This is a genomic window from Streptomyces sp. NPDC030165 (genome assembly GCF_055573595.1).
Window position 1 is genome coordinate 139,095 of record NZ_JBVIBD010000017.1, and the last position, 57,671, is coordinate 196,765.

Annotated in this window: 37 protein-coding genes and 1 pseudogene (2 of these 38 cut by a window edge); 13 read left to right on the forward strand and 25 right to left on the reverse strand. The window is 73.5% G+C overall.

The features are described 5' to 3' along the window. The 10 genes and pseudogenes from ACZ4Z1_RS28925 to ACZ4Z1_RS28970 form a co-directional block, all read right to left on the reverse strand. Positions 1-17,025 carry the 5' portion of a non-ribosomal peptide synthase/polyketide synthase gene (locus ACZ4Z1_RS28925; protein WP_468489578.1) on the reverse strand. 4,689 nt of this gene lie to the left of the window's left edge, so the window shows 17,025 of its 21,714 coding nt (coding positions 1-17,025); the start codon lies at positions 17,023-17,025; its stop codon lies off the left edge, out of view. 113 nt (positions 17,026-17,138) lie between these two features. Continuing rightward, positions 17,139-17,969 (reverse strand): 2OG-Fe(II) oxygenase, encoded by an 831-nt coding sequence (locus ACZ4Z1_RS28930; RefSeq protein WP_468489579.1) that lies wholly within the window; start codon positions 17,967-17,969, stop codon positions 17,139-17,141. Between the two features lie 408 nt (positions 17,970-18,377). Further along, a complete protein-coding gene (locus tag ACZ4Z1_RS28935; protein WP_468489580.1) occupies positions 18,378-20,009 on the reverse strand; it encodes a type 1 periplasmic-binding domain-containing protein in 1,632 nt (543 codons plus the stop codon). A 17-nt stretch (positions 20,010-20,026) separates the two neighbouring features. Continuing rightward, positions 20,027-22,165, reverse strand: a complete 2,139-nt coding sequence (locus ACZ4Z1_RS28940) for a hypothetical protein (RefSeq protein WP_468489581.1) — start codon at positions 22,163-22,165, stop codon at positions 20,027-20,029. 120 nt (positions 22,166-22,285) lie between these two features. Beyond that, entirely contained in the window at positions 22,286-22,759 is a 474-nt protein-coding gene (locus ACZ4Z1_RS28945; protein ID WP_468489582.1) for a DNA-binding protein, read from the reverse strand. Between the two features lie 70 nt (positions 22,760-22,829). Then, a pseudogene (locus ACZ4Z1_RS28950) lies at positions 22,830-23,024 on the reverse strand (hypothetical protein); the annotation flags it as partial. Positions 23,025-23,236: 212 nt separating this feature from the next. Continuing rightward, complete coding sequence (locus ACZ4Z1_RS28955) at positions 23,237-24,820, reverse strand: SpoIIE family protein phosphatase (RefSeq protein ID WP_468489583.1); 1,584 nt, start codon at positions 24,818-24,820, stop codon at positions 23,237-23,239. 261 nt (positions 24,821-25,081) lie between these two features. Beyond that, positions 25,082-25,312: a cold-shock protein gene (locus ACZ4Z1_RS28960; RefSeq protein ID WP_030019628.1), complete on the reverse strand. Its 231-nt coding sequence runs from the start codon at positions 25,310-25,312 to the stop codon at positions 25,082-25,084. 286 nt (positions 25,313-25,598) lie between these two features. Continuing rightward, complete coding sequence (locus ACZ4Z1_RS28965) at positions 25,599-25,760, reverse strand: hypothetical protein (RefSeq protein WP_468489584.1); 162 nt, start codon at positions 25,758-25,760, stop codon at positions 25,599-25,601. A gap of 323 nt (positions 25,761-26,083) precedes the next feature. Next, a complete protein-coding gene (locus ACZ4Z1_RS28970) occupies positions 26,084-27,466 on the reverse strand; it encodes a serine hydrolase domain-containing protein (protein ID WP_468489585.1) in 1,383 nt (460 codons plus the stop codon). Positions 27,467-27,677: 211 nt separating this feature from the next. Here ACZ4Z1_RS28970 and ACZ4Z1_RS28975 point away from each other — a divergent pair, with 211 nt between their 5' ends. Beyond that, entirely contained in the window at positions 27,678-28,409 is a 732-nt protein-coding gene (locus tag ACZ4Z1_RS28975) for a TetR/AcrR family transcriptional regulator (protein ID WP_468489586.1), read from the forward strand. A 402-nt stretch (positions 28,410-28,811) separates the two neighbouring features. Beyond that, the gene (locus ACZ4Z1_RS28980) at positions 28,812-29,906 is read left to right on the forward strand and encodes a cytochrome P450 (RefSeq protein WP_468489587.1); all 1,095 of its coding nucleotides are present in this window, start codon (positions 28,812-28,814) and stop codon (positions 29,904-29,906) included. Between the two features lie 159 nt (positions 29,907-30,065). Here ACZ4Z1_RS28980 and ACZ4Z1_RS28985 read toward each other — a convergent pair whose 3' ends face one another. Continuing rightward, positions 30,066-30,635 carry a TetR/AcrR family transcriptional regulator gene (locus ACZ4Z1_RS28985; protein ID WP_468489588.1) on the reverse strand — a complete coding sequence of 190 codons (570 nt, stop codon included), beginning with the start codon at positions 30,633-30,635 and terminating at the stop codon, positions 30,066-30,068. A 230-nt stretch (positions 30,636-30,865) separates the two neighbouring features. Here ACZ4Z1_RS28985 and ACZ4Z1_RS28990 point away from each other — a divergent pair, with 230 nt between their 5' ends. Continuing rightward, positions 30,866-31,867 (forward strand): alpha/beta fold hydrolase, encoded by a 1,002-nt coding sequence (locus tag ACZ4Z1_RS28990; protein WP_468489589.1) that lies wholly within the window; start codon positions 30,866-30,868, stop codon positions 31,865-31,867. 29 nt (positions 31,868-31,896) lie between these two features. Here the strand turns inward: ACZ4Z1_RS28990 and ACZ4Z1_RS28995 are convergent, their stop codons facing one another. The 3 genes from ACZ4Z1_RS28995 to ACZ4Z1_RS29005 all read right to left on the reverse strand — a co-directional run bounded on the left by ACZ4Z1_RS28995 (position 31,897) and on the right by ACZ4Z1_RS29005 (position 34,122). Beyond that, entirely contained in the window at positions 31,897-32,118 is a 222-nt protein-coding gene (locus tag ACZ4Z1_RS28995; protein WP_468489590.1) for a hypothetical protein, read from the reverse strand. 82 nt (positions 32,119-32,200) lie between these two features. Next, on the reverse strand, positions 32,201-33,073 hold the full coding sequence (gene aac(3) / locus ACZ4Z1_RS29000; RefSeq protein WP_468489591.1) for an aminoglycoside 3-N-acetyltransferase: 873 nt from the start codon (positions 33,071-33,073) through the stop codon (positions 32,201-32,203). Positions 33,074-33,192: 119 nt separating this feature from the next. Then, on the reverse strand, positions 33,193-34,122 hold the full coding sequence (locus ACZ4Z1_RS29005; protein ID WP_468489592.1) for a DMT family transporter: 930 nt from the start codon (positions 34,120-34,122) through the stop codon (positions 33,193-33,195). 322 nt (positions 34,123-34,444) lie between these two features. Between ACZ4Z1_RS29005 and ACZ4Z1_RS29010 the strand changes: the two genes are divergently transcribed. Together ACZ4Z1_RS29010 and ACZ4Z1_RS29015 are read left to right on the forward strand one after the other, a co-directional pair. Further along, positions 34,445-34,639: a hypothetical protein gene (locus ACZ4Z1_RS29010; RefSeq protein ID WP_030019622.1), complete on the forward strand. Its 195-nt coding sequence runs from the start codon at positions 34,445-34,447 to the stop codon at positions 34,637-34,639. A 120-nt stretch (positions 34,640-34,759) separates the two neighbouring features. Then, positions 34,760-36,580, forward strand: coding sequence for a hypothetical protein (locus tag ACZ4Z1_RS29015; protein ID WP_468489593.1), 1,821 nt, complete (start codon positions 34,760-34,762; stop codon positions 36,578-36,580). 135 nt (positions 36,581-36,715) lie between these two features. Here the strand turns inward: ACZ4Z1_RS29015 and ACZ4Z1_RS29020 are convergent, their stop codons facing one another. Further along, entirely contained in the window at positions 36,716-38,218 is a 1,503-nt protein-coding gene (locus ACZ4Z1_RS29020; RefSeq protein ID WP_468489594.1) for an SCO1417 family PLP biosynthesis transcription factor, read from the reverse strand. Positions 38,219-38,318: 100 nt separating this feature from the next. Between ACZ4Z1_RS29020 and yczE the strand changes: the two genes are divergently transcribed. The 4 genes from yczE (at position 38,319) to ACZ4Z1_RS29040 (ending at position 41,909) form a co-directional block, all read left to right on the forward strand. After that, positions 38,319-39,179, forward strand: coding sequence for a membrane protein YczE (gene yczE / locus ACZ4Z1_RS29025; RefSeq protein ID WP_468489595.1), 861 nt, complete (start codon positions 38,319-38,321; stop codon positions 39,177-39,179). A 152-nt stretch (positions 39,180-39,331) separates the two neighbouring features. Then, a complete protein-coding gene (locus ACZ4Z1_RS29030) occupies positions 39,332-40,258 on the forward strand; it encodes a TIGR03619 family F420-dependent LLM class oxidoreductase (RefSeq protein ID WP_468489596.1) in 927 nt (308 codons plus the stop codon). A 54-nt stretch (positions 40,259-40,312) separates the two neighbouring features. Further along, positions 40,313-41,134 carry a glycerophosphodiester phosphodiesterase family protein gene (locus ACZ4Z1_RS29035; RefSeq protein ID WP_468489597.1) on the forward strand — a complete coding sequence of 274 codons (822 nt, stop codon included), beginning with the start codon at positions 40,313-40,315 and terminating at the stop codon, positions 41,132-41,134. A gap of 391 nt (positions 41,135-41,525) precedes the next feature. Beyond that, positions 41,526-41,909, forward strand: a complete 384-nt coding sequence (locus tag ACZ4Z1_RS29040) for an RNA polymerase-binding protein RbpA (RefSeq protein WP_031000331.1) — start codon at positions 41,526-41,528, stop codon at positions 41,907-41,909. Positions 41,910-42,351: 442 nt separating this feature from the next. On the opposite strand, the gene fxsA is transcribed toward ACZ4Z1_RS29040, so the two are convergent. Both fxsA and ACZ4Z1_RS29050 read right to left on the reverse strand, forming a co-directional pair. Next, positions 42,352-42,945, reverse strand: coding sequence for an FxsA family membrane protein (gene fxsA, locus ACZ4Z1_RS29045; RefSeq protein WP_468489598.1), 594 nt, complete (start codon positions 42,943-42,945; stop codon positions 42,352-42,354). Between the two features lie 58 nt (positions 42,946-43,003). Continuing rightward, a complete protein-coding gene (locus ACZ4Z1_RS29050; protein WP_468489599.1) occupies positions 43,004-43,372 on the reverse strand; it encodes a VOC family protein in 369 nt (122 codons plus the stop codon). A 159-nt stretch (positions 43,373-43,531) separates the two neighbouring features. Here ACZ4Z1_RS29050 and ACZ4Z1_RS29055 point away from each other — a divergent pair, with 159 nt between their 5' ends. Further along, complete coding sequence (locus tag ACZ4Z1_RS29055; RefSeq protein WP_468489600.1) at positions 43,532-43,777, forward strand: hypothetical protein; 246 nt, start codon at positions 43,532-43,534, stop codon at positions 43,775-43,777. 88 nt (positions 43,778-43,865) lie between these two features. Here the strand turns inward: ACZ4Z1_RS29055 and ACZ4Z1_RS29060 are convergent, their stop codons facing one another. From ACZ4Z1_RS29060 to ACZ4Z1_RS29080, 5 genes are all read right to left on the reverse strand, one after another. Continuing rightward, the gene (locus ACZ4Z1_RS29060; protein ID WP_468489601.1) at positions 43,866-44,831 is read right to left on the reverse strand and encodes an LLM class F420-dependent oxidoreductase; all 966 of its coding nucleotides are present in this window, start codon (positions 44,829-44,831) and stop codon (positions 43,866-43,868) included. A gap of 220 nt (positions 44,832-45,051) precedes the next feature. Beyond that, positions 45,052-45,810 (reverse strand): polyprenol monophosphomannose synthase, encoded by a 759-nt coding sequence (locus ACZ4Z1_RS29065; RefSeq protein WP_468489602.1) that lies wholly within the window; start codon positions 45,808-45,810, stop codon positions 45,052-45,054. Further along, the gene (gene lnt, locus ACZ4Z1_RS29070) at positions 45,807-47,420 is read right to left on the reverse strand and encodes an apolipoprotein N-acyltransferase (RefSeq protein WP_468489603.1); all 1,614 of its coding nucleotides are present in this window, start codon (positions 47,418-47,420) and stop codon (positions 45,807-45,809) included. Before lnt ends, ACZ4Z1_RS29065 begins: the two co-directional genes overlap by 4 nt. A gap of 584 nt (positions 47,421-48,004) precedes the next feature. Further along, positions 48,005-49,645 carry an amidohydrolase gene (locus ACZ4Z1_RS29075; RefSeq protein ID WP_468489604.1) on the reverse strand — a complete coding sequence of 547 codons (1,641 nt, stop codon included), beginning with the start codon at positions 49,643-49,645 and terminating at the stop codon, positions 48,005-48,007. A gap of 174 nt (positions 49,646-49,819) precedes the next feature. Further along, positions 49,820-50,260 (reverse strand): Lrp/AsnC family transcriptional regulator, encoded by a 441-nt coding sequence (locus ACZ4Z1_RS29080; RefSeq protein ID WP_026170119.1) that lies wholly within the window; start codon positions 50,258-50,260, stop codon positions 49,820-49,822. Positions 50,261-50,468: 208 nt separating this feature from the next. Between ACZ4Z1_RS29080 and ACZ4Z1_RS29085 the strand changes: the two genes are divergently transcribed. Then, a complete protein-coding gene (locus ACZ4Z1_RS29085) occupies positions 50,469-50,891 on the forward strand; it encodes a hypothetical protein (RefSeq protein ID WP_468489605.1) in 423 nt (140 codons plus the stop codon). Between the two features lie 54 nt (positions 50,892-50,945). Here the strand turns inward: ACZ4Z1_RS29085 and ACZ4Z1_RS29090 are convergent, their stop codons facing one another. Continuing rightward, positions 50,946-52,055, reverse strand: a complete 1,110-nt coding sequence (locus ACZ4Z1_RS29090; protein WP_468489606.1) for a phosphotransferase family protein — start codon at positions 52,053-52,055, stop codon at positions 50,946-50,948. Next, on the reverse strand, positions 52,052-53,212 hold the full coding sequence (locus ACZ4Z1_RS29095; RefSeq protein ID WP_468489607.1) for an Rv3169 family protein: 1,161 nt from the start codon (positions 53,210-53,212) through the stop codon (positions 52,052-52,054). The genes ACZ4Z1_RS29090 and ACZ4Z1_RS29095 overlap by 4 nt, the downstream gene beginning before the upstream one ends. 365 nt (positions 53,213-53,577) lie before the next feature. Between ACZ4Z1_RS29095 and ACZ4Z1_RS29100 the strand changes: the two genes are divergently transcribed. Then, a complete protein-coding gene (locus tag ACZ4Z1_RS29100; RefSeq protein WP_468489608.1) occupies positions 53,578-54,771 on the forward strand; it encodes a pyridoxal-phosphate dependent enzyme in 1,194 nt (397 codons plus the stop codon). 155 nt (positions 54,772-54,926) lie between these two features. Here ACZ4Z1_RS29100 and ACZ4Z1_RS29105 read toward each other — a convergent pair whose 3' ends face one another. After that, a complete protein-coding gene (locus ACZ4Z1_RS29105; RefSeq protein ID WP_468489609.1) occupies positions 54,927-56,099 on the reverse strand; it encodes an acyl-CoA dehydrogenase family protein in 1,173 nt (390 codons plus the stop codon). 549 nt (positions 56,100-56,648) lie between these two features. Here ACZ4Z1_RS29105 and ACZ4Z1_RS29110 point away from each other — a divergent pair. Continuing rightward, a protein-coding gene (locus ACZ4Z1_RS29110) for a glycoside hydrolase family 18 protein (protein WP_468489610.1) crosses the window boundary here: on the forward strand, positions 56,649-57,671 show its 5' portion. The gene runs 261 nt beyond the window's last position; the window shows 1,023 of its 1,284 coding nt (coding positions 1-1,023); its start codon is at positions 56,649-56,651; the stop codon falls past the right edge of the window.

A 57,671-nucleotide genomic window follows, 5' to 3' on the forward strand; every position in this document is an offset into this window, starting at 1 on the left:
CACCTCCCCCGGCTCGATACGGAAGCCGCGCACCTTCACCTGGTCGTCGGCCCGGCCGACGAACTCCAGCTGCCCGTCGGCGCGCCACCGGACCAGGTCGCCCGTCCGGTACATCCGCTCCCCCGCCGCCCCGAACGGACACGCCACGAAACGCTCGGCGGTCAGCCCGGGCCGGTTCACATACCCTCGCGCCGGCCCGGCGCCCGCCAGGTACAACTCGCCGGCGACGCCCGGCGGCAGGAGCCTGAGCGCCGCATCCAGCACGTAGGCCCGGCTGTGGGTGACGGGCGCGCCGATCGGCGGGGTGCCGGTGCCGTGGAGGGGTTCGCTGAGGGTGGCGCAGACCGTCGCCTCGGTCGGACCGTACGCGTTGATCATGCGGCGGCCCGACGACCAGCGGGCGACCAGTTCGGCGGTGCCCGCTTCCCCGCCGATGACCAGGGTCTCCAGGTCGGGCAGCGGAGCGTGCGGGACGCCGGCCAGCACCGTCGGCGGCACGAGGCAGTGGGTGATGCGCTGCCGCGCCAGGAAGTCCGCGAGCGCGTCGCCGCCGAGCGGCCCGGCCGGCGGCACGACCAGTGCGGCGCCCGACGCGAACGCCATCAGCGTCTCCATCAGCGACGCGTCGAAGCTGGGCGAGGCGAGCTGGAGCACCCGGCTGCCGGGGCGCAGGCCGAAGCGGGCCACCTGGGCGGCGGCGAGGGCGTGCAGGCCCGTGTGGGTCACCGCGACGCCCTTGGGCGCGCCGGTGGAGCCGGACGTGTGGATGACGTATGCGGGGTGCGCGGGCAGGAGCGGCGCGACCCGGTCGGCGTCGGCCGGATTGCGGTCCGGCTGCCCGGCGAGGGCGTGGAGCGTGTCGTCGGCGTCCAGGACGAGGTGCGGCGGGCCGTCCGGCGGCATCGTGCGGGCGGCGTCGGCGGTGGTCACGACGAGGACCGGGGCGGCGTCCCGGAGCAGGTACGCGATCCGCTCGTGCGGCAGTGCGGGGTCCACGGGGAGGTGGGCGGCGCCCGTCTTGGCCACGGCGAGGGCGGCCCGGACGGCGGTGGCGGACCGCGGCAGGCAGAGGGCGACGATGCGCTCCGGTCCCGCGCCGCGGCTGGTCAGGAGGTGGGCGAGGCGGTTGGCGTCGGCGTTCGTCGCGGCGTACGTCGTCGTCCTGTCCCCTTCGACGAGGGCGGGCGCGTCGGGTTCCCCGGCGGCCCGTTCCTCGAACAGCGTGGGAAGGAGGCCCACTGGCAGGCCGGGTGCCGGGCCGCTCCACCGGTGCAGCAGCAGACGGCGCTCGTCCGCGGAGAGGATGTCCGCCTCGCCGACGGGCCGGCCGGGCCGCGCGACGACCGCCGTCAGGAGCCGTCGCAGCCGTACGGCCAGGGTCTCGACGGTGCCGCGGTCGAACAGGGCGGTGGCGAACTCGACCGAACCGTCGATCCCGGCGGGCCGCCCGCCCGGGGCCCGCCGTTCGGTGAGGCGGAAGGAGAGGTCGAACTTGGCGGTACCGGTGTGCACCTCTTCCTGCTCGACCGTCACTCCGGGGAGGGTCAGCGCGTCGCGGGACGCGGTCTCCACTGCCAGGGCGATCTGGAAGAGCGGGTTGCGGTCGGTGGAGCGGTCCGGGTTCAAGGCCTCGACCAGCCGCTCGAACGGCACGTCCTGGTGCGCGTACGCCCGCAGGTCACACTCCCGGACCCGCCGTACCAGCTCGTGGAACGACGGATCGCCGGAGGTGTCGGTGCGCAGCACCAGCGTGTTGACGAAGAAGCCGACGAGGTCGTCCAGCGCCGCGTCGGCACGGCCCGCGACCGGCGTCCCCAGCGGGATGTCCGTCCCCGCGCCCAGCCGGGTCAGCAGCGCCGCCAACGCGGCCTGCACCACCATGAACACGCTCGCCCCGCGCGCCCGGGCCAGCTCCACCACCCGACCGTGCAACTCCGCGTCCCACCGGAACTCGACTGTCCCGCCCCGGTGGTCGGTGACCGCCGGACGCCCGCGGTCGTACGGAAGCGTCAACTCGCGCGGTACGTCGACCAGTTCCTTCCGCCAGAACTCGACGTGGCGTTCCGTGTCCCCGCCGCCCTCCAGCCACTCCCGCTGCCACAGCGCGAAATCCGCGTACTGCACCGGCAGCGCGTCCCAGTCCGGCGCACCGCCACCGGTCCGCGCCTCGTAAGCCGTCACCACATCCCGCCACAACGGCGCCAGGGACCAGCCGTCCGCCGCGATGTGATGGACAAGGAGCACGAGCGTCGACTTGCCGTCGGCATACGAGAACAGCTCCGCCCGGAGCGGAAGTTCGCGGGCCAGGTCGAAGGCGTACCGCGCCGCCGACGCGACCTCGGAGCCATCGGCCGCCGCCCGCCCGGCCGACGTCACCGTCAGATACGACCGGCTCGCATCATGGTCACGCACCACCTGATACGGCTCACCGTCCGCCCCCTCCGCGAACACCGTACGCAACACCTCGTGCCGCCCCACCACGTCCCCCAACGCCGCGTCCAGCGCCCCGGCGTCCACCACACCCCGCAACCGCAGCACCAGCGGCACGTTGTACGTCGCGTCCGGACCCGCCAGCCGGTGCAGGAACCACAGGCGCCGCTGCCCGTACGACAGCGGCACCCGGGCGGGCCGGGGCAGCGGGCGCAGCGCCGGGCGCGGGCGGGCCGCGGTGCCGAGCCGGGTGGCCAGGGCGGCGGGGGTGGGCGCCTCGAAGACGGCGCGGAGGGCGAGTTCCGCACCCAGGACGGCGCGGACCCGGTTGACCAGCCGGGTGGCGAGCAGGGAGTGGCCGCCGAGCGCGAAGAAGCCGTCGTCCGCACCGACCTCGGGCACGCCGAGCACTTCGGCGAACAGACCGCACAGCACCTCTTCCTCCGGGGTGCGGGCAGCGCGGTGGGAGGGCCGGTCGCCGGTGGCCGGAACGGGCCGGGGCAGGGCGCGGCGGTCCAGCTTGCCGCCGGGTGTCAGGGGCAGGGCGTCCAGGAAGACGGTCGCGGCCGGGAGCAGGTGGCCGGGCAGCCGGGCGCTGAGGAAGGCGTGGAGGTCCGGGAGGTCCGGCGGAGCACCGTCCGGCCGCTGCGGGGAGGCGCCGGCGGGCACCGCGTACGCCACCAGCCTCCGGTCGCCCGGGCGGTCCTCGCGCACGACGACCGCGGCGCGGGCGATGGCGGGGTGGGCGGTGAGGACCGCCTCGATCTCACCCGGTTCGATACGGAAGCCACGCACCTTCACCTGGTCGTCGGCCCGGCCGACGAACTCCAGCCGGCCGCCGTCACGCCACCGCACCAGGTCACCCGTCCGGTACATCCGCTCCCCCGCCGCCCCGAACGGACACGCCACGAAACGCTCGGCGGTCGGCCCGGGCCGGTTCAGATACCCCCGCGCCAGCCCGGCCCCCGCCACGTACACCTCGCCCGCGACGCCCGGCGGTACCGGCCGCAGTCCCGTGTCCAGCACGTACACCCGGGTGTTGGCCACCGGTGTCCCGATCGGCGGCAGACCGCCGTCCGTCAGCGGAGCGGACAGGGTCGCGCAGACCGTCGTCTCGGTCGGCCCGTACGCGTTGACCATCGAGCGGCCCGGCGCCCAGCGTGCCACCAGTCCGGCAGGGCACGCCTCGCCCGCCACCACGAGCGTGAGGCCCTCGGGCAGGCTGCCGGGGTCGAGCGCCGCCAGGGCCGAGGGCGGCAGGGTCAAGTGGGTGACCCCGTACGCGGCCACGGTCCCGGCCAGGGGCGCGCCCGGCAGCAGGCGGTCCGGAGGGGCGGTGACGAGGCAACCGCCGGTCAGGAGGGCCATGCACAGTTCCCAGAACGACGCGTCGAAGCTGGGCGAGGCGAACGCCAGTACCCGGCTGCCCGGTCCGGCGCCGAGGCGTTCGCGCTGGGTGGCGGCGAGGGAGGCGACGCCGCTGTGGGAGACCAGCACGCCCTTCGGCGTTCCGGAGGAGCCCGAGGTGTGGATCACGTAGGCGGGGCCGGCCGGGAGGGCGGGGGCCGTCCGGTCGGCGTCGGTGAGGCCGGTGTCCGGCAGGGCCGCGAGGGCGCGTTCGGTGTCGTCGGCGTCCAGGAGGAGGCGGGGTACGGACGTGCCGGGGAGCGCGGCGCCGGTCGCGTGGTCGGTGACGAGGAGGGCGGGGGCCGCGTCGCGGAGCAGGAAGGCGATGCGGGCGTGCGGGTAGGCGGGGTCGACGGGGAGGTGGGCTGCGCCGGTCTTCAGGACGGCGAGCACGGCAGTGACCAGGTCGGCGGAGCGCGGCAGCGCCAAGGCCACCACGCTTTCCGGGCCCGCGCCCCGGGTGGCCAGGAGCCGGGCCAGGCGGTTGGCGCGGGCGTCCAGTTCCGCGTAGGTGAGCCGGGTGTCGGGTGAGACGACCGCCGGCGCGCCGGGGGTACGGGCCGCCTGGGCCTCGAACAGTTCGGGCAGCGTCGCCGCGGGCAGTGCCCGGGAGGTGTCGTTCGCGGTCTCCAGCAGCGCGTGCCGCTCGGCGGAGGTCAGGATCTCCAGGCTGCCGACGGTCCGGTCCGGGTCCGTGAGGGCCGCTTCCAGCAGCCTGCGCAGGCGCGCGAGCAGCCCTTCGACGGTGGCCGGGTCGAACAGGTCCGTACGGAACTCCGCCTCCCCCTCGATCCCGGCCGGAGCCCGCCCGGCGTCCCGGCGCTCCCGTACGACGACGGTGAGGTCCATCTTCGAGGTGCCGGTGGAGACGTGGACCTCTTCGGCCTCGACGCCGGGGAGCCCGTACCCGGCGTGGGCCGTGGTGTTCGTCGCGAGGGCGATCTGGAAGAGCGGGTTGCGGTCGGCCGTACGGTCCGGGTTCAGCGCCTCGACCAGCCGCTCGAACGGCACGTCCTGGTGGGAGTAGGCCCGCAGATCCGTCTCCCGCACACGGTCCATCAGCTCGTGGAACGACGGATCGCCGGAAGTGTCGGTGCGCAGCACCAGCGTGTTGACGAAGAAACCGACGACATCGTCCAGCGCCGCGTCGGCACGGCCCGCGACCGGCGTCCCCAGCGGGATGTCCGTCCCCGCGCCCAGCCGGGTCAGCAGCGCCGCCAACGCGGCCTGCACCACCATGAACACGCTCGCCCCGCGCGCCCGGGCCAGCTCCACCACCCGGCCGTGCAACTCCGCGTCCCACCGGAACGGCATGACCGCGCCCCGGTGGTCGGTGACCGCCGGACGCCCGCGGTCGTACGGCAACGGCAGCTCCCCCGGAAGGCCGGAAAGTTCCCGCCGCCAGAACGCGGTCTGCCGCTTCACCACGTCGCTGCCGGGCGCCAGCGCGTCCCCCTGCCACAGCGCGAAATCCGCGTACTGCACCGGCAGCGCGTCCCAGTCCGGAGCACCACCGCCGCCCGCCCGCGCCTCGTACGCCGCCACCACATCCCGCCACAACGGCGCCAGGGACCAGCCGTCCGCCGCGATGTGATGGACGAGAAGCACCAGCGTCGACTCGTCCCCGGGCCCCTGGAACAGCTCGGCACGGAAAGGGAGTTCGCGCGCCAGGTCGAAGGCGTACCGCACAGCCCGCACCACCTGGTTCGCCACCTGCCCGGACGACGTCACCGTCAGGTACGGCCGGTGCGCATCGTGGTCACGCACCACCTGATACGGCTCACCGTCCGCCCCCTCCGCGAACACCGTACGCAACACCTCGTGCCGCCCCACCACGTCCCCCAACGCCGCGTCCAGCGCCCCGGCGTCCACCACACCCCGCAACCGCAGCACCAGCGGCACGTTGTACGTCGCGTCCGGACCCGCCAGCCGGTGCAGGAACCACAGGCGCCGCTGCCCGTACGACAGCGGCACCCGGGCGGGCCGCTCGGCACGTACGACGGCGGGCAGGGCCGCCGCCGCTCCGTCCACGCGCCGTGCCAGCGCGGCCGGCGTACGCGCCTCGAACAGGGCGCGGAGGGTCAGCTCCCGGCCCAGCGCGGCACGGGCCAGGCCGATGAGCCGGGTCGCGAGGAGGGAGTGCCCGCCCAGGTCGAAGAAGTCGTCCTCGGCGCCCACCTCCGGCAGGCCGAGCACGTCGGCGAAGAGACCGCACAGGATCTCTTCGCGGGCGCCGCGCGGGAAGCGCCCGGGAGCGGTCCCGCCGCACCCCGTGGCGGTTGCGCCGGGTGCCGGGAGAGCCCGCTGGTCCAGCTTGCCGTTGGGGGTGAGCGGCAGCTCGTCCAGCAGGACGACTGCCGAGGGCACCAGGTACGCGGGCAGCCGCTCCCCCAGGTACCGCCGCAGCTCGCCGGGGGCCGGAGCATGACCACCCGCCGGAACCGCGTACGCGACCAGCCTCCTGTCACCAGGGCGGTCCTCGCGCACGACGACTGCGGCGCGGGCGACAGCGGGATGGGCGGTGAGGGCCCCCGTCACCTCCCCAGGCTCGATACGGAAGCCACGCACCTTCACCTGGTCGTCGGCCCGGCCGACGAACTCCAGCCGGCCGCCGTCACACCACCGCACCAGGTCACCCGTCCGGTACATCCGCTCCCCCGGCACCCCGTACGGGCACGCCACGAACCGCCCCGCCGTGAGCCCGGGCCGGTTCAGGTACCCACGCGCCAGCCCGGCCCCCGCCACGTACAGCTCCCCCACCACACCGGGCGCCACCGGCAGCAGCCCCGCGTCCAGCACGTACACCCGGGTGCCGGTGACCGGCTTCCCGATCGGCGGCAGACCGCCGTCCGGCAACGGCTGGGACATCGTCGCGCAGACCGTCGTCTCCGTCGGCCCGTACACGTTCACCAGACGATGCCCGGAGCCCCATCGCTCCGCCAGCTCCGCGGAGCACGGTTCACCGGCCACCGCGATCGCGACGCCCGGCGGCAGCGCACCGGAGGGCAGTCCGGCGAGGATGCTCGGTGGCAGCTTCAGGTGGGTCACGCCGAACTGGACGACGGCGGCGGCCAGTTCCTGGCCGGCGAGGGGAGCGACGGCGGGGGCGACGGCCAGGGTGGCTCCGGAGAGGAGTGCGGTGCACAGGTCGGACACGGAGGCGTCGAAGCTCAGCGAGGCGAAGAGCAGGACGACGCTGCCGGGGCCGGTGCCGAAGTGTGCGGTCTGTGCCGTGGCGAGTGCGGCGATGCCTTCGTGCGTGACCTGTACGCCCTTCGGTCCGCCGGTCGAGCCGGAGGTGTGGATGACGTAGGCGGGGTGCCGGGGCAGCAGGGGCGCGGTGCGCTCGGCGTCCTGGACCGGGGTGGCCGGGAGACTGCCGAGCAGGGCGCGGGTGTCCGGGTCGTCCAGTGCGAGGCGGGGCTCCGGGCCCGGCGGCAGGGAGCCGGCGGTGGCGCTGTCCGTGAGCAGCAGCACCGGCAGGGTGTCGCGCAGCAGCGTCGTGATGCGCTCGGACGGGTGGGCCGGGTCCAGGGGGACGTAGGCGGCGCCGGACTTCAGGACGGCGAGGACCGCGACGATCAGTTGGGCGGAGCGCGGCAGGGCGAGGGCCACCGACCGCTCGGGGCCCGCGCCGTGTCGGACGATCAGCCGCGCCAGCCTGTTGGCCGCCGTGTCGAGTTCGGTGTAGGTGAGCGTGGCGTCGGCGCTCCGGACCGCCGTGGCGCGGGGTGTCCGTGCTGCCTGGGCCTCGAAGAGAGCGGGCCAGGGGCGCGGTGCGGGGGCGGGGCCCGGGGCGGCGCTCCAGGTGTGCAGGACCCGGGTGCGCTCCCCGGGCGAGAGGACCGGGAGGCCGCCGACCGGCCGTTCCGGGTCGTCCGCCACTGCTGTGAGGACGCGGACCAGACGGTGCAGGGTGGCGGCCGCGGTGCGGGTGCCGAACAGGTCGGAGCGGTGGCCCAGTTTGAGGGCCAGCCGGTCGCCGGGGAGGACGGCGAGGCTCAGCGGGTAGTGCGTGCCCGAGGTGATCCGGGGCTCCGTGACACGCAGCGGGTCAGCCACCGCATCCGTGCCGGCAGCGTGGGCTGGAAGGTTCTCGAACACCAGGAGCGTGTCGAAGAGCTGGTCGTGACCGCAGAGGCGGTGCAGCCGGGAGAGGCCGATGTGCTGGTGGGGCAGCAGCCCGGCCTGTTCGTCCTGGAGACGGGTCAGAGTCCGGGCGAAGGGCCGGTCAGCGCCGAGACGTACCCGTACCGGCAGAGTGTTGTTGAACATTCCGACCATGTCCTCGACGCCCGGTACGCCCTCGGGACGGCCGGAGACCGTGGCACCGAAGCAGATGTCGTCCTGTCCCGTCAGGCCGCGCAGGACCACGGCCCAGGCGCCCTGGAGCACGGTGTTCAGTGTCAGGCCGTGCCGACGGGCCAGCGCGCGGAGGGAGGTGGTCAGCCCGGTGGACAGCGTGGCCCGGACACTGTCGTGTTCCGCAGCCGCGTCGTCGGCGTGTCCGGGTGCCACGAGGGTCGGTCCGTCCAGGCCGGACAGGGCCTTCTCCCAGGCGGCTTCGGCCGCCGTACGGTCCTGTGCGGCGAGCCGGCGCAGATGCTCCCGGTACGGCGCCGGGGCGGGCAGGGCCGTGGAGTCGCCTCCCGCCGCGTGGATGGTGAGCAGGTCCCGCAGTACCAGTGGCCCGGACCAGCCGTCCAGGATCAGGTGCTGGGCCGTCAGCAGCAGGCGGTGCCGGGCGGGTCCGAGGCGCAGCAGGGTGAACCGCAGGAGCGGGCCGTGGGCCAGGTCGAAGCGGGTGGCACGGGCGGCGGACGCGATCCGGTCGGCGCGCGCGGTCTGTTCGTCGCCGGTCAGGTCCGCGAGGTCGTGCTCGGCCCACGGGAGGGTGACGGCCCGTGGGTGCGGCACCACCTGGACGGGTGTGCGCAGGCCGTCGTGCCGGAAGGCGACGCGCAGGGCGGGGTGCCGTGCCAGTACGGCCTGTCCTGCCGCGCGCAACGCGCCCGCGTCGAGGGGGCCGTGCAGATCAACGGCGAGCTGGCTGGTGTAGACGTCCGGGGCCTGCTCGTCGTACAGGGTGTGGAAGAGCAGCCCTTCCTGGAGCGGGGTGAGGGGCCAGATGTCGGCCAGGTCAGGGCAGTCGCGCGTCAGCCGTGCGGCCTCGTCGTCGGTGAGGGTTACGAGGGGGAAGTCGGCGGGCGTGCGGCCGTCCGCGTCGGGTGCCGTGGCCCGGTCCGTGAGCGCGGTGAGCAGGCCGGACCAGGTGTCCGCGAGGTCGCGTACCTCGTCCTCGGTGAACAGGGCGCCCGGCCAGGACCAGGTCGCCGTACGGACCGGGCCGCCGGGCCGGTCCTCCACCAGGGTGTCCAGCGCGACGAGGTGGGTGGCGGGCTGCGCGGGGTCGGCCCCGCCGGTGATGCCGCCCGATCCGGGGACCGGCGCCCAGTCCCCGGTCTTCTGGGTGAGGCGGCCGAGGTTGTTGTAGCCGATCAGTGGGCGGGTACCGGCGGCGAGGGCGGAGGCGGTCTGGGGGTTGAGGTGGCGGAGCAGGCCGTATCCGAGTCCATTGCCGGGGACGGCACGCAGTTGTTCCTTGACGCGCCGGAAGGCCCGGTCCAGCGCGGGGCCTCCGGAGCGGAGCCGGGCGGCGTCGGCGCTGCCCGGGTCGAGGCGCACGGGGTGGACGCTGGTGAGCCAGCCGACGGTCCGGGCCAGGTCGGCGCCCGCGGCCGCGCCCCGCGCCGTACCGCTGTCCGCCTCCGGGCCGTGTTCCCCGTCCTCGCGGCCGTGCCGTTCGACGTCGACCAGTACGGCGGTGTCCTGGCAGCCCGTACGGCGGCGGCGCCAGTCGGCGACGGCCAGGCCGAGGGCGGTGAGCAGGAGGTCGTCGGTCCTGCCGTGCAGGGCGGCGGGCGCCGGGCCGAGCAGCGGGGCCGTGCGCTCCGGCGGCAGGGTCAGGGTCAGCCGCCGTACCGTGCTGGTCAGATCGCGGGCCGGGTCGTACGGGAGGCGGGAAAGGGGCGGTTCGGTGGTGCCGGTCATGCCGGCCCACGCGGGGAGTTCGGCGATGCGGTCGTGCTGCTGGGCGAGTTCGGCGAGCCGCTGGGACCAGGTGCGCAGGGAGGTGCCGACCGGTTCGAGGACGGGCGTACGGCCTGCTGCGGCGGCTTCCCAGGCGGCTTGCAGGTCGGGCAGCAGCACGCGCCAGGAGACGCCGTCCACGGCAAGGTGGTGGATCATCAGCAGCAGCCGTCCGGGCCTGCCGGGACCGGCGTCGAACCAGACGGCCTGGACGAGGCCCGCGGTCCGGCCCGATTCCGGGTCGAGCCGGTCCCGTGCGGCGTCCCTGTGGTGGCGTACGGCGGTGTCGAGCGCGGCGTCGTCGAGTTCCGCCGCGTCCACCCGGTGGACGAAGTCCGGGCCGGGGGCTGCCTCGTTGTCCGTCCCGGGCGGAGTGACCTCCAGCGTCCAGACGGCCCCGCCCACCCGGGTCAGCCGCAGCCGCAGCGCGTCGTGGTGGTCGGTCACCGTACGGAGCGCGGTGGTCAGGTGCTGTGTGCCGAGCCCGGGGGGCACCTGGAGGAGGACGGCCTGATGACAGCCCGCCACCGGCCCGCCGGTCTCCCGGAGGGCGTGCATGGTGGGGGTGAGGGGCAGTGGTCCGCTGTCGTGTCCGGTGTGCGCGGCGGGCGCCGCCTGCGCCGCGCCCGGCCCCGTCCGCGCGGCGAGGGCTTCGACAGTGGGATGGCGGAAGACGTCGCGCGGGGTCAGGGCGAGTCCGACCCGCCGGGCCCGGCTGACGAGCTGGAGGGCGATGATGCTGTCGCCGCCGAGGTCGAAGAAGTCGTCGTCCACGCCTGCCGCGTCGGTGTCGAGGCCCAGCACCTCGGCGAAGAGCCGGGACAGCGTCCGCTCGCGGTCGTCGCGGGGCGCGCGGCGCGAGGAGGCCGCCGCGTAGTCGGGCCGCGGCAGGCGGGAGCGGTCCAGTTTGCCGCCGGTGGTCAGCGGCAGCGTGTCCAGGGCGACGATCGCGGCGGGCACCATGTGGTCCGGCAGCCGCCCGGCCGCGTACCGGCGCAGCTCGCGCGGGTCGGCGGTCCGTCCGGCGGTGGAGGTCACGTACGCGACGAGCCGCCGGTCGCCCGGCCGGTCCTCGCGGGCGACGACGGCGGCCGTGCCGACCGTGGGGTGGGTGCTCAGCGCGGCCCGTACCTCCCCGGGCTCGATGCGGAAGCCCCGTACCTTGACCTGATCGTCCGCGCGGCCCACGAACTCCAGCGAGCCGTCGGCGCGCCGGCGGACCACGTCTCCCGTCCGGTACATCCGCTCTCCGGGCGGCCCGTACGGACTGGCCACGAAGCGTTCCGCGGTGTGCGCGCCGCGGCCCAGGTAGCCGCGCGCGACTCCGGCGCCCGCCACGTACAGCTCCGCCGCGACGCCCGGCGGGGCCGGGCGCAGCGCGTCGTCCAGGACGTAGGTGCGGATGCCGCCCAGCGGCCGCCCGAGAGGCGGGGCCTGGGTGTCCGGCAGGGGCCCGTCGAGGAATCCCGCGACGACGAACACCGTGGTCTCGGTGGGCCCGTACGCGTGGACGAAGTGTGCACCGGGCAGCAGTGCGCGGCCCTCCCGCGCGGTGCGGGATGTGAGCACTTCGGCGCCGAGTTCGACGCGGCGCAGGGCCAGTTCCGCGGCGAGGCCGGGTTCCTCGCGCAGGGCGTGCGTCAGCTGCTCGAAGGCTGTCGGGGTCTGGTGGAGCTGGGTGACGCCTTCCCGCACCAGCAGCCGCAGCAGATCCGCCGGGGAACGGCTCTCCTCGTACGGCACCACGACCAGCCGGCCGCCGTGCAGCAGCGGTCCCCACATCTCCCAGACGGAGAGGTCGAAGGTGTGCGAGTGGAGCAGCGGCGTCACGTCGTCGGCACGGAAGCCGAGCGCCGGGGCGTCGCTGAACAGGCGGGCCACGGCGTGGTGCGGGACCACCACGCCCTTGGGCTCGCCCGTGGAGCCGGAGGTGTGCATGACGTAGGCCGGATGCGCGGGGAGCAGGGGGCAGCCGCGCTCGTTATCGCGTACGGGCGCGTCGGAGCACCGGCGGAGGGCGTCGGCCAGCTCCGGGCCGTCCCAGACGAGGTACGGCACGGGCCGCGCGGCCGCGGGTGTCCGGCTGGTGAGGAGCAGCACCGGGCGGGCGGCGCGCAGGATCCTGCCGTTGCGTCGGGCGGGCTGGCCGGGTTCCAGCGGCACGTAGGCCGCGCCGGTCTTCAGCACCGCGAGCACGGCGACGACGAGGTCCGACGAGCGCGGCAGCTCCAACGCCACGAACCGTTCGGGCCCGGCGCCCCGTTCGATGAGCAGCCGGGCCAGCCGGTTCGCGGCGGCGTCGAGTGCCCCGTAGGTCAGGGTGGTGTCGCGGAAGGTCACGGCCGGCGCGCCGGGCGTACGGGCCGCCTGGCGCGCGAACAGCTCCGGCAGCGGGGCCTGGCGCGAGTCCCGGCCGGTGGCGTCCGGTCCGCCTCCCGAGGCCGCGGCGGGTTCTCCTGCCGTGTGCACGTCCAGACGCACGTCCAGGTCGCCGATCGGCCGGCCGGGGTCGGCGGTCACGTCCGCCAGCAGGTGTCGCAGCCCTTCCAGGAGGGCGTCGACGGTGGCGGGGTCGAAGAGGTCGGCGTCGAAGTGGGCGACGCCGGACAGGGAACCCGCCCCGGAAGCCCCGCCTGGCGTCTCCGTGACGCTGATCTCCAGGTCGGTGACGAGTGTGCCGGTGTCCAGCTCCCGGACCTCGACGCTGACACCGGACAGGTCGGGTGCCGTGACAGGGGTGTTCTGCCAGACCAGCATGGCCGGGAACAGCGGGTGCCGGCCACCCGCGCGGGCCGGGCGGAGCGCCTGGACGACCCGTTCGACGGGCACGTCCTGGTGGGCGTACGCCTCCAGGCCGGTTTCGCGTACGCGGGTCAGCAGGGTACGGAAGTCCGGCGCGCCCGACGTGTCGACACGCAGCACCAGCGTGTTGACGAAGAAGCCGACCAGGTCGTGCAGCGCCTCGTCGGTGCGTCCGGCGACGGGGGTGCCGATCGGGATGTCCTCGCCCGCGCCCAGCCGGGTCAGCAGTGCGGCGAGTCCCGCCTGCACCACCATGGACGGGGTCGCGCCGCACTCCCTCGCCAGCGCGCGCACCGCCTCCGGCAGGGCGTCGTCCCACTGGAAGCGGCAGGTGCCGCTGCGTCCGGTGGGCGCTTCGGGGCGCGGCCGGTCGTAGGGCAGTGCGATCCCGTTCGGCAGTCCGGCCAGCTTCTTCGTCCAGTAGGCGAGCTGTGCGGCGGCCGTGGTGGTGCCGGTTCCGTCGTCCGTGTCGAGCAGTTCGCGCTGCCACACGGTGTAGTCGGTGTACTGCGCGGGCAGCGGCGCCCAGGACGGCGGACGCCCTTGCCTGCGCTCCTCGTAGGCGTGCGAAAGGTCGCGCCACAGAGGCGCCAGCGACCAGCCGTCCGCGGCGATGTGGTGCAGCGTCAGGGACAGCAGGTGGTCCTCCGGCCCGAGGACGAACAGGCAGGCCCGTACGGGCGGCTCGGCCGCGAGGTCGAACCCTTGGTGCGCGGCCGCGTCGGCCAGGCTCCGGACGGCCTCCGGTGTGGTCTCGGTGACGGTCATCCCGAGCCGCGCGGCGTCCGGGGGCAGTACGGACTGGTAGGGCCCGTCGCCGCCCTCCGAAAAGCCCGGGAAGCCGGGAAGGTCCGGGGACTCCGGAGACTCCGGAGACTCCGGAGACTCCGGAGACTCCGGAGACTCCGGGAAGACCGTACGCAGAGGCTCATGGCGCTCCACGACATCGCGCAGCGCCGCTTCCAGTGCCGGCCGGTCGAGCCGGCCGGAGAGCCTGAGGGTGAGCGGGATGTGGTGGGTGGGCCGCGGCCCGTGCAGGCGGTGCAGGAACCACATCCGGCGCTGCGCGTAGGACAGCGGCAGCCGCGCGGGGCGCGGGTCCCGGGCCGTCAGCGCGGGGCGGCGCCGGCCCCCGGCGGTCAGCCGCGCGGCCAGGCCCGCCGGGGTCGGCGTCTCGAACACCGCGCGCAGGCCCAGCTCCGTACCGAGGGCCGACCGCACTCGGTTCACCAGCCCCGTGGCCAGCAGCGAGTGCCCGCCGAGGTCGAAGAAGTCCTGGTCGGGGCCGACTTCGCGGAGACCCAGGGTCTCCGCGAAGAGCCCGCACAGGATCTCCTCCCGGACGTCGCGCGGCGCGCGGCCACCGGCGTCGTGGTGGGCGGTCTCCGGGTCCGGCTCGGGCAGTGCCCGCCGGTCCAGCTTGCCGTTCACCGTCAGCGGCAGCTCGGGGAGGACCATGACGGTGGACGGGACCATGTGGTGCGGCAGCCGGGCCGCGACGGCTTTGCGTACGGCGGTGCCGAGCGCGGCGTCGGCCCGGCGCCGGGCCGGTTCGCTGGTCAGCGCCCGCAGGGAGCGCGCGTCACCGCGGGCGCGTACGGCCGGGCGGTGGACGTCGGTGTAGGCCACGTCCGCCGCGGGCTGCGCGCCACCGTGTTCCTCCTCCCCCAGGAACACGGCGTCCAGGCTGCCGTCGTCCGCCTCGGACCAGGTGACGAGCGCCGTGCAGCCGACGGATGCGGCCAGGTCGTGCAGGTCCTCGGGGTCGACGGCTGGGCCGGGACCGGCACCGGACGACCCGGCGGACATCGCCGCATCGAGCAGGCGCCCGTTGGGGATGCCACTCACCCGCAGCACCCCGGGCCGCCCGCTGCGCAGCCGCTGCGCCAGCGACGGCAGCCCGGGCACCTCGCTCCCCCACCGCACACACGGCGCGTCGGCGAGGGAGACCACCGGGACCGGGCCCTTGCGCAGCACCACGTCGTACCGGTAGCGGCTCAGCTCGTTGTGGTGCCGCCCGCGTTTGACGCGGATGTCCACCGCGCTCACCTCGGGCAGCGGCCCGTCCGGCAGGGCGGTGAAGAAGCCGGGCGCGATCAGCAGCTCCTTGTCGCGCGCCAGGCTCCGCCGGACCGCGGAGGCGAGCGCGGCGTCGTCCGGCGCCGCGCCGCGTGTGCCACGGGCGACCGCACGGTGCCGGTGCAGCGCGGTGTGGAAGTGGCGGGCCAGCCGGAGGTCGCGTACGTCGCCGACGAAGAGGGCGCCGCCGGGCGCGAGGCGGTCGAACGCGCCGCGCAGCACGGCGAGGAGGTAGTCCGCGTCGGGGAAGTACTGGGCGACGGAGTTCAGTACGACGACGTCGAAGGCGCCCTCCGGCAGGCCCCGCGTGTCGTCGGCGGCCTGGCAGGTCAGCGTGGTACGGGCGGCCGGCGCGGGGTCCGGGGCCGCCGCGAGCCCGGCGCGCAGCCCGGTGACGGCCTCGGCGGACAGGTCGGTGCCCCAGTAGCTCTCGCAGTGCGGGGCGAGCCGGGCCAGGAGGAGGCCGGTGCCGACGCCGATCTCCAGAACGTGGCGGGGCCGCAGGGCCCGTACCCGGTCGACCGTGGCGTCGCGCCACTCACGCATCTGGTCCAGCGGGATCGGCCGCCCGTCGGCGCTGTCGCGCCACCCGGCGAAGTCTTCGCCCAGGGCAGCGGGCCGGTTCCCGGAGGCGGCGTACAGGTCGTCGTACACCTGCTTCCAGACCCGCAGTGCCTCGTCGGTGCCCGCCCGACGCGCGACGGCTCCCGCCTGCACAGGCTCCGCCGGGACGACGTATCCCACCAAACTCGGGCCGCCGTCCGCGTCCCGGCGGACGGCCACCGCGGCCTGCGCGACACCCGGGTGGGCCGCGAGTGCGCACTCCACCTCCCCCGGCTCGATGCGGAAGCCGCGGATCTTGACCTGATCGTCGGAGCGGCCGGCGAACTCCAGCCCGCCGCCGGACCCGCGCCGCACCAGGTCGCCGGTCCGGTACATACGGGCACCGGGCGGGCCGAACGGGCAGGCCACGAAGCGTCCGGCGGTCAGTCGGGGGCGGTCGAGGTAGCCGCGGGCCAGTCCCCTGCCCGCGATGTACAGCTCGCCCGTACCGCCGGGCGGCACTTCGCGCAGCCGGTCGTCCAGCACGTACAGCGCGAGATCGGGGAGGGCTTCCCCGATGGTGCTCGGCGCGCCGGGGCGGGCGAGGGACCGGTCGTAGGCGGCGTAGCTGGCGTGCACGGTGGTCTCGGTCGTGCCGTACATGTTGACCAGCAGCGGCGCGTCGTCGGGGTGCCGGTCGTACCAGTCGGCGAGCCGGGCGGGGTCGAGCGCCTCACCGCCGAGGACGACCGTGCGCAGCGGCACGTCCCGCAGTACGCCGGGGTTCTCGCGGTCGGCGGTCAGCAGCGCGGAGAAGGCGGTCGGCGTCTGGCACAGGACGGTGACCCGCTCGCGGGCGAGCAGCGCCAGGAACTCGGCGGGCGCCCGGCCGACCCGGTACGGGACGACCACGAGCCGGCCGCCGCTCAGCAGCGCGCCGAACATCTCCCACACCGAGAGGTCGAAGGCGTGGGAGTGGAAGAGGGTCCAGGTGTCGTCCGGGCCGAAGCCGAACCGGTGCGCGGTGGAGGTGAGCAGTCGGACGACGTTGTCGTGGGTGATCACCACGCCCTTGGGCGTGCCCGTGGAGCCCGAGGTGTGGATGACGTACGCGCAGTCGTGCGGGTCCGGCCGCCCGCCGCGCTCGGTGTCGGTGAGGGGCGCGGGCGAAGCCTCGTCCAGGAGCCGCCGCGTGCCGTCGCCGTCGCCGTCGAGCAGGATCGCGGGCACGCCGTCCCGGCCGCCGGCGTCCGCGGGCAGCCGGCCGGCCACCTCACGCACCGTCAGGACGGCGACGGGCGCGGTGTCCCGCAGCAGGAAGGCGATGCGCTCGGCCGGGTACGCGGGATCCACCGGCACGTAGGCCGCACCGCACTTGAGCACCGCCAGGACGGCCACTACCAGGTCCGCGGTGCGCGGCAGCGCCAGCGCCACCGCCCGCCGCGGACCGGCGCCACGGCCGAGGAGCACCCGGGCCAGCCGGTTGGCGGCGGCCTCCACCTGCGCGTACGTCATCCGCACGTCCTCGTGCACCACGGCGACGGCGTCGGGCGTCCGCAGCGCCTGCCGGGTGAACAGCTCGCCCAGTGTCCCGGGCGGCACGTCCCGGCCGGTGCCCGAGGAGCCGCCCGGCGCCTCGTCGGGCGGCGCGCCGTCCTGTTCGTCGAACGTCACTCTCAACAGACCTCTCGCACAGCGGGCGCGCGTCAGGACGGCGCGGGGCCACAACGGTGTCGGGCACGGCGGCTGCCGGCGCCGGGAGCGGCGGAGCCGCGGGCCCCGGCCGGTCAGCTCCAGTACTGCAGCGGCTCGTCGGGCCCCTTGCAGGCGATGAACGCCGCCATACCGACACGGTGCCCGTCCCGGGCCGGGGTGACGGCGTGCAGCATCCGGGAGCTGAAGACGATCAGATCGCCCGTCCGCGGGTGGATGACGTGCGCCGGGGGCTCCACGGCCGCCGGGTCCAGCCCCTCGACCTCCAGGATCGTGCCGGTCTCCGCGCTCGTGGGCTCGCGCCGCCACAGCTGGAGGTCGCCGCCCTCCTCCGGCACCTGGAGGTAGACGTTGGCGACCAGTTGCTCGGTCACCCCGGCGGCCTCCGGGGCGTCCGTCTCCTGCTCGATGCGGTCGTTGTGCGGCGGGAAGACGGAGGTCGTCGGACGGAACACGCGCAGCGCGCCGACGAAACACGGCCGGCCGCGCAGCCGCAGCAGATTGGCACCGGCCGGCCAGCATTCCTGGAGCAGCAGACGTACGTGGTCGACCGGGGACAGGTACGGTGCGAACAAGGCGCGCACCTCGTGGATCGAGGGCAGTGCGGCGTCGTGGTACCGGGCGGTCAGGCCGGGATTCCACGCCGTGTCGATGTGCGGCATGTGGACACGGCCGACCGTACTCGTATATTTCTTGTGATAATTTCCCAGCGCCTTGTGCCGGACCGCTTTCCGGGCCACGTCCGCCGCGATCCGCCGGTCGCAGAATCCGGGTACGTGAATGGCGGCGATCTCCCGGCGGGTCAGCCGCAGCAAGGAATCCCGGGTCAGTTCACGCGCGAAGTCGCCGTTCCCGGTGCGGTCGGCCGCCACACCGGCACCGGTGCCGGAAACATTCGAGGTCACGTCGTCACTCTCCACTCAACGGTGCGCAGCAAGGGAAACACCGGTCGGCCGCCGGCGCGTCACCGCACGACCACCCACAGGCCTCGTCACAGGAAGGCCCGAGTGCCGGCGCTGGAGCCTATGTCCAAGACCACTGCGCATTCCGCTTCCGCTCGAACGTGCACGCCCGCGCCCGGAAAGCCCGGGCGCGTCCGCACAGCTTCTCCCGGCCCGCCTCCCGCTACACCGCACACACCGGCAGCCCGCCCCATCGGGGGAACGGCAAGGCCCCTCATGGACGGGTGCCGGTGGAACGACGGTCCGACAAACTGTGGAGATGGAAGTACGCTCCGGTACCGCCCCGGACGGTGCCGCCGTTCCCGACACAACCGGTACCGGTTCCCGTCTCAGCGAGTGCCGGTTCCTGCCTCAGCCGGTGCCGCTGGGCACCACGCACCCGGCCGGCTGGGGTTTCTTCTCCGGCCAGCCCAGGCCCACGAACGCCACTTTCCGGGTGCGCGGGTCCAGTTGCACCACGGCCACCGGTTTGTCGTAAGCGTTCCCGCCGTTGGTCAGGCAGATCCAGCCGCTCGTGCCCCGTACCCGGTGTGCGGCTTCCAGGCGCGGCCACTCGGCGGCGACGCGTTCCCCGGACGGTATTGATCCGACGGCCTGGGCATTCGCCAGGAAGACGGCTTCGGCGATGGTGCGTACGCCGTCGTAGACCAGCATCGTGCGGGAATCCACCAGCTGCACCTCGCCGATGTCGCCCGTGGCCGGCCGGCCGATCAGGTCACGGAGTTCCTGGAGTTCCTTGCGCGGGTCGGTCAGATAGGCCGGCCGGTCCGCGGCTGCCGGTTTCTTGCCCGTGTCCGCCTGCCGTTCCCTCTCCCACTTGCCCAGTTCCACGTCCCAGGCGTCGGGATGACCGGGAGCCGCGTACTGCACGGTGATCGTGGGGTTGCCCCCGTCGCCCCGGAGTCTCTTCCAGTCGTCGTCGGACAGGTACCGGTCCAGCGTCGCCGCGCCCGAACCGCTGACGATGGTGTATTTCTTCCCGTGGCACGGCACCTCGGCCAGTTTCAGGGCGAAGAGCCGGAGATGGACCGGGCGGCCCGCGAAATAGACCACGTGCGCGTCCGATTCGCAGATGTTGTGGGCGATCAGCGAGAAGTGATTGCCGGTCTGGCCCGGGTCGTTGATGCCGGGCGAGGTGAAGACCTGGTCCTTCGGTCCGGGCGGGCCCGGCTCCGGACGGCTGAACGCCTTGGCGAGCGACTCGTCGTAGATGTCGTGCGGCCGCGTGTCCCTGACCAGGACGGTCTCCGCGTCCCGCAGCCCGCCGTGGAAGTTGGCGAGGGCGTCCGCCTGCTGCCGGTTGGTGGGGATGATGCGGGCCAGCCCGGGGAAGGGCATCCGGCCGCTGGGGTTGTCGGGGTTGGCGATCTCGTCGGCGCTGACCCGGCTGGCGAGGACCGGGATCTTCAGCTCGTTGGTCAGCCGCGCCACGGCGGCCTTGGTGGCGCCCAGGCTCAGGTTGAATCCGGTGACGGCCCGCAGATTGTCCTGCTCGGAAGCCGCCATTCTCGCGAGCTGATCCACCAGCTTTTCCTGCTGCCCGTAATCGGCACCGGGGTTGGCCAGTACGAGCCGGAGCAACGGGGTCTTCTCCATGCGATTGGCCCGGTACTGCGCCAGATACGCCCCCTGCAACTCGCTGCGGAGCTGCCTGCGTTCGGCGGCCATTCCCGGCTGCAACGGCAGCATCATCGCCACGGTGACGCTGTTCTTCCGGCCGTCCTTCTGCTGCACGACCCGTTCGTTCTCCTTGCGGATCGCCTCGGTGACCTTCCGTATCTCCGGGATTCCGAAGTCGTAGCCGGCTCCGTTGACACCGATGCATTCACCGGCACTCTTCTCGACCCCTTCGGCACAGTGCTCGGGTGCTCCGATCTTCGACGGGAGAAAGATCGCGGCGGGGACGACCACGGCCAGCACGACGAGCACCGTGCAGGCCTTACGGATCCAGGTGGCCCAGAACGTGTTGTACAGCCAGTTCATCAGCGCCGCACCCTCCCTTACCCGATATGTCTCGTGCAGGTGCACGGTCTGAGCGGTTGTCTGTTGGTGAGCCGGTGGCTCCAGTCGCGGGCCGTCTGCGTCAGCGTCCCGGCCCCGGCGGCGGGTTCCTCCCCCAGCCGCTCCAGCAGCTTGGGCAAGGTGTCGGTCACGGCCTCGTCGAGCGGTTCCGTACGGTCCTCGCAGAGCCGTACGGCGTGCAGCAGCCGGTCGATGCGCTTGCGCCGTACGTCCCCGGCCACCTCCGCCTCGCCCAGCGCCCGCGCGCGCCGGTCGTCGGTGCGGCAGAGCAGCGGCGCCTCCGCGACGGCCAGCAGTTCGTCGCACCAGACGTGCGCACTGCGGGTCAGGAAGGTGCGGTCGAGGTAGTCCGTGACCGTCTCGGCGTCACCGACCGCCAGGTGGTGGTGCATACCGTGGGCGGCGGCCGAGCCGAAGAGTTCGTCGGCCACGTCGTCCTCCAGGGCGCGGTAGTGGTCTCGCAGCAGGGTGTGGTCGGCATGCCAGGCCGCGCCGTCCGCCCGCATTCGGTACAGGCGGCGCATGAGCAAGCGGCGCAGGCCGAGGTCGCCGATGAAGTGCCGGGGGCAGTGCGGCCAGCCGCTGTCACGCAGCAGTTCGGCGATGCGGTACGCGGACAGGCGCTCGTCCCGGCCCGCCTGCACCTCGCGCATCAGGATCTGGGCGCACTCCGTGTCGTGCGCCACCGACAGGTGGCTGAGCAGGTCGAGCCAGTGTCCGCGCTGCTCCGGAGGGAGGTCCTCCGGCGGCTGCCGGACGACGAGGTCGTCCAGCAGGAGGTCGGCGACCGGACGGCCCTCCGCGTCCTCCCCGGAGCGCACCCGCGCGTCCAGCAGGGCCCAGTCGGTGCCCTCGCCGGGCTCCCGGAACGTCAGCGACGCGGTCGCCTCGCCCAGCCGGGTCACGAACAGGGGGCGCCCGCCGCTCAGCCGGTGGATGCCGCTGTCGATGCGGAGCTGGTCGGCGTTGTCACCGCGCGCCCGCCGTACCTGGAGGCGGGCCGTCTCCCTCGACTGCTGGTCACGCGTCAGCATCGGCATACGGACGAGGAGGACGCCCCGCGACAAGGGCGTGAGGCCGGGTACGCCGCCGGCCGGGCGGCTCCACCCCGGCAAGCCGCCGTCGGTGGGCCGCCAGCTCACGGGCGCATCGTCCTCCGTACCACCGGTGTCTCCGACGTGGTAGAGGAAGCGCCCGCCGTCTTCCCGGCGCGCGGTCGCCATCACCACCAGCCGGTCGTGGTGCCCCCGCTCACGGTCCTCCAGCACCGGGCGCACCAGCCGCCTGCCCAGGGCATTGTCCGCGTGGTCGAGCAGCAGGGCGGGGCGGCCGGCCCGCGACAGCCGGCCCACCAGCGACATGTACGCGGCTTCGATGTCCTGCCGCAGCGCGCGGAAGAGGAAGCCCTCGGCGACCTCGCGCGCTTCGCCGCCCTGCTGGAAGTGCGAGGCGAGCGAGTGCAGGCCCAGCTTCGGGTGGCCGCCCGCGCCCGTGTACTCGCCGTAGCACGCCGCCAGCACCGCCTTGCCTTCCTGGGAGGTGCGGGCGAGCAGTTCGTCCAGGACGGCGTTGATGAACGGTACGGCCCCCGGGTGGGCGACCAGGCCGGCGACGACACCGACGTAGGCCCGGCCCGCCCGGTTCAGCACGCCCCGCCAGAAGGAGCCGCGCGGCAGCAGCCCGTCGTGCCGCTGCACCTCACTGACCAGGGTGGCCGTGTCGGCGAGCGGGTCGCTGGCCGCGACCGCCGCGAGGCCTGCGTACAGCCGCGGGGTGGCGACCGCGCCGCCGTCGCCCTGCCACGCGCCGAACTGCTGGGCGATCTCGCGCAGCACCTCGGTCGTCACCGAACGGGTCTGCGGGTGCTGTTCGGCCTGCTCCCGGTACACCGGGAGTCCGCAGTCGACGTGCGCCGTCGGTACGTGGCGGCCGAACTCACTCCGTACGCACTGCAGGAACCGGCCCTTGCCCGTACCGGGCCCGCCGACGAGCAGCACCACGGGCAGGTCGGGGCCGTGCAGCAGCTTCCGGTTGCGTCCCGCACGGGTCTTGCCCAGTAACCGGGCCACCAAGCCGTCGTCGTCGAGCAGCTTGTCGAATCCGAGATCGTCAGGCACGGGTCCCCCGATGCGTCACCGACCGTACCGCTTGTGATGACACGTCAGGCTAGTGCAGACCCCGGCCCTTCAGGGAGGGTTGCTCCCGGCCGAACCTGCCGCCCCTGGCACCGCCGACCGCTACTCGTCTTCCGTCTCTTCCCCCGCCCGGATCCGGCCGACCAGCCCCTCGTACCGTTGCCGGGCCGCCTGCGGAGTGCCCCGCCCCAGCCCGAATGCCACCTCGGGCCAGGTCATACCGCGCCCCCTGGCCATCCGCAGCAGACCGGCCTCCAGCTCGTCCAGCTCGCCACGCACCAGCGGCAGCAGGCTCAGCGCCGCGGTGACGTCCGCCCGGTCCACCTCCGGCTCCCCCGCGTCCAACTGTGCCGCCCCGCTCATGAGGAACGACACCAGCCGTACTGCCTCATGCGGCCCGAGAACCGTCGGATGCGCCTGCCGCGCACGCTGCCCCTCGGTGGACGCATGCCGCTCCGCGATCCGGAACAACGCCGCGTGCACCCGCTGCGCCCGCGCCTGCCGCGCGTCCGGCAGCGAGAAGGGGTCCGCGCCGGCCGTACCGGGCTCGTCGTTCCGTTCGAAAGTGGGTGTCATGGGGTCGGCATGGGCGCCGCCCGCTGCCTTGCCAACGCCACGTTGTGAACACCTTGTTTGCACCCTCCTGTCGCGGCCGCATCAGCTCCAGGTCCTCACCCCACGCGTCCAGCACCGCAGCGTGCCCGGCCAGCCGGGCCACGGCCTCGACGCGGGCGAAGAGCTGACGCTGCACGCTTACGTCCCCGGTCCTCGATACGCGGTCCACGGCGTCGAGCAGCACGCGGGCGTCCCAGCCGGGCAGCGGGTAACGGGCGAGGGCATACCGCTCGAACCCCGGCATGCCGGCGGCGTGGAACGCGCCGAGAGAGACGAAGCACTGTGACCGCTGCCGGAAGGGCGGACCGGGGCGCCGTCGTCACCGGCCTTCTGCCGCCGAACGACCCCGGCCCGCCTGGGCCTCGTTCATCTTCCCCGAGGAACGAAGCGAGTCGATACTGCCCATCGCGGTGACCGCCATGCGTGCCACCGTGCTGATCACCCGGACAGCGCAGCGCCGGCCGTGGGAGCGCCCGGAATCGTTTCGTCCCGCCGGACACCGGCGGCCTGGACGGCAGCCGTCAGGAGCGTGAACCAAACGGTTTTGCCGACGGTACCGGGGCGCGTACCCCAGGCGTCGGCGAGTGCTTCGACGAGCATCAGACCGCGGCCGTTCTCCTCGGCGCTGTCCGCGAGCCGGGCCCGGGGCCGGGGTGAACTGCCGTCCACGACCTCCACGCCCAACTCCCGTGCGCTGTACCAGACGCGCAGCGTCAGCGGCCCTTGCGCATGGCGGACCGCGTTGGTCAGCAGTTCGGAGGCGAGCAGCATCGCGGTGTCGGCAAGGGCGGCCAGGTTCCAGGCCCGCAGGATGCGGAACAGGAAGCGGCGCCCCTCCGGGACCGACGACGGCTCGACGGCCAGGTCCACCGTGGCGGTGTCCAGCGGGGCGGCGGGGAAGCCGACCAGCAGGAGGGTGACGTCGTCGGAGTAGGTGACGGTGTTCGGGAGCAGGGTGTGCAGGACGCGGTCAGCGGCGTCCTCCAGGTCCGTGGTGGCCGTGAAGACCTCGCTCAGGGTGGTGGTCAGCAGGTCGAGCTGCGTCTCGATGTCACTGTGGGGGGTCTCCACCAGGCCGTCGGTGCAAAGGGCCAGTGTCGTACCGGCCCGCAGGGGCAGTCGGACCTCCTGGTGCGGTACACCGCCCACGCCGAGGGGGATTCCGGTCGGCACCGGCAGCGCGCCGACCGTCGCGTCCGGCGCGACGAGCCAGACCGGGAGGTGCCCGGCCGAGCAGGCGGTCACCTCGCCCAGCGCCGGATCGGCCTCCAGGTAGGTGCAGGTGACGAATTGTTCCGGCAACCCGCGCGTGAACGTGTCGAGCGTCTGGATCAGCTCGCAGGGCGGCGTCCCGGCCAGCGCGAGCGCCCGGGCGGCGGAGCGCAGCTGGCCCATGACCACGGCCGCGTCCAGGCCGCGCCCCATCACGTCACCGATGATCACGCCGACCCGTCCGGCGCCCAGGTCGATCAGGTCGAGCCAGTCGCCGCCCACGCCCTGTCCCTGGGTGGAGGGCAGGTAGCGGGCGGCCGCGCGGGCCCCGGGGATCTGTTCGGAGGCGCCCATCAGGCGCAGGGCCAGGGCGATGTGCCGTTGCTGCGCGTACAGGGTGGCGAGTTCCCGCTCGGCCTTCTTGCGTTCGGTGATGTCGCGCATGGTGGAGCAGGCGCCGGTGATGACGCCGTCCCGGTTGCGGATCGGCCACAGGGTCACGTCGATGTCCAGCACCCGGCCGTCGCTGGTGGCCCGCCGCGTCTCGTAGTGCTCGATGCGCTCGCCCCGGCCGATCCGCCGCAGCAGTTCGGCCTCCTCGTCCTTGAGGTCCGGCGGGATCAGCAGCCCGATGTGCCGCCCCACCACGTCCCCGGAGCGGTAGCCGTACAACCGCTGCGCCGCCGCGTTCCAGAACGTGACCTGCCCGTCCAGTGTCTTGGTCAGGATCGCGTCCTGCGAACACTCCACCAGCCCCCGGAACAGCTCCTGCTGGCCCGCGCCGTTCCGCGGAGCCTCAACTGCCGTCATGCGTGCCTCACTCCATGACGCACCGACGCCCCGGGCAACGGGAGTGCCGGCCTCCCGTCGCGGACCCGCAGCCGACCCGAGTGCGTCCCCGCCATGCCCCGCAAGCCCTTGCCTGCGAGAGTGCGGTCATTGGAGCATGCGCCGTCCAGCGCCATCAGAGTTGTTCACTTTTGGGCGTGGCTGGATTGAACCTTTCCGCGTTCCGGCCCAGTTGCGCTTGTTTTCATGCGGCAGTCGCGCAGCGCAGCCGGACGGTCACCGTCAGGCGGGGGAACGGTACCGGCCGGGCAGGCGGTAGATGTTCTCCGCCCGGATGCCCTCGAAGTCCTCGACGAGGTTGAAGGAGACCCGCTCCCCCGACGTCAGCGTGCGGGCCGGTTCGTCCCCCTGGATCGCCGAACGGTAGGCGAGGACGTCCGGCCCGCCGCCGGTCTGGGCGACCAGGCCGGCTCCTCGTTCGTGGTCGAACCACTTGACGACGCCATGGGGCACAGCAATCACCTCTGTCGGGTGGTGTGAGCAGGACATCCCACGGGTGCCCTCTCACCGGTGGTTAAGGGAGCGCATCGGAGGGCGCACGTAGCTCGGCCCCGGCGCCCGGCGCGGCCTTCGCTCAGGCGCACGCCGTCTCCACGCCGGAGCCTGTGCCGGTACCTGGCGGGTGTCTTCGCCGGTGCCCTGGTCCGCCACCTTCGCCAGTGTCCGTCCGGCATCCCGCCCGATCGGGCCGCTGCCCAGAGCCTGTGTCGTATCCACAGGGGCGACGACGGTACGCCCGTCAGCAGAACCCCTCGATCAGCTCCGCGCCGAGCACGGCACCGCCGCACCGCCGGAGGGTGTCGCGCATCCGGTCCAGGCGCACCCGTACGCCGGGGTCGCGAGCGACCCGGGTCGTCGCGGCGCGCAGCGCGTCAGCAGTGACGGCTGCGCGGTCGAGCACCTCCGTCAGACCCAGCTCCCGGACCCGTACGGCGTTGGCGACCTGTTCGGGCGTGTGCGGGACGGCGACCAGGCCGACCCCGTGGCAGAGCGCTTCCAGCAGGCGGCGTGAACGGCTCCGTCGGCGGCAACTTCACCCAGCGCGCGCCGGCGCCGGTCGCCGCGGCGGCGTACTCGGCCGCGGTGGCGCAGTCCACCCGGTGCCCACGCCGCACGAGTTCCCCGACCGGCGGCAGTGTCGGGTTGACGTGCCCGTGCCCGGTCAGCACCACGAAGAGCAACCGTTTCGGCATCCGCCGAGCGTAACGCTCGCCCGCCCAGCGCCTACCGGACCTTCGGCGTGGCCCGCATCGCGGCGTACACGCACGGGGTGCCGTCGCGCAGGGTGGCGAACACGATGGGCATCCAGTCCTCGCTGACGGAGGGGCCGTCCCCCTTCGCCGCGAACACCGTTTCGCCGACCGGTACGAGGTCCAGTTCGAGCGGCGGGTGGAAGTGCGCCATCCCGTCGACGAACGCGTAGGTCAGGTGCGGCACCCCGGCGCGGTCGGCGACGGTGATGTCGACACCCGCGCGCCGGTACGTGCCCAGGTACGGCGTCACGTCCACCACGGGAGGCTGCGCGGGCGGACCGAACGGCTCGGGCATCCGCGCACCGGCGAACTCGTCCAGCAGCTCCCGCAGCAGCGCGTCGTAGAGCCGGCGCACGCTGCCGCCGTTGGCCAGCAGGGCGATGGCCACGCCTGCCTCCGGGGCCACGCGCAAGGACGCGTACTGTCCGATCGAGGCGCCGTCATGGCCGTACCCCCGGGTGCCGTTCCAGTCGTACAGCGACCAGCCCAGGCCCCACCCGTCGGAGGAGAACGTCCACCGGTCGGGGCAGCCGGCCTCCCCGCCCTGCATCGCGGCGACGGTCCCAGGGGCCAGCACCTGGGTCCCGTCCGGCGCCACACCGCGGTCGAGGTGCAGTTTCGCGAACCGTACGACGTCGGCGGCGCCGGCGATGACCCGGCCGTAAGGGCCCGCCGAGCGCGGCATGAGGTCCCAGGCGGGAACCGGGTCCGGGTCCTGCCCGGACTGCCCCATGTGCCCCATCGCCGCCCGGAAGTTCAGCGCCTCCTCGGGCAGCGTCATCGTGTGCCGGAGCCCGAGCGGCGCGATGATCCGCTCTTTGAGCGCCTCGTCCCACACCTGACCGGTCAGCACCTCGACGAGGCGTCCCAGCACGTTGTAGCCGACGCTGCTGTACGAGAAGGTCCCGGGCGGCCCGTCGGGCGCGACGTCGCGTGCGGCTTCGACGTACCGGGCCAGGCAGTCGTCGCCGCGGCCGGAGTCATGGGTGAAGTCACAGGTCAAGCCGCTGGTGTGGCTGAGCAGCTGACGGGTGGTGATCGTCCGGGTGGCTTCGGCGTCGGCGGTGGCGAACTCCGGCAGCACGCTGACGACCGGCGCGTCCAGGTCCAGGGCGCCGGATTCGGCGAGCTGCATCACCAGCGTGGCGGTGTACGCCTTGGCGATCGAACCGAGCTGGAAGACCGAGTCGGTGGTCGCCTCGACACCGGTGCCCCGGTGCAGCACACCGCTGGCCACCTCGTGGATGTCCCCGCCCGTGAGGACAGCCAGGGAGGCGGCCGGTACGTGGTGGGCGACGCGCAGCTCGTCGAGGCGGGCCTGCCAGCGGGCGACGTCGAATCGTGCGGAAGTCATCAGATTTCCCTTCACAAGAACGGGAACGCATACGCTCAGATCACCCCGCCGCACACTGTGCGACGGTCCGAACACCGTACGGCCAGCGAACGGCGAACGTAAAGCCGTACACTGTTCGGGCAGGCTGGCGCCCGGCCACCCCGAGCGCCTCGGAGGGCGGCCGACACCCGCGCAGCCCTGAGCGAACCGGACCAGAGGAAGTGGGGACCGCATGCCGACCGAGGACCAGGCATTCCCATCGGTATGGACCCGCCCGCGGCGGCCCCGGCGGGAGCAGCCGGCACTGAGCCGGGAACAGATCGTCGCGGCGGCACTGGAGTTGCTCGACGCCGAAGGCATCGACGCCCTGAGCATGCGCAAGCTCGGCACGCGTCTGAACGCCGGCGCCACCTCGATGTACTCGCACGTGGCCAACAAGGACGAGCTGATCGAACTGGTCGTGGACGAGGTCTACGGCGAGATCGGGGTACCGGCCCCCGGCGCCCCGGCCGACTGGCGCGCGGCCGCCGTCTCGTGTGCGCACAGCCTGCGCTCGGCGCTGCTGCGGCACCCGTGGGTCGCCTCCGTACTGGGCGAGTCGGGCGTGTCCTACCTGGGGCCCAACATGCTGCGGCTCACCGATGCCGTACTCGCGGTGTTCGAGAGTGCGGGCTTCTCGCTCCGGGCGGCCGACCGCGCCCTGAACACGCTCTTCGCGTACGTCATCGGCGTATCGACGAGCGAGGCCGCGCACCTGACGATGCTCGCCCGCAGCGGCCAGAGCGAGCAGGAGTGGACCGGCCTCCTGTGGCCGGCCGCCGAACAGGCCGTACAGCCGTACCCGCGCCTGCGCGAGCTGTACGCCGCCCAGCGGGGCCAGGACTGGGGCAGCACGCGCGACGACTCCTTCGAGGACGGGCTGGCGTGTGTGCTCGACGGGATCGCGGCCCGGCTCAGGAACTGAGTCGGGGTTGCGTGACAGCACGCCGGCACCGCGAACCCGGCCGGCCGGCCTTCGGCGGCGGCCGCTGACGGAATACGGCCGCTCGCCCTGTTCACCTGCCCATGTGTGAACTGCCGCGTCAAAGGGGAAATGCCTGTCAAGGGTGGGGTGTTGCGTGAGTGGTTGCGGCTACGGCCGGGGCAACGGTTCGGGTCAGAAGTCCCGTGAGGAAGGCAGAAACCGGTGAACCGCACGCCGCCCCCACCGTCCGACGGCTCCCACCCGTCACCGCCTCAGGAGCCGCGAGAGCCTCAAGACCCCCAAGCCCCGCAAGAGGCGCCGTCGTCGATCCCCCTCCCCTTGCCGCCGCCGGGCACCATGGGGCCGCCCACGGAGTACGTCCGGCTGCGCCGGGAGTGCCCTGTGGCGCGGCTCAGGGCCGAGGACACGCCCAGCTGGTTCGTGACCCGGTACGAAGACGTCCGGGCGGTGATCGGGGATCCGCGGCTGATCAGGCCGAGCGTCAACGGCTGGTCCTTCCGGCCCGAGCAGGACAGGCCGCACGGGCCGGAACTGATCACGATGATGGAGATGGAAGGCCCTCGGCACACGGCGCTGCGCAGGGCCCTGTCCGAGGCGTTCAACGCCCGGTCCGTACGGCGCCGTCTGCCGCGGCTCCGCAGGAACGCCGAGCAGTTGCTGGACGCGTTCGCCGACGGCGGCCCGCCCGGCGATCTGATCGCCGGGTACACCGAACCCTTCCCGCTCCTGGCGGTGTGCGACTCGGTGGGCATTCCGTACGAGGACCGCGCCTACTACCTGCCCCTGGCGGACGCGGCGCTGGGGGCGCTGGTCACCCTGGAGGAGGCGCGGCGGATCACACCGCTGCTGCGGGACTACGTACGGTCGCTGATCGACCGGAAGCGGCAGGAGCCCGCCGACGACATCCTCAGCTGTCTGGTCGGCAGGTGTGACCGCGGCGAGCTGGACGAAGAGAGTGTGCTGAGCTTCGGGCTGTCGATGCTCGTCGCCGGGTACCGGACGACGACCATGTTCCTGTCCGACGCCGTCGTGGCGCTGCTGGACGAGCCGGATCAGTACGCCCGGCTGCGCGACGACCGCGGCCTGCTGCCCTGCGCGGTGGAGGAGTTCCTGCGCTACGTACCGGTGATGAACGGCGTCGTGGTGCTGCAGGCCGTCGCGGACTTCGAGCTGGGCGGGCGGACGATCCGGGCGGGGGACGCGGTCCTCCCGGCGCTGGCCGCCGCCAACCGCGACGAGACGGTGTTCACCGCGCCGGACCGGCTCGATCTCCGCCGGCGGCCGAACCCGCACATCGTGTTCGGCCGGGGCGCGCACAACTGCATCGGCGCCCACCTGGCGCGCGCGGAGCTGACCGTGGGTCTGGAAGCGCTGCTGGACCGCTTCCCGCGTCTGCGCCTGGCCGCGGGACACAGCCCCACCTGGGACGACGCCTCCCCCGCCAAATCGCCGCTCACCCTGCCGGTCGACTGGTGACAGGGCGCTCCCCGCCCGGCCCGCGTTCCCGGGCCTCAGCCCGGCGGCACCCCGTCCGCCGGCCGCCGCCGGGTTCGGCCGGCAGGACAGTCGAACCCGGCCGGCACGGGCAGCCGGACTCGATGAGCACGGGAGCGCCGTCCCGCCCGCCGCGCCCGGTCATGCGACGCCCGCCGCGTCGAGCAGTGCGGCCGCCGTGGTCACGGCCAGCCCGGCCAGGCTCTCCACCCTCGCCCCGGCACGCGCGCTCGCCCCGTCGAACACCAGCGTCAGCTGACGTGCCAGCAGTCCGGGGTCGCGCGCCCCGCCCCGCTCGGCCTCGGCGCGGAAGGCGTCGGTCAGATGCCGCTTGACCTCCTCGGCGACGATGCTCGCCGGATGCCCGGGGTCCTTGAGCTCGACCTGCGCGGCCAGGAAGGGACAGCCCCGGTAGTCGGCCGTCTCCGCCAGCTTTTCGAGGCGCTCGAAGACGTACAGGATGCGCGTGCGCGGCGGCCCCGCATCGACGGTGCGCAGGGCGAGCTGCTCCTCGTACGCCGGGGCGCGCCGCCGCAGACTGGCCGCGAAGACCTCGTCCTTGCTGTCGAAGAGCTGGTACATCGAGCGCTTGGAGACCCCGGCCGTCCTGCACAGCGTCTCGACCCCGATGGAGGCGCCCTCGCGGTAGAAGAGCTCGGCCGCCGCGTCGAGCAGCCGGTCCCGGGTGGACACTCTGTCTGTACTGGGCATACGGGGAGATTATCGCGCCGCGTGGTCCACGGAAACTGATCGGTACCCCAGGATGCGGCGAGGCCCGGACCCTTCTGATCCCACCCCCGGATGCGCTCGGAGACCCGGTCGGTCTATCGTCACTCCCCGTGGAGGAAACCGATCGGTTTTCTCTGGACGACAGGCGCCGGACGACAAACGGCAGACACCACGCGACAGGCGTTCGGGCGCCCCGGAATGCCGGAGGACATGTGACCGTCACCGCCAAGCACAGCCACGTAGAGGTCAACGGAGTCAGGCTGCACATCGCCGAGCAGGGCGAAGGGCCGCTGGTCCTGCTGCTGCACGGGTTCCCGGAGAGCTGGTACTCCTGGCGCCACCAGTTCGGCCCGCTCGCCGCGGCCGGGTACCGGGTGGTGGCACCGGACCAGCGGGGTTACGCCCGCAGCGAGCAGCCCGGCGACGCCGACGCGTACAGCCTGCTGCACCTGGCCGGCGACGTCATCGCCCTGATCCGCGCCCTCGGCGAGGAGCAGGCCGTCGTCGTCGGTCACGACTGGGGCGCGCCCGTCGCCTGGGTCACGGCCATGCTCCGCCCGGATGTCGTCCGGGCCGTCGCCGGCCTCAGCGTGCCGCCCGTCCTGCCCGCGGGCATGGCCCCGCCGGAGGTCACGCGACGGCACTACGGAGACGGCTTCTACCAGCTCTACTTCCAGGAACCGGGCGTCGCCGACGCGGAGTTGGCGCGGGACCCGGCGTCCACGTTCCGCCGTATCCTGTCCAGCGGCTCGGGTGACAACCCCGCCACCGGCGCTCCGCGCCCCTGGGTCGTACCCGACGGGATGACCCTCATCGACTCGGTCCCCGAGCCGGAGCGGCTGCCCGCCTGGCTCTCCCCGGACGACATCGGGGCGTTCGCCGACGACTACGCGGGCCACGGGGAGCGGGCGTTCACCGGCCCCCTGAACTGGTACCGGAACATCCAGCGGAACCACGAGCTCCTGGCGGCTTTCCAGGGACGCGGCATCGACCAGCCCGCGCTGTACGTCGGCGGGGACCGCGACATGGTGCAGTCGCTGCACGGCATCGGTGAACTCCTCGCCTCGCTGGAGAAGGTCGCGCCGAAGCTGCACCGCAGCGTCATGCTCCCCGGCTGCGGGCACTGGACCCAGCAGGAACGGCCTGCCGAAGTCAACGCCGCCCTGCTCGACTTCCTCGGCCACCTGCCCGGCCCGGCACCGGCCCGCGCCTGACGTCCGCCGCCCTTCCCCGGCCGGTCCTGTCAGCCTTCTTCCCCGGGCCCCGTCGGCCGTGCCACGCGGTAGATGCAGTGCGCGCGGCCGGCGGTGGGGCTGTCCGGTTCGGGTTCCCCCTCCGCGACTCGGCACAGTCCGGCCTTCTCCAAGGCCCGCCAGGAGGCCCGGTTGGCGACGGGCACGGGGACCAGGACGGCGGTGGCGTACAGGTGGTCGCGCCACGTCGCCCGGACGGCGGCCCGGATCATGCGCGGGGAGCGGGAAGTCGTCTTCGGTGACCCGACGCCAAATGATCACCACTCACCTCCGAGGGTTTGCAGGTCACCGTCCTCAGGGACCGCCACCGGGCCGCTGCCCCCGTCCCAGCTTCTCCTCCATCCACGCCACACCGAAGTCCACCACGTCCCCGGCCTCGAAGAGATGGCTGCCGGCCGCCCCGACCGTTCCCCTCCTGCCGAATCCGGCGGCGAGCATGTCCTGGGCGATGCGTTCGAACGGCTGCTGCCCGTCGGGGACGACAGAGGAGTAATCGAAGGCCCCGTCCTCCGAGTCGATGTCGTGGAACCGCCGCCAGACCCGCTCTCCGTCGACGAGAATCGGCTGCTCGTAGTCCACGAACCGCTTGCCGGGCGCTTCGGCCAGGGCCTCGGCGTGGTGCAGGATCGTGAGGGAGTCCAGCGGGGCGCCCAGCAGCAGCACGCGACCGCCCATCGTGACCAGCCGTCCCAGCGGGCTGTCGGGGCCGTGCGGGTCGTCCCAGGGGTGGTCGGCGACCAACGCGGTGGCCGCGGCGCCGAGCGCGGCGAAGCTCGCGTCGGGGTGACGGCTGCGGACGGCACCGGGCCGGCGTCGCAGAGCCTCCGGGAGGCGGCCGTTGTTGTGGTCCGCCTCGCTGAGTACGGGGTCATAGGCCGGGTGCTCCGCGCGCAGGGCGTCCTGCCAGGCTTGTGGCCAGTCGGTGAAGTCGTACGGTGGGGCGTCGTTCCAGCCACAGGTCACCATCAGGGTTCCCCGCTCCCCCACGACCTCGCGGAGGGCGCCGATGACCGTTTCCGGGCCGCCTGCCACGTAGCCGACGGCGGACAACTGCGTATGGAACATCACGGTGTCGCCGTCGCCGAGGCCGAGTGCGGTCAGGTCCCGGACCAGCCGGGTGCGGGTGACCGGGCCGTCGGAGCGTTTGAGCAGAGCGAGTTCGTCCATGGACGGAAGGTAGCCGTCACGCGCGGGTCCACGACACCGATTTCCGCGGCCGGTGTCCTGAGTCGGAGGTTCGGTGGCAGCAGGCGTCCGCCCGGCCACGTCCGCCGCCCGAAGGCCACTCAGACGGCAGATGCCCCGCCCTCCTGCGCCGCCTTCCTCTCCTCGCCCTCCTGGCCCTCCTCGCTCTCTCTTTTCTCCGCCTCCTCCGTATCGGCCCGGGGCAGCACCACGACACCCCACGTGACCATCACCGCCCCGATCGCCTCGGGGACCAGCCACCAGCCCGCGCGCACCCGCTCCCCGTACACCACGATCCCGAGGAGGAGGCTGACCAGCGCCTCGCCCAGGGTGAGGGCGGGCTGCGAAGCCACCAGCGGGCCGGATTCCATCGCGTTGGCCAGCAGGAACAGTGCGCACGCACCCGCCGCCACGAAGGCGTACGTCTGCCAGGCGGCGAAGAACGCGCCGGGTCCGTGCCGGTCGAAGGTGTCGGTCGCCGCCTTCATCAGCGTGGCGGTCAGGGCGTAAGCGATCGCAGAGGCGGAACTGAACAGGGCCGCACGGGCCTTGCCCCGGGGCCTGGGCAGGGCGGCCAGTACGCAGGCGGCCATGACGCCCCCGGCGACGAGCAGCGTCAGCACCCACTTCCCGGCGGGGACCTCGGTACCCCCGCCGGAGGGGGCGGCCGCTGCCAGCCCCAGGCCGAGTCCGGCGGCCACCATGACCGAGGCGGCCCAGCCGGCCGCCGGCAGCCGCCGTCGCGCCACCGCACTGGCGATGAGCAGCGTGAACGGGAGTTCGGTGACCAGGATGGGCTGCACCAGAGACAGTGAACCCAGCGTCAGGGCGAGGGCCTGGCACGCCGCGGCACCGACGATGACGGCGATTCCGCCCAGCCACGCCGGGCTGCGCAGCAGGTGCCGGAACAGCCGGACGCTGAAGGCGTCGCCCGGCGGCACCTTGCGCGCCGCGATCCGCTGGAGCACGGTGCCCGTGGCGTTGGCCACGGCCGTCAGCAGGGCGAACAACGCGGCGAGCACAGCTGGCACAAAGGGCTCCTGCGGTCCGGCGCAGCGGTCACCGGCCGCCGCTGCCCCCACGGTGCCAGACCCGCCGCCCGGTCCGGAACCGCACCGCCGCGACGAGCGCGCCGGGCCGGCCGGTCCCGCCGTCCGCACGCTTCCACGCCTCCGGGCACAAGCGACCTGACCTGCAATTATGTGGGATCTGGGGGCCATCCGGGCAGTTGTGTTGCGCCGGCCGGGGGGTTTCGCCGGTGAATCACCCGTTCGCAGCTTTTTGCGGCTTGATACGTGCTGTGAGGCTGGAAGGACTCATGGTGACCGTCCCCACCACCGAGGAGAGAACTCCATGATTCTGTCCATCTCCGGCGTCGTGCTGCTCGGCATCATCGTCTTCCTGTTCTTCCGCAAGGACGGGCTCAAGGTGTCCCACGCCCTGGTCTGCGCCCTGTTCGGTTTCTACCTCGCGGGTTCCGCGATCGCCCCGAGCATCAAGGCCGGCGGCGCGAGCCTGGCCAACCTCCTGGGCGGCATCAAGCTCTGACCGCGGGCCCCGCTCCCCCCGAGGCCCTTTTCCCCGCGCCCCGCCCGGCGGGCGGCACCCGGTCGCCCGCGGTCCCCCGGAGCGACCTCCGCACGACGCACGATCCCACCAGGAGATGATGTGGCCCGGCGTCCACTGCCCCGCATCCTGACCGACTGCGCGCCGATCGCGCGCGGTCGCGAGTTCGCACGCACCGCGGCGGACGGCGCGGCCGACGTGTTCCACCCGCTGATCATCATCAGCCGAGGGCTGCGGCGCCTGCTGGCCGCCGGGCGCCGGCGCTGGTCCGCGACGCCCAAGGAGCGGCGCGGCTCGCTGCTGTTCGTCGCCGCCGGCAGCGTCGTGGCGGTGGCGCTCGTCCCGTACGGGCCCGTCCTCGCCCTGGTCACGGTGATGGCGGCGGCAGCATGGGCGGGCCGGGAGCAGCCGGCCGAGGAACCCGCCGCCGGTCCGGGGGACGCGGAGACCGGCCGGTTGCAGGCGCTGTACGAGGCGCTGGTGCCGTACTTCGCGATCGAGGGTGATCCCAGCCCCCTGTACGCCCACGACGGGAGCTGGGAGAGCGCCTTCACCGAGTACGGGTTCGACGAGGCCGGGCGGCTGTCCCACCTGACGCTGCGGTACCCGCCGTACTTCACCGACGGTGACGCCGCGTCCCGGGCCCGTATCGAGCAGGTGCTGTACGCCAAGTCGGGGCGCGGCAGGGAGTACCACTTCGGGTGGGACGAGGAGTCGAACCAGCTGACGCTGACGGTGCTGCCGCCGCTGCCGACCGACATCGCGGCGCAGCGGTTCGTGACGACACACGGCGAGACCGTCCTCGGTTTCACCGACGCCGACGCCGTCCAGCGGACGCTGCCGGTGGAAGCCGGTACGGAGACCCGGGACGTGCCGCCCGTCGTGTGGCGGACCGGCCTGCGGTCGACCGAGCCGCACCTGCTGGTTCTGGGCCGGCCGGGCGCCGGCACCACCTCCCTGCTGCGGTCCATCGCGCTGCAGGCCCTGCCGTACGGCGACGTCCTGGTGATCGACGGCAGTGGTACCGGCGAGTACGCGTGCCTGGCGGGGCGGACCGGCGTCATGGGCGTCGAGTCCGGGCTGTCGGGGGCGCTGGCGACACTGGAGTGGGCGGCGCACGAGACCGAGCGGCGTCTGATCACCGCCAACCGCGCGCGGCAGGCCGGGCGGCAGGCTCCGGACGACATCCGCTGGCCCCTGTGGATCATCCTGGACCGGCCCACCGCGCTGGCTCATCTCGCGGTGGCCGAAGGGCGGGACGATCCGCAGCACCTGCTGCAAGTGCCGTTGCGGCACGGCCGGGCGGCCTACGTCACGGTGGTGGTGGCCGACCAGACCGACAGTGCCGGCATGCTGAGCGAGCCCGTACTGACGCACACCCGGGCCAGGGTCGTCCTGGGCCCGGCCGCGCCGGAGGAGGTACAGGCGGTACTCGGGGCGCCGCCGCACACCACACCGGCTGCCGACGTCCCCCCGGGACGCGGCTACGCGCGCCTGGGCACCGGCCCGGTGCTCCGCCTCCAGGTCCCGGCCACCCCCGACCCGTTCGACGACGCCACGAGCGAGACCCACCGCCAGGCCGTACTGGATCTGCTCCCGGAACCAGCCGCTCCGCTGGAGGAGGAAGCGACCGAGGATCTGAGCACGGCAGCCGGAGCGGCCAGAGCGGACGGGACCGCCGCAGAGGGGATGGCAACAGACGGCACCGCCACGGAGGGGACCGATACGGGCGGCACCGCCGCGAACGGCTCCGCCCCGAACAGCACCGCCCCGGACGGCCCCCTCCCGAGCGGTGCCATCGGAGTGGACGTCCTGTTCGGCGCCGCGGGCCCCGCCGAGCCGCCCGCCTCCGAGGAGACCACCGTGCCGACCGACCCCACGCAGACGCACCGCACGGTGGAGGCGGGACGCGCGGAGGGCTGAGCACTGCGGGGACCGGTCAGCGACCGCGCCTCGACCGCTCCACCCAGCGGCCGGCTCCCCGCCGCGAACGGCGAGGCCGCCGCTGAAGCGGCCGACGCTCCGCCACGCCGCCCGCCTCCGTCTTCGTGACCGCCCTCAAGCCACGAAGCTGTGCGGCGCCTCGACCTCCCCGGCCGCCGCCCCGGTCGCCACGTGGCGGGCGGCGGCGGCCAGGCGGGACGCGGCCTCGTCGGCGACGGCTCCGCTGACGGTGAAGGGGAGCCGGACGAATCCCTCGAAGGCGCCGTCCACGCCGAACCGCGGCCCGGAGGGCACCCGTACGCCGAGCCGTTCCCCCGCCTCCGCGATCCGTGAGCCGGACAGGCCGCCGGTCCGTGCCCACAGGGTGAGGCCGCCGCCCGGCACGCTGAACTCCCAGTCGGGCAGGTGGCGTCGGAGGGCGGCGACGATCGCGTCGCGGTTCTCGCGGGCCTGGTCGCGGCGGATCTCCACGGCCTGCTCCCAGCCGTCGCCCTCCAGGAGCGAGACGATGGCGAGCTGTTCGAGGACCGGTGAGCCGAGGTCGGCGAAGGCGCGGGCGGCGACGAGGCTGCGGATGATGTCGGGGGCGGCCCGTACCCAGCCGATGCGCATCCCCGCCCAGAAGGCCTTGCTGACGGAGCCGACCGTGATGACGTTACTGCCCGCCGGGTCGAAGGCGCACACGGACCGGGGCATCTCGACGTCGTCGAGGCGGAGTTCGGCCATGGTCTCGTCGACGACCAGGACCGTACCGGCCGCGCGGGCGGCGTCCACCAGGCGGCGGCGCTGGTCCTCGGTGGCGAGGGTGCCGGTCGGGTTGTGGAAGTCGGCGACGACGTACGCCATGCGGGGTGCGGCGTCCCGCATGACCTGGCGCCAGGCCGGGATGTCCCAGCCGGCCAGGCGGTCGGCGAGGGCGACGGGGACGAGCCGGGCGCCGGCGTCGCGCATCAGCTGGAGGATGTTGGCGTACGACGGGGAGTCGACGGCGACCCGTTCGCCGGGGCGGGTGATCTGGCGGCAGATGGCGGCCACCGCACCCATGGCGCCGGTGGTGACCATGATCTGTTCGGGCATCGTGGGGATGCCGCGGGCGGTGTAGCGGTCGGCGAGCGCCTGGCGCAGGGCGGGCAGGCCGGCCGGGTAGTCGCCGTGGGTGTGCGCGTACAGAGGAAGGTGTTCCATGGCGCCCTGCACGCCGCGCGTCAGCCAGGGTTCGGGGGCGGGGAGGGCCGCGCAGCCAAGGTCGATCATGGAGCTGGCGGCTTCCGGCGGCAGCGGTTCCAGACCGCGCGTGGGCAGCGGATTGCCCGCGGGCACGGCGGTCCAGCTGCCCGAGCCGCGGCGGGACTCCAGGAAGCCCTCGGCGCGCAGCGCTTCGTAGGCCGCGGCGACGGTGGTGCGGCTCACGGAGAGCGCGGCGGCCAGTTCGCGTTCCGCGGGCAGCCGGGCGGCGACCGGGATCCGGCCTTCGAGGACCAGGAGGCGTACGCCGTCCGCGAGGCCGCGGTAGGCGGGGACGCGGCGGCCGGCCGGGGCCACTGCGTCGCGGGTGTCCTGCGACCGGAGCAGCCGGGCGAGTTGCGACGACCCTACCGCTGAAGTCCACTGCGCCATCGTGAGCAGTCCACCTTTCTCGAATTGGCCATGGAACCTGATCAACTCCGAGCCACAGAGTGTCACGTGCCAGTCCAATCATGCCAGGAGGGGGAAGATTTTGTTCAGCGCGCGGAAGTCCGATGACACGAGGCCGGAGGGCGGGACGGAGAGCGAGACGCAGGACGGTGACGGCACGGCGGACGGGGCCCGCGGGGAGGGCGGCACCCCCGCGGGTGACAGGAGGAGCGCGGACAGCACACCTACCGGCTCCCTCGAGCAGCCTCCGGCCTCCCGCCGACTGCCCCGCCGTCTGGTCCACCTCTACACCGGTCTCGTCCTGTACGGCCTCAGCATGGGCCTGCAACTGCGCGCCGGCCTCGGCCTGGAGCCGTGGAGCGTCCTCAACCAGGGCATTTCGCGTCACATCGGCCTGTCCATCGGCACGGTCACCATCGTCTCCGGCGCGCTGATCCTGCTCCTGTGGATCCCGCTGCGGCAGCGCCCTGGGCTGGGGACGGTCTCCAACGTCGTACTCCTCGGCCTGGTGATGGACGCGACGCTCACCCTCGTGCCGGAGATCACCTCGCTCGCCGTCCGCATCCCCCTGCTCACCTCCGCGATCCTGCTGAACGGCATGGCGACGGGCCTCTACATCTCCGCCCGCTTCGGCCCCGGGCCGCGCGACGGGCTGATGACCGGCCTGCACCGCCGTACGGGCCGGCCACTGCGCCTCGTGCGTACGTGCATCGAGGTCACCGTCCTTGCCGTCGGCTTCGCGCTCGGCGGCTCGGTGGGTGTGGGCACCGTGCTCTACGCGCTGGCCATCGGGCCGCTGGCCCAGTTCTCGCTGCGGTTCTTCACGATCGGCGGGCAGGGCGGCCGGGGCCGCGTGGTGACGTCTTCCGCAGCGGCGCCCGAGCCGTCGGCCGCCGCGCCGGCCTCCGAACCGCCGGCCGCCTCGCCCGCACCGCTCTCCTGAGGCTGGGTCAACTCCCTTACCCTTGTACCGTTTTATCGTCACACGTCCCTTCTCCCGATCTTCCCGGCTGTTACGCTCTCCCCATCAATCACCCCTCTGACCTGGCCTTTTACCATCCGGCGAGGAGGGGGCGGCGACCGAGGAGAGCGACTGTGAAGATCGGGATCAACGTCCTCAACTACGGGGAGGGCACCACCCCCGAAAGCATCGAGACGTGGGTGCGCGGCGCCGAGGAGCTGGGCTACCACCTGGCGATGATCTCCGACCACGTGTCGCTGCCCCCGGAGGTCGCCGGCGCCTTCCCGCCGCCGTTCTACGACCCGTTCACCACACTGGCCTGGCTCGCGGGCCGGACCAGCACCATCGAACTGGGCACGACGGTCGTGGTCCTCCCGTACCGCCACCCCCTGCAGACCGCGCGGGTGACCGCCAACCTGGACCGGTTCAGCGGCGGACGGCTGGTGTTCGGCGTGGGGATCGGCTGGTCGCAGCAGGAGTACGCGGCACTCGGCATCGACTACGCGTCCCGCGGCCGGATCACCGACGAGTACCTCGCCTGCATCAAGGAGCACTGGACGCGGCCGATGGTCTCCTTCCAGGGCGAGCACGTCGCCTACACGGACATCACCACCGGCCCCGCGCCGGTCCGTGACCCGCACCCGCCCGTCTGGGTCGGCGGCCTCAGTGACGCCGCGCTGCGCCGGGCCGCACGGTTCGGGGACGCCTGGCACCCGTACACCCTGGGCGCGGACGCGATCCGTGAGCGGCTGCCGGCCCTGGAGGCCGCGGCGGAAGCGGCCGGCCGCCCGACGCCCGCGGTGACGCCGCGGATCGCCCTGCACCTCACGGACCGGCCGGTGGAGACGGAGGGCCGGCTGCCGGGCCACGGGTCGGTCGACCAGGTCCGCGCGGACCTGGAGGCGCTGGCGGAGCTGGGCGTCCCGTACGTCGTCCTCGACACGTTCCTGTCCAGCTACGCCGGGCCCGTCCCGCCCGAGGAGAGCCCCCGGCACGACCTCGCCCAGCTGGAAACCGCGGCCGAGCGGATCCTCGACCTGCCGGGCGAGACGCTGCGCTGAGGGCGGCGGCCGGTCCGCACCGGTCCCGCGACGGCCCTGTATATCCTCTGGCCAATGCGCTCCCAGCAGCTGACCACCCGCGGGTTCCCCGTACGGCACCCCTACCTCGACCACCCGGTCCCGCTCGCCTTCGCCCACCGGGGCGGCGCCGCGGACGGGCTGGAGAACACCGCCGCGGCCTTCCGGCGCGCGGTGGCGCTCGGCTTCCGCTACCTGGAGACCGATGTGCACGCCACATCGGACGGCCGGCTCGTGGCCTTCCACGACGCCACCCTGGACCGGGTCACCGACACGGGCGGGGCGATCGGCCGGCTCCCCTGGCGGGACGTCCGCCGGGCCCGGGTGGCGGGCCGGGAACCGCTGCCGCTCTTCGAGGAGCTGCTGGAGGAGTTTCCGCAGGCCCGCTGGAACGTCGACATCAAGGCGGAGGCCGCGCTCCGGCCGCTGCTGGACCTGCTGCGCCGCACGGGCACCTGGGACCGGGTGTGCGTCGGGTCGTTCTCGGAGGCCCGGGTCGCACGGGCCCAGCGGCTGGCCGGCCCGCGGCTGGCGACCTCGCTCGGGACGCGCGGCGTGCTGGGGCTGCGGATGCGCTCGTACGGCCGGGGCGTGCCGTTGGACCGGCTGCTGGGGGCGGCGGTCCGGCGCAACGCGGTGTGTGTGCAGGTGCCGGAGCGGCAGTCCGGCATCCGCGTGGTCGATCCGCTGCTGATCCGGGCCGCGCACGCGTGGCGTTTGCAGGTGCACGTGTGGACGGTCAATGATCCGCGGCGGATGGCGGCCCTGCTGGACCTCGGCGTCGACGGGATCATGACCGACGACCTCGGCGCCCTGCGGAAGGTGCTGACCGGCCGGGGGTCCTGGCCCGCGCCATGAGTCCCACGCCCTCGGAGTGGCCGGCCGCACCGTCCTGACGAGCCGTTACCGGAGTGGGGCGGTCGCGCCGAGGGGGACCCGGATTTAGGTGTGGGGGCTGCGGGCCGGTAGTGTACGCCTTTGGCTCACCAGGCGGACCGTTACTGCGCGCTGAACTATGGAAAGCGCTGGGTGACATCTGCTGCCAGATGTGACAAACCGGGCATTGGTGGGTACAACAAGGGGCGGCACGAAGGAAGGCAGCGGCGCGCAGCGCCTCCATCAGGCGGTGGTGGGCGACGGGTGGGCACATCTCCCGGTGACGGGAATCTTCACCGCCGACCGGACGTTGACCGGATGACGACGACAGCGACACCTGTCCTGTGGGCGACAAGCCCGGGAGGCACGATTCATGAGTGAGCGAGCTCTTCGCGGCACGCGACTTGTGGTGACCAGCTACGAGACCGACCGCGGCATCGACCTGGCCCCGCGCCAGGCGGTGGAGTACGCATGCCAGAACGGACATCGATTCGAGATGCCGTTCTCGGTAGAGGCCGAGATTCCATCCGAGTGGGAGTGCAAGGTTTGTGGTGCACAAGCCCTCCTGGTGGATGGCGATGGCCCTGAGGAAAAGAAGGGCAAGCCCGCGCGTACGCACTGGGACATGCTCATGGAGCGGCGCACCCGCGAGGAGCTGGAGGAAGTGCTGGCCGAACGGCTGGCCGTCCTGCGCTCCGGCACCATGAACATTGCCGTGCACCCGCGCGACAACAACAACAATCGCAAGTCCGCCTGACGAACGGACGCGCGAACGGGCCGGGGCCACTGCACCACGCAGTGGCCCCGGCCCGTTTCCGCTTCAGTGCGCGCTCTCGCCCACAGGCCCGCACCCGGTCTGCGTCACGTCACCTCCACCTGTGGAATCATCCACCACGCCGGAACGCTGCAACCGGTGCGGGCGCCGGTGGGACAGTGTCCCCGGGCCTCACCATTCGCCCGTGGGGAAGATCGTTCGGCTGAAGCCCCACGGAGCCTTCCGCCGAGAGGCGACCGCCACCGGCATCCGCACCCATGGACCGCCCCGGCCAGTACCCCCGACTGGCCGGGGCTTCTTCCACGCCCTGCGGGCCCCGGCCCCACGGCCGCTACCGGACGTCACGACTCGGGCACATCCCGTACGCCGACGCGGCCAATCCGCCTTGCCCTACCTTCAGTTACGGCGCTCAGCGGCATCGCGCTCAGCGCGTCAGCGGCGGGTCGTCGCGCCGCGGGGCGGGCTCCTCGTCCTCGCGTACGACCTCGCCCTGCACGACCTTGCCGTCCGGCTGGCGCATACGGGCCTGCTGGAAGGCGTCCCCGAGCGATCCCGGCGCATAACGGGCCTGGCGGGACAGGAGGCGCTCAGCGCGGCGGTGGAGCAGTTTGCGGGTGGGCGGGAAGAGGCAGAGCAGCCCGGCCACGTCGGAGGCGAGGCCGGGGAAGATCAGCAGCAGCCCGCCGAGCATGGGCAGCGTGTTCCCGCTGCCCGACGACGCCCGCTCCCCCGGCTTCGAGGACGCTCCCGAGGCGGCCGCGGGGTCCCCGCCCGCCTGCATGGCCTCGGTGAGGTTCTTCCAGGCCCGCCGGCCCGCCCGCTTGATCACGCACCCGCCGGCGACCACACCGGCGAGGAGCAGCAGAAGCACCGTCAGACCGCCCGCCGCGTCGGCGACCAGGGTCAGCAGCCAGATCTCCAGCACCAGCCAGGCGGCGATGCCCAAGGGGACGAACCGGCGGGCGCGCGAGCGCTTGGGCGGACGGGACCGGGGCGGCGGCGTGGCTGCGAACGTCATGGTTCAAGTGTGCCTGGCCCCGGCCGCCACGCCCTCCCTCGGGTGGCCTCCGGGCGCCTCACGCGCCCTCGAAGACGATCAGGCAGAACTCGTTGCCCTCGGGGTCGGCGAGGACCGTGGTCAGGCAGCCCGCGTCGTCGAACGGGCCGCGCAGTACGCGCGCGCCGAGGTCCACCACCCTGCTCAGCCCGGGCTCCATGGCGGGCACCCGCAGATCGAGGTGCATCCGGTTCTTGCCCTGCTTGGGCTCGGGCACCTGCTGGAGAAGCAGCTCCGGGCCGCGCCCCTCCGGGTCCGTCAGGGCGGTGTACGGCGGTGTGGTGCGCGTGATCCGGTAACCGAGGACCTCGCTCCAGAACTCCGCCAGCACCGCCCGGTCGGCGCAGTCCAGCACCACGACCAGCTCCCTCGGTGTCACCGCTGCCATTGCCGTCTCCTCCCGCTCGTCCTCCTGGCCGGTCCCGCACACGGGCCTGCCTCCCTGGTCTCCGCACGGTCCCGACCGCTCCGCAACGCATGTGGCCGCCCCCGTCGGGCACCCGTACCGGACACCTTCCCCGTTCCTCTCACAAGGAGGCCGAACCCGATGGACAAGCGCAGCGAGACACCGGAACAGGGCGGCAGCGCCGTCCCCCGGGACCTGCCGGACCAGCAGGCGGACCCGCAGGGCGGGCCGGACCGGTGGGACGGCCGCAGCCCGGACGACGGGGACGACCGCGCGGAGCACACGGACGTGCCCGACACCGACGTCTCCGGCACGGGCCGCCGGGGCGCGGCGCACGACCACGACACGCAGGCGGACGAGCCGACCCCGGACGAGCCCGCCGACTGATGCGGCGGCCCCGCGCGCCGGCCGGCGCGCCCGCTCCCGTGTGCCCGGGAGCCCCGCGGTCACCGGTTCCGCGGGGCTCCCGGTGCGCTCACAGCTCCCGCAGCGCGGGCAGCAGCTTCTTGCCGGCCCAGTCGAAGAACTCGCGCTGGTGGTCGCCGCCGACCTGCACCACGGCGATCTCCGTGAAGCCGGCCTCCGCGTACGGGCGCACCGCCTCGACGAAGTCGTCCACGTTGTCGCCGCAGGGAATCGTCTCGGCGACGTCCTCCGGCCGTACGAACTGGGTGGCCCCGGCGAACCCGGCCGGGTCCGGCAGTTCGGAGTTGACCTTCCAGCCGCCGGCGAACCAGCGGAATTGGTCGTGGGCGCGCCGTACGGCGGCGTCCCGGTCGGGGTCGTAGCAGATGGGCAGCTGGCCGACCCGCGGCTTGCCCTTGCCGCCGTGCTTCTCGAAGGCGCTGATCAGCTCGCCCTTCGGCTCGGTCGCGATGACCAGGTCGCCGAGGCGGCCGGCGATCTCGCAGGACCGCTCCCCCGACACGGCGACGCCGATCGGCGGGGCCTGGTCGGGCAGGTCCCAGAGCTTGGCGGCGTCCACGTCGAAGTGGTTGCCGTGGTAGCTGACGGTGCCGCCGTCGAAGAGTGCCCGGATGATCTCCAGGGCCTCGGTGAACATCTCGTGCCGGGTGGTCTTGCCCGGCCAGCCGTGTCCGACGACGTGCTCGTTGAGGTTCTCGCCCGCGCCGAGGCCCAGCCGGAAGCGGCCGCCGGACAGGAGCTGCATGGTCGCGGCCTTCTGCGCGACGACCGCCGGGTGGTAGCGCACCGTCGGGCAGGTCACGTACGTCATCAGCGGGATACGCGAGGTGGCCTGCGCCGCGGCGCCCAGCACGCTCCAGGCGTACGGGGCGTGGCCCTGGGAGTCCAGCCAGGGGGCGTAGTGGTCGGAGGTCACCGAGAAGTCGAACCCGGTCTCCTCGGCCCGGACGACGTGGTCGACGAGATCACGCGGGCCGGCTTGCTCAGTCATCATCGTGTAGCCGATTTGCACCATATGGCGCGAGTTTCCCGATCATGCGACCGCAAAACTCTGCCCTGGCGATGATGACCGGCCGGGCCCGGAAGATACCGTCCGACCGGCCTAGCGTGTGCTCCCGCGAACGTACGGAGCACACGGACCGTCGGCCCGGGCCGACGGCGGCGGGCAGGGACCCGGCACCTCCGCGCAGGGGTCCGCCCCCCGCAAGGGGCCTGGCACCCCGCCCGGCCTCCGCTCAGCGCCCGCGCAGCTTGTTCACCCGGGAGCCGACACCCCAGCCGGTGACCCGCCACAGGGCCTCCACGACGATGTCCTTGCTCATCTTGCTGTCGCCTCGCTCGCGCTCGACGAAGGTGATGGGGACCTCGACGACGTGGAAGCCGCCCTCGACGGCGCGCCGGGCCAGGTCGACCTGGAAGCAGTAGCCCTGCGAGGAGACCTCGTCCAGGCCGAGCCCCTCCAGGGTCTCCTTGCGGAAGGCCCGGTAGCCACCGGTGACGTCACGCAACGGCACGTCCAGCATGGCCCGGCAGTACGTGCTGCCGCCGCGCGAGAGGTACTCGCGGTGCTTGGGCCAGTTCACCACCCGGCCGCCGGGCACCCAGCGGGAGCCGAGCACGAGGTCGGCGCCCTTGAGGGCGGTGAGCAGCCGCGGCAGCTCCTCGGGGCGGTGGGAGCCGTCCGCGTCCATCTCCACCAGGACGCCGAAGCCGTGCTCGATGCCCCACCGGAAGCCCGCCAGGTAGGCGGCGCCGAGCCCTTCCTTGCCCTTGCGGTGCAGGACCTGGACATGGTCGTCCGCCGCCGCCAGCTCGTCGGCGACCTTGCCCGTGCCGTCCGGGCTGTTGTCGTCCGCGACGAGGATGTGCGCCTCGGGCACGGAGGTCCGTACCCGCGAGACGATCGGCTTGATGTTCTCCGCCTCGTTGTAGGTCGGAATGATCACCAAGGTGGTCCCGAGCGGACCGTACTTCCGCTGACCGCCGTCTGTCACTGCTGCCCCTTCTCGTCCTTCGTACGCCCGCGCCGGCCGATGACTGTCGCGGCGACGCAGGACAGAAGCCCCACGATAGCGAGCGCCCACTCGGGAAGGGCACCGACGCGGTCGGCCACGGTCTTTTCGTCCCGCAGAGGGAGGCTCGCCTGCAGCACCTCTTGCGTGAACTCCGGGATCTTGTGGCTGACCGTGCCGTCCGGGGCCACCACTGCGCTGATCCCGCTGGTGGCCGCCGTGACGACGGCACGGCCGTGTTCCACGGCGCGCAGTCGGGACATGGCCAGTTGCTGTTCGGGCTGTCCGGTGCGGCCGTAGGTGGCGTTGTTGGTCTGGACGACGAGGGCGCGGGCGCCGGCGTTCACGGTGTCGTGGACGATCTCGTCGTAGGCGACCTCGAAGCAGATGACGTCGCCGAGCCGGGCGGGCCCGACGGCGAGGACGCCGGTGTGGTCGCCGGGGTAGAAGTCGCGCGGCACCCGCTGGAACCGTGTGATGATCTTGCTGAGCTGCTCCCGGAACGGCACGTACTCGCCGAACGGCACCGGGTGCTGCTTGGTGTACGAGGCGCCGGGGCCCTTCCGCGGGTCCCAGACGATGCCCTGGTTGAAGACGTAACCCGGCTTGTCCGGATGGTCGACGAGGGCGCCCACGAGGACGGGCACCCCGATCGCCTTGACCGCCGCGTCGATACGGTCGTACGCCTGCGGGTAGCGGAACGGGTCCAGGTCCGAGGCGTTCTCCGGCCAGATGACCAGGTCCGGCTTCTCGGCCTTGCCCGCCTTCACGTCGGCGGCCAGCTTCTCGGTGGCCGTCGCGTGGTTGTCCAGGATCTGCATCGGGCGGCCGAGGAAGTCCATGCCGGGCCGCTGCACGTTGCCCTGGACGACGGCGATGTTCACGTGGTCGTCCGCGTCGGTGTGCACCGGGACGAGGAGTCCGGACACCGCGACCGCGGCGGCCAGGCCGACGGCCTCCACGGCGGGCAGGGCCGCCCGTACCGACCTGCCGGGCCCGCCGCGCAGTCGCCACAGCACGGCGGCCGCCGCGGCCAGCAGAGCGCCGCTCAGGGCGACGGCGAAGGTCACCAGCGGTGCGCCGCCCAGGGCCGCCAGCGGGGTGAAGGGCGAACCGGTGTTGGCGAAGGCGAGCCGTCCCCACGGGAAGCCGCCGAAGGGCACGCGGTCGCGCACCCACTCCTCGGTGACCCACAGACAGGCGGCCCACAGCGGCGCGTACTTCAGGCGGGAGGTGGCGGCGAGGCCCACGCCGAGCAGCAGCGTGTACAGGGCCTGCACGAGAGCCAGCCCGAACACCGCGTCCCAGCCGACGACGTGCAGCCACTTCAGCAGCAGGAAGAAGAACGGCAGCCCGAACGCGAAGCCTGTCCAGGCACCCTGACGGGCCGTCCTGCCCCGCGTGAGCAGGCCGAGGGCCGCGACGCCGACGAGGGACAGCGGCCACAGGTCGTACGGCGGGAAGGCCGCCGCGAGGGCGAGCCCGCTCAGGACGGCGAGCGCAGTGCGCGGTGCCCCGCGCCGGACCAGCGCCACGAACCGGCGGCCGCGTCCGGGCACCGCTGGTCCGGCGGTGTCGGAGCCCGATGGCACGGTCCCGGCCTCCCTTTCAGGTCGTGCGGTGGTGTCGGGCACGGTCGCGGCCTTCCTTGCAGGTCATGCGGTGGTGTGCAGACCGTACAACGGGGTTGCGCGATTGCGGACCGGGGGTGCCGAAGGGTATAAGCTGCGCCGCCCGTACGCGGCAGGGGAAGAGCGGGCACCGGCCTGCGGTGCGGATCGGGGCCCGGCGCCCTTCGGGCCGACCTGGGACCCGCTGGCTGCGGGTCGACCGAGAGCCGTTGTCTACTGAGCAACCGGGCCCCACCCGGGTCCCACCTGCCGACCGGCCGAAACCTTTCCGTCGTCCCCGTGCCGCAGGTGCTGGACCTGGCTCCCAGTGGCGGTGTGCCGGTGCGGCACCCCGTCCCATGGCCCAGCTGCGTTCGACGACTGCGCGGAGGTCTCCCGGTCGGACGTCCTGTGGTGGACTCGGCCGAACCTACCGGCCGTCGACCGTCTGCTGTCAACAGTTGCCCGGATCGCGTGGTTTTCGCGTCGCCCCAGGCCGGCGCCCGCTCTCCCAGGTGGGGCAGGCGCCCCCGGGCGCGTCCCGAAGGGTACGCGCCCGCGTGAAGTCACTCGTTCGGCCGTCCGTACACCGTGCGACCGCCGACCACCGTCCGCAAGCACACGGGGAGGTCCTGACCAGGGGTCAGGTCGGGCAGGCCCGGAGTGCCGGAGCGGGGGTCGGTGGACCAGCGCTCGACCCGCTCGTCGGGGGCCTGTACGACCAGGTCGCCGGTACGCCAGACCGCGTAGTCGGCGGGCGCGCCGGGCACCAGGACCCCCGCGTCGTCGCGGCCGATCGCGCGCCAGCCGCCGCGGGTGTGCGCGGTGAAGGCGGCACGGGCGGAGATGCCGTGCCCGGGGGTGCGGTGGAAGACCGCGGCCCGCACGGTGCCCCACGGGTCGAGCGGGGTGACGGGGCTGTCGGAGCCGAGGGCGAGCGGGACGCCGGCGCGCAGCAGGGCGGCGTACGGGTTGAGGGTACGGGCGCGCTCGGCGCCGAGCCGGGTGGCGTACATGCCGTCCTCGCCGCCCCAGGCCGCGTCGAAGGCGGGCTGTACGGAGGCGGTCAGGGCGAACTCGGCGAAGGCGGCGACGGTGGCCTCGGTGAGCATCTCGGCGTGCTCGACGCGGTGCCGGGCGGCCCGGACACGGGCCAGGCCGACGCGGTCGGCGGCGGCCCGTACGCCGTCGGTGACCGCGGTCAGCGCGGCGTCGCCGATGGCGTGGAAACCGGCCTGGAGCCCGGCCTCGGTGCAGGCCGCGACGTGGGCCGCGACGGCGTCGGCGTCCAGGTGGGCGGTGCCGGTGTGGTCCGCGTCGGCGTACGGGGCGTGCAGGTGGGCGGTGTGCGAGCCGAGGGACCCGTCGGCGAAGAGGTCACCTGCGGCGCCGATCGCGCCGAGGGCGCGCACCCGGTCGGCGTCCTTCGCGTCGGTGACGGTCTCGGCCCAGTAGCCGACGACGCGCGGGCCGGGCTCGCGGGCGGCCCGGGCCAGCAGGGCCGTCAGGTCGTCCTCGCTGGAGATGTCGGGTCCCGCGCACTCGTGGAGGGTGCCGATGCCCCGGGACGCGGCGTGCGCGAGGGTCGCGGCCTGGGCGGCGTCGCGCTGGGCGGGGGTGACGGTGGCGTACGCCGCGGCCCGTACGGCGTGGTGCGCGTCGCCGGTCAGCGGCTGCTCGGCGTGGAATCCGGGCAGGTCACGGACGCCGGGGACGAGGTCGAGGAGAGCGGTGGTGACGACCGCGGAGTGCACGTCGACCCGGGTCAGGTAGAGCGGGCGGCCGCCGGTGGCCGCGTCCAGATCGGCGCGGGACGGTGGCCGCCCCTCGGGCCAGGCGGTGGCGTCCCAGCCGTGCCCCAGGAGGACCCGGTCGGCCGGGCGGGCCGCGGCGTGTTCCCGTACCCGGGCCAGCGCGTCGGAGAGCGTGCGGGCGGCGGACAGGTCCAGGCCGGTGAGCGCGAGGCCGGTGGCCGTCGTGTGCACGTGTGCGTCCGTGAACGCCGGGGTGACGAGTGCGCCGTCGAGGTGGACGACCTCGTCCACGCCGTCGGCGAAGGAGTCGGCGGCGCCCTCCTCGCCCACCCAGGCGATGCTGTCGCCCTCGATCACCATGGCGGTGGCGAAGGGGTCGGCGGGGCTGTGGACCTCTCCGCCGCGCAGCAGGACGGTACGGGGCCGGGCCGGATCGGGGGTGCGCTCACTCATAGCGGACAGTTTGGCCCCTGTGGGCGGCGTGCCCGCGCGCGGGGTGCATGATCTTGACGCGCGGCACCCGCAGCCCGGAGCGCACGGGCCTGGCGCACGGGCCTGGCGCACGCCCCCGGACGTACCGGACGCGCCCCCGGACGGGACACACACCGGGCAGGCGCCGCTCGGGCGTCAGATGCGCGGCGGCCGGGCCTCGTACGGCGTGGAGAGCACGACCGTGGTGCGGGTGGAGACCCCGGCCAGCGTACGGATGCGGGTGAGCAGGTGTTCCAGCTCCAAGGGCGTGGCCACCCGCACCTTGAGGATGTAATTCTCGTCGCCCGCGACGCTGTGGCACGCCTCCAGCTCGGGCACCTCCGCCAGCCGGTCGGCGATGTCGTCCGGGGCGCTGGGGTCGAAGGGTTTCACCGAGATGAACGCGGTCAGCGGCAGCCCCACCGCCTCCGGGTCCACGATCGCGGCATAGCCGCGGATGACACCGCGCTGCTCCAGGCGGCGCACCCGCTGGTGCACCGCCGAAGTGGACAGGCCGGTGGCCTTGCCCAGGTCGGTGTAGCTCATCCGCCCGTCCTTGACGAGCAGATCCACGATTTGTCGGTCCAACTCCTCCACCCGATCAACCTACTGTGCTCGGGCGCATGTGCGCACCGTACGCCGGATCGTGGACGCGCCTGCGCGGGTCATGTGACCAACGCCACACACGTGCCCCCGTATCCCGAAGGGCTCGGCGATTATGCGCGGGGCATGAGGGGAATTGCTGGTGTTGGCCGGAGCCGCCCGTCACAGGAAGCCGGCGGCCCGTGCGGCCCACCCGAGGGGGATGACCATCATGCGACGTCTGAAGACCGAATCCGCGCCGCTCTGCCTCGACGCCCAGGAGGGCGACAGTCCCGGCTTCGCCGGCGAGGACGATCCGTACGACTCCTTCGAGACCATGGAGATCTTCCGGGTGACCTGCCCGGACTGCGCCCAGCCGATCGCGATGCTGGCCGACGAGGACACCCTGCCCGAGCACGCGCTGTGCCCGACGCCCTGGAACCCCTTCTGCCTGACGGTGTGCGAGGGCTCGGGACGGCCGGTGGCCGACGCCCCCTCGGCGGACGACTCGCTGGAGGCCCAGGAGCAGGACGCCGGCGTGCTGCTGACCCTGCCGGAGGGCCTGGACTGGCGCCGGCAGCCGTTCTCGCACGTGGGCGGGCCCGGTACGCGGCCGACGCGCGTGCCGCGGATGCGCCGGCCCTGAGGCCCGCGCCCGTACGGCGGGAGCGGGTGGCCGTTCCCGGCTCTCGCCCGGCCCTCACCAGTAGCGGCCCTCGATCATCGCCTCCAGTGCCGCCCGGTGCATGATCAGCGCATCCGGGTCGGCCGGTACGGGCAGCTCCCCGAAGTGGACCTGGCGGTACGCCACGCGCAGCATGACCACGGCGTGCCGCAGGGCCGCGTACAGGGTGTGGAAGTCCATGGCGCGCGGGGTGTGGCCGGTGAGCCGGGCGTAGCGCTCCTCGACGCGGTCGCGGCGCAGCAGGCCGGGCAGGCCACGCTGAGCGCCGCTCGCCGCGAGATCCTGGAAGAACCGGTGGAGGTAGATCATCCAGCCGAGGTCGAGTTCGCGCGGGCCGGGCGCGGCCATTTCCCAGTCCAGGACGGCAGCGGGCGTGAAGCTGTCGTAGACGATGTTGCCGATCCGCGCGTCGCCCCAGGTCAGCACGGTGTCGTCGGTGCTTTCGGCTGCCGTCGGCTCCGGCGGCCAGTGATCGGCGAGCCAGGCGAAGCCGCGCTCGATCAGCGGTGACGGCTCGCGTTCCGCGACGACCCAGGCGTAGTACGCCCGTTGGGCCGCCACATGCCGCCGCAGTGCGCTTCCGCTTCCGGGCAGGGCGAGGAACTCCGTCTCCTCGACGGGTACCTGGTCGTGGATCCGGGCGAGGACGGAGACCGTGCCCGCCTCCAGCTCCGCGCGTTCCGCTTCGGTGGCGGCGTACAGCCAGCTCCCCTCGTACGTATAGGGCATGACGTCCGGCGGCACGCGGCCCTCGGCACGCTCCATCACGAAGAACGGCGCGCCCAGCGGCGCCGGGTCCTCCTCCAGCCACAGGGTGCGCGGCACGGGCACGTCGGTGTGCTCGGCCACCAGGCGCATCGTGCGGTACTGGCGGGCCATGTCATAGGTGGGGAATACCGTGTAAGCGGCGGGGTCGGCGGCGAGGCGCAGCGCGCAGGAGCGGACGGGCGGGCGGGGGTGGTCGATGTCGAAGAGCAGGGTTTCGCTGGACATGCCGTTGGAGGCGGGGACGGTCGCGCAGACCGCGCGGGCGCCGGGCAGGCGGGCGGCCAGCCAGGCGGTCAGGCGCCGGGTCAGTTCTCCGGTGTCGCGGGTGGTGGTCCGGGGCCGGTGCGCGCTGCTCATGGCCGGTCCCCGGCGGGCCGCGTGGCCTGCGCGCCGGCCGGTGCCACATCGGTGTAGCCGGTGAAGCCGCTGGGGTCGTGGCGGCCGAAGCTGCCGTGCTCGAAGATCCCGTATCCGGTGCGGCCGTCGAGGGTGAAGCGGGCGGCGTGGTCGGTGACGCCGTAGGCCGCCAGTGGGTGGGCGGCGGGAACGCCGAGGTCGTAGGTGCGGCGGTCGGTCCAGCCGCGCCCGCGCCAGGTGCCGTGCTGCCAGTCGTCGGCGGGCGGGTAGCCCGCGCCGACGGCCAGCGGCGAGGAGGTGAGGATCTCGGCGGCGAGTTCGAGCGGCTTGCGGGACGGACCGGTGAGGTGGAGTACGGCGCGTTCGGGGTGGCGGGTGCCCGGCCGGTAGGTGATGTCGGCGTGCGGCCAGCCGAGTTGGACGTCGTGGGTGCCGTTGCGGACGAGCAGGGCCTCGTTGAGCGTACGGTGCCCGTCGGCGTCCTCCTGGACGACTACCATGACGAAGCGGTCGTCGAAGCGGACCGGGCACCAGATCCAGTGGAAGCCCTCGGGCCGCGCCTCTTCGGCCGCACGGCCACCTTCCTCGCCGGGTATGGGCCGCACGCCCCAGCTGCGGTCCCGGGTGCCGGTCCACTCCCCCGCCGTGACGGCCAGTTCCTCGCCGCCGGCCCGGATGGTGCCGGTGCAGGTGCCCGCCTGGACGAACCGGCGGCCCTCCAGAATGAGCCGCCCACCGCGGTACTGGGTGTGGTGCGGCTCCCAGACGGCGGGGAAGGCGGCGTGCCACACGAGGTCGCAGGAGAGGCCGTCGGGGTCGGCCGGGTCGGCGTCGCAGTGCAGCCGGAGCTGTTCGAGGGGCCGGTCGACGGTGATCGTCAGCGGTCCGACGGTGAGGGCGAGACGGTCGTCGGTGAGCGCGTCGGAGGCGCGTACGGCGTGCAGACGGTCACCGAGGCGCAGAGTCGCATAGGCGTCGATGACCCCGGTGTTGGGGTAGACACCGAGGCCGGCGACGAGCAGTGCGCGGCCGGTGTGGTCCATGACATGGAAGATGCAGCGGTCGTACGCGTTGCGGTCGCCGGTGGCGACGTACCGCATGGACAGCGGCACCTGGTGGACCGGGTATTCGTCGAGCGCGATCGGGCGGTCGGGCACGGGACACCTCCTGGACGCGCGGGCGGGTACGGGCCGGTGGCCACGGGGCGCGCGGTCCTGCCTCGACGGCGGCCGTTTCCGCGGCAGGAATTGACGGTACGTCAGGAGTATGTGCGGGGACCATAGCCGTAACCGCGCCGCACAGCCTTACCCACGCCGAGCGGGGAACCCGCCACACGACGGCCGGAGCCGGCAAAAACACCACGCCACGGCTCCACCCGCTCGCCGGCCTCCCGGCCCCGGCCACCGGCGGCCACGGACACGGCGCCCCGGCTGCCCTGTACGGCGAACCCGCCACCGTACAGTGGAGGGCGAAGGCCGACGCGGACACCGGCGACGAAGCGGTGACGGAACGAGGGGGACACATGACGACTGCCGGCTCCGCGCAGAACCCGAGCAGCCTGCACTGTCTGCGCTGCGGCCTGGAGGTGCGAGGTTTCACCGGCTGCCCCCGGTGCGCGACGGAGGGCATCGGAGTCAACGCGATGCCGCCACTGGCCGACCTGGAGGGCCTTGAACTGTCCTCGTACCGCGGCGGCCCGTGGGGCTGGCCGGAGACCCTGCCGGTCAGCGGCCCGCCGGTGACCCTCGGCGAGGGCGACACCCCGACCATACGGCTGCGCACCGACCCGGCCGCGCTCGGCGACGGGTACGCGCCGGAGTGCGGCAGCGAGTTGTGGGTCAAGTACGAGGGCGGCAACCCGACCGGCTCGCACAAGGACCGGGCGATGGCGGTGGGCGTGGCCGCCGCGCTGGAGACCGGCGCCGACACGGTCGTCGCCGCCTCGTCCGGCAACGCGGGCGCCGCGGCGGCCGCCTACGCCGGCCGGGCCGGGCTGCGGTGCGTGGTCTTCACCGACGAGGGCATCCCGCCCGCGCTGGCCGCACAGATCGACCTGCTGGGCGCCGAGCAGGTGCGCTGCGAAGGCGGCTTCACGGTCCGCAACGCCGCGATGGCGCGGGCCGTCGAGGAGCACGGCTGGTACCCGCTCACCAGCTTCTCCGCGCCGTCGCCCGGCGGCAATCCGTACGCCGACGAGGGCTACAAGTCGGTGGCGTACGAGCTGGCGCGCGACTTCGCCGGGCGGCGGATCGGCGCGGTGGTCGTCCCGACGAGCCGGGCCGACCTGCTGTCCGGGATCGAGCGCGGCTTCCGGGAGCTGGCCGCGGCCGGTCTGGTGTCCGCGGCGCCCCGCCTGGTGGCCGCCGAGCCCGCAGGTTCCGCGCCCTTCACCGCCGCCCTGCGCCACGCCGACCGCGCGGCCCAGGAACGGACGCGCGTGGAGAGCCACCGCACCGCCGCGTTCTCACTCGGCGAGGAACGCCCGTGCTGGCAGGGCCTGGACGCCCTGTGGCGCTCCGGCGGCACGGCCGTCGCCGTGGCCGAGAAGGAGTTCGTGGCCGAACAGCGACGCCTCGCCGAACAGGGCCTGCTCCTGGAGGCGTCCTCCGCCGTGGCCGTCTCCGTGGCCCGCCGGATGCTCCGCGAACTGCCGGAACTGGTGGTGGCGATCGGCACGGCCACGGGCATGAAGGAGTTGGGGCCGGCGGGCGGGTGAGGGCGCCGCCGGACCGGATGCGCCCGCGCCGCGCCCGTCACGGTGCCGCACGCCACGGCGCTCGGCCCGAGTGCCGGCGCCAGGTCTCCCCCGTGGAGCCGTCGGGGGCCGCAAGATCGCCGTACGGAATCTCCGTACGCGCGCGGCCCCACGCCTCAGCGCGACTCGGGCCCCACCAGATGCCGCGCCACGACCATGCGCTGGATCTGGTTGGTGCCCTCGACGATCTGGAGCACCTTGGCCTCGCGCATGTAGCGTTCGGCCGGGAAGTCGAGCGTGTAGCCATAGCCGCCGAGGAGCTGGACGGCGTCCGTCGTGACGCGCATCGCGGTGTCGGTGCAGAACAGCTTGGCCATCGCCGCTTCCTTGGCGAACGGCAGGCCGGCGTCCTTCAGGCGGGCGGCGGTCAGGTAGAGCGAGCGGCCTGCCTCGACCTGGGTGGCCATGTCGGCGAGCATGAAGCGCAGGCCCTGGAAGTCGGCGATCGGGCGGCCGAACTGCTGCCTGGAGACGGTGTACTCCAGTGCCTCGTCCAAGGCGGCCTGGGCGACGCCGATGGCGCAGGCGGCGATGCCGAGGCGGCCGGCCTCCAGGGCGGACAGGGCGATGGCGAAGCCCTGGCCCTCGTCCCCGATGCGGCGGGCGTCGGGGATCCGTACGCCGTCGAAGTGGAGCTGGGCCGTGGGCGAGCCCTTCATGCCCATCTTGCGCTCGGGCGCGGCGGCGGTCAGCCCCGCCGCGTCGCCGGGCACCAGGAAGGCCGTGATGCCGCGGGCGCCCTGCTCTCCCGTACGGGCGAGCACGGTGTAGAAGTCGGCGACGCCGCCGTGGGTGATCCACGCCTTGGAGCCGTCCAGAATCCAGGCGTCCCCGTCGCGTACCGCCCTGGTGGTCAGGGAGGCGGCGTCGGAGCCGGACGCGGGCTCGGAGAGGCAGTAGGCGCCGAGCAGGCCGCCGCCGAGCATGGCGGGCAGGTGGGTGGCGCGCTGTTCCTTCGTACCGAACTCGGCGAGCGCGTGGCAGGCGAGGGTGTGCACGCTGACGCCGAGGCCCACGGTCAGCCGTGCGGCCGCCAGCTCCTCCAGGACCTGAAGGTAGACCTCGTAGGGCTGGTCCCCGCCGCCGAACTCCTCCGCGTACGGGAGGGAGAGCAGCCCGGACTCGGAGAGCAGGGTGAAGGTGTCCCGGGGGAAGCGGCCCGCCTCCTCCTGCTCGGCGGCGACCGGCTCGATCTCACGCTCGACGAGGTCCCGCACCAATGTCAGCAGATCCCGGGCTTCCTCCGTGGGCAGCCTGCGGTCCACCGGCCGGGGGCCGTACTCGGTCATGGCGGCGCTCTCCTCCCTGTCGGGCGCTGCGACGGCGCCCGCGAGGGTGAGGCGGCGCCGCCGGTCGTTCGCACAGTGCTCAGCAGATGATCCCCCACCGGGTCGCGGAGGGCGGTGACCTGCAGCTGTGGCGCTGTGAGTATGCCCGATCGGCAGCCTCACGTCACTGGTTGATCGGGATCTTGTCCGCGTTGCCGCGGCTTCGCCGGCCGCGGGCCCGGGCGGAACCCCGCGCGGCCGCGTCCACCGTCCCGTACGCGCGGTACGCCCGCCGCCGTACCCGCCCCCGGGCTCCGCCCGACCCGTCCCCGTACGCCCGTCCCCCTGGCCCGCGAGCCGCCTCCTACCGCATCCCACCTGGTCCGTCGCCCGGCCGGCCGGGCAGCACGCCCCGGCGAACGGAAGCTGTACGCGCCGCGAAATTGGTCCAAACCATTGACCACACTGGTCTAGTCCTTCTACCTTCTCCCCGCAACACTCAACGCGTCCATGCCAATTCGGAACGCGTGTCCGTCCCGCACCACCCTCGACCCCCTCCGAGGAGACGACATGCCCAGACCGATCCGCACACGATCTTCACGCCGGCTGATCGCCACCACCACCGCACTGTGTACCGCCGCCCTGGCCGGCACCCTGTTCGCCGGCACGGCCGCCGCCGATCCCACCGGCAGCGCCGCCCCCACGACCGCGGCCGCACCGGCCGCCGCCCAGCCGGCCGGCACCCAGGCCGCCGGCGGCAAGGTGGTCGGCTACTTCACCAACTGGGGCGTCTACGACCGCAATTACCACGTCAAGAACATCCAGACGTCCGGGTCCGCCGACAAGCTGACCCACATCAACTACGCCTTCGGCAACGTCCAGGGCGGCAAGTGCACGATCGGCGACGCGTACGCGGACTACGACAAGGCCTACACCGCGGACCAGAGCGTCGACGGCAAGGCCGACACCTGGGACGCGGGCGCCCTGCGCGGCAACTTCAACCAGCTGCGCAAGCTCAAGAAGCTGCACCCGAACCTCAAGGTGATCTGGTCCTTCGGCGGCTGGACCTGGTCCGGCGGCTTCGCCGAGGCCGCCAGGAACCCGAACGCGTTCGCGCAGTCCTGCCTGGACCTGGTCCAGGACAAGCGCTGGGCCGACGTCTTCGACGGTATCGACATCGACTGGGAGTACCCGAACGCCTGCGGTCTGACCTGCGACACCAGCGGCCGGGAAGCGTTCACCAACCTCGCCAAGGCGCTGCGCTCGAAGTTCGGCAGCAAGCTGGTGACGGCCGCCATCAGTGCCGACGCCTCGGCCGGCGGCAAGCTGGACGCCGCCGACTACAAGGGCGCGGCACAGTACTTCGACTGGTACAACCCGATGACATACGACTACTTCGGCGCCTGGGACGCCAAGGGCCCGACGGCTCCGCACTCGCCGCTGACCTCGTACAACGGCATCCCGAAGGCCGGTTTCAACACCACCGACACGATCACGAAACTCAAGAGCCTGGGTGTCCCGGCCCACAAGCTCCTGCTGGGCCTCGGCTTCTACGGGCGCGGCTGGCAGGGCGTGACGCAGAACGCGCCGGGC

What these genes read in the sequence shown, in the direction of transcription:
- ACZ4Z1_RS28935 (WP_468489580.1), bottom strand. Translation starts at nt 20,009, where the DNA reads ATGAACTGGCTGTACAACACGTTCTGGGCCACCTGGATCCGTAAGGCC.
- ACZ4Z1_RS28945 (WP_468489582.1), bottom strand. Translation starts at nt 22,759, where the DNA reads ATGACACCCACTTTCGAACGGAACGACGAGCCCGGTACGGCCGGCGCG.
- ACZ4Z1_RS28955 (WP_468489583.1), bottom strand. Translation starts at nt 24,820, where the DNA reads ATGACGGCAGTTGAGGCTCCGCGGAACGGCGCGGGCCAGCAGGAGCTG.
- ACZ4Z1_RS28970 (WP_468489585.1), bottom strand. Translation starts at nt 27,466, where the DNA reads ATGACTTCCGCACGATTCGACGTCGCCCGCTGGCAGGCCCGCCTCGAC.
- ACZ4Z1_RS28975 (WP_468489586.1), top strand. Translation starts at nt 27,678, where the DNA reads ATGCCGACCGAGGACCAGGCATTCCCATCGGTATGGACCCGCCCGCGG.
- ACZ4Z1_RS28985 (WP_468489588.1), bottom strand. Translation starts at nt 30,635, where the DNA reads ATGCCCAGTACAGACAGAGTGTCCACCCGGGACCGGCTGCTCGACGCG.
- ACZ4Z1_RS28995 (WP_468489590.1), bottom strand. Translation starts at nt 32,118, where the DNA reads ATGATCCGGGCCGCCGTCCGGGCGACGTGGCGCGACCACCTGTACGCC.
- ACZ4Z1_RS29010 (WP_030019622.1), top strand. Translation starts at nt 34,445, where the DNA reads ATGATTCTGTCCATCTCCGGCGTCGTGCTGCTCGGCATCATCGTCTTC.
- ACZ4Z1_RS29020 (WP_468489594.1), bottom strand. Translation starts at nt 38,218, where the DNA reads ATGGCGCAGTGGACTTCAGCGGTAGGGTCGTCGCAACTCGCCCGGCTG.
- ACZ4Z1_RS29035 (WP_468489597.1), top strand. Translation starts at nt 40,313, where the DNA reads ATGCGCTCCCAGCAGCTGACCACCCGCGGGTTCCCCGTACGGCACCCC.
- ACZ4Z1_RS29040 (WP_031000331.1), top strand. Translation starts at nt 41,526, where the DNA reads ATGAGTGAGCGAGCTCTTCGCGGCACGCGACTTGTGGTGACCAGCTAC.
- fxsA (WP_468489598.1), bottom strand. Translation starts at nt 42,945, where the DNA reads ATGACGTTCGCAGCCACGCCGCCGCCCCGGTCCCGTCCGCCCAAGCGC.
- ACZ4Z1_RS29050 (WP_468489599.1), bottom strand. Translation starts at nt 43,372, where the DNA reads ATGGCAGCGGTGACACCGAGGGAGCTGGTCGTGGTGCTGGACTGCGCC.
- ACZ4Z1_RS29055 (WP_468489600.1), top strand. Translation starts at nt 43,532, where the DNA reads ATGGACAAGCGCAGCGAGACACCGGAACAGGGCGGCAGCGCCGTCCCC.
- ACZ4Z1_RS29060 (WP_468489601.1), bottom strand. Translation starts at nt 44,831, where the DNA reads ATGGTGCAAATCGGCTACACGATGATGACTGAGCAAGCCGGCCCGCGT.
- ACZ4Z1_RS29075 (WP_468489604.1), bottom strand. Translation starts at nt 49,645, where the DNA reads ATGAGTGAGCGCACCCCCGATCCGGCCCGGCCCCGTACCGTCCTGCTG.
- ACZ4Z1_RS29085 (WP_468489605.1), top strand. Translation starts at nt 50,469, where the DNA reads ATGACCATCATGCGACGTCTGAAGACCGAATCCGCGCCGCTCTGCCTC.
- ACZ4Z1_RS29090 (WP_468489606.1), bottom strand. Translation starts at nt 52,055, where the DNA reads ATGAGCAGCGCGCACCGGCCCCGGACCACCACCCGCGACACCGGAGAA.
- ACZ4Z1_RS29100 (WP_468489608.1), top strand. Translation starts at nt 53,578, where the DNA reads ATGACGACTGCCGGCTCCGCGCAGAACCCGAGCAGCCTGCACTGTCTG.
- ACZ4Z1_RS29105 (WP_468489609.1), bottom strand. Translation starts at nt 56,099, where the DNA reads ATGACCGAGTACGGCCCCCGGCCGGTGGACCGCAGGCTGCCCACGGAG.